51 protein-coding genes (1 of these 51 cut by a window edge) are annotated in these 57,671 nt (G+C 60.3%); 22 read left to right on the top strand and 29 right to left on the bottom strand.

Features of this window, described 5'->3' with window-relative positions:
- A protein-coding gene (locus C8N31_RS10035) for an ABC transporter transmembrane domain-containing protein (RefSeq protein WP_025049356.1) crosses the window boundary here: on the bottom strand, nt 1-351 show its 5' portion. 2,751 nt of this gene lie to the left of the window's left edge; 351 of the gene's 3,102 nt are visible here — the first part of the coding sequence; it begins with the start codon at nt 349-351; its stop codon lies beyond the left edge, outside the window.
- Nucleotides 352-526: 175 nt separating this feature from the next.
- On the opposite strand from C8N31_RS10035, the gene ilvD reads away from it, so the two are divergent.
- The 6 genes from ilvD to C8N31_RS10005 all read left to right on the top strand — a co-directional run bounded on the left by ilvD (nt 527) and on the right by C8N31_RS10005 (nt 5,536).
- On the top strand, nt 527-2,293 hold the full coding sequence (gene ilvD / locus C8N31_RS10030) for a dihydroxy-acid dehydratase (protein WP_025049355.1): 1,767 nt from the start codon (nt 527-529) through the stop codon (nt 2,291-2,293).
- Nucleotides 2,274-2,879, top strand: a complete 606-nt coding sequence (locus tag C8N31_RS10025; RefSeq protein WP_025049354.1) for a hypothetical protein — start codon at nt 2,274-2,276, stop codon at nt 2,877-2,879. Before ilvD ends, C8N31_RS10025 begins: the two co-directional genes overlap by 20 nt.
- 111 nt (nt 2,880-2,990) lie before the next feature.
- Nucleotides 2,991-3,764, top strand: coding sequence for a DUF6478 family protein (locus C8N31_RS10020; RefSeq protein WP_025049353.1), 774 nt, complete (start codon nt 2,991-2,993; stop codon nt 3,762-3,764).
- An 8-nt stretch (nt 3,765-3,772) separates the two neighbouring features.
- Nucleotides 3,773-4,138 (top strand): hypothetical protein, encoded by a 366-nt coding sequence (locus C8N31_RS10015; RefSeq protein WP_025049352.1) that lies wholly within the window; start codon nt 3,773-3,775, stop codon nt 4,136-4,138.
- Between the two features lie 179 nt (nt 4,139-4,317).
- Entirely contained in the window at nt 4,318-4,800 is a 483-nt protein-coding gene (locus C8N31_RS10010; RefSeq protein ID WP_037918826.1) for an RNA polymerase sigma factor, read from the top strand.
- 1 nt (nt 4,801) lies between these two features.
- Nucleotides 4,802-5,536 carry an anti-sigma factor family protein gene (locus tag C8N31_RS10005; RefSeq protein WP_051544647.1) on the top strand — a complete coding sequence of 245 codons (735 nt, stop codon included), beginning with the start codon at nt 4,802-4,804 and terminating at the stop codon, nt 5,534-5,536.
- Between the two features lie 52 nt (nt 5,537-5,588).
- On the opposite strand, the gene C8N31_RS10000 is transcribed toward C8N31_RS10005, so the two are convergent.
- The 3 genes from C8N31_RS10000 to gpmI are packed head-to-tail and all read right to left on the bottom strand — an operon-like array spanning nt 5,589 to nt 9,570.
- On the bottom strand, nt 5,589-6,923 hold the full coding sequence (locus C8N31_RS10000; RefSeq protein WP_025049349.1) for a S41 family peptidase: 1,335 nt from the start codon (nt 6,921-6,923) through the stop codon (nt 5,589-5,591).
- 2 nt (nt 6,924-6,925) lie between these two features.
- Nucleotides 6,926-8,068 (bottom strand): murein hydrolase activator EnvC family protein, encoded by a 1,143-nt coding sequence (locus tag C8N31_RS09995; RefSeq protein WP_420834954.1) that lies wholly within the window; start codon nt 8,066-8,068, stop codon nt 6,926-6,928.
- Complete coding sequence (gene gpmI / locus C8N31_RS09990) at nt 8,053-9,570, bottom strand: 2,3-bisphosphoglycerate-independent phosphoglycerate mutase (protein ID WP_025049347.1); 1,518 nt, start codon at nt 9,568-9,570, stop codon at nt 8,053-8,055. Before gpmI ends, C8N31_RS09995 begins: the two co-directional genes overlap by 16 nt.
- Before the next feature lie 227 nt (nt 9,571-9,797).
- Between gpmI and C8N31_RS09985 the strand changes: the two genes are divergently transcribed.
- The 3 genes from C8N31_RS09985 (at nt 9,798) to C8N31_RS09975 (ending at nt 13,602) form a co-directional block, all read left to right on the top strand.
- Complete coding sequence (locus tag C8N31_RS09985; RefSeq protein WP_025049346.1) at nt 9,798-9,977, top strand: zinc-finger domain-containing protein; 180 nt, start codon at nt 9,798-9,800, stop codon at nt 9,975-9,977.
- A 134-nt stretch (nt 9,978-10,111) separates the two neighbouring features.
- A complete protein-coding gene (polA, locus tag C8N31_RS09980) occupies nt 10,112-12,913 on the top strand; it encodes a DNA polymerase I (protein ID WP_025049345.1) in 2,802 nt (933 codons plus the stop codon).
- A gap of 71 nt (nt 12,914-12,984) precedes the next feature.
- Nucleotides 12,985-13,602: a glutathione S-transferase gene (locus tag C8N31_RS09975; protein WP_025049344.1), complete on the top strand. Its 618-nt coding sequence runs from the start codon at nt 12,985-12,987 to the stop codon at nt 13,600-13,602.
- Here C8N31_RS09975 and C8N31_RS09970 read toward each other — a convergent pair.
- Genes C8N31_RS09970 through C8N31_RS09960 form a run of 3 tightly spaced genes read right to left on the bottom strand, consistent with a single transcriptional unit; the run spans nt 13,599 to nt 15,169 of the window.
- Nucleotides 13,599-13,832 (bottom strand): DUF2798 domain-containing protein, encoded by a 234-nt coding sequence (locus C8N31_RS09970; RefSeq protein WP_025049343.1) that lies wholly within the window; start codon nt 13,830-13,832, stop codon nt 13,599-13,601. The two genes, C8N31_RS09975 and C8N31_RS09970, sit on opposite strands and share 4 nt — an antisense overlap.
- Nucleotides 13,829-14,578, bottom strand: a complete 750-nt coding sequence (locus C8N31_RS09965) for a hydroxypyruvate isomerase family protein (protein WP_025049342.1) — start codon at nt 14,576-14,578, stop codon at nt 13,829-13,831. The genes C8N31_RS09970 and C8N31_RS09965 overlap by 4 nt, the downstream gene beginning before the upstream one ends.
- 6 nt (nt 14,579-14,584) lie before the next feature.
- Nucleotides 14,585-15,169, bottom strand: coding sequence for a DUF1285 domain-containing protein (locus tag C8N31_RS09960; RefSeq protein ID WP_025049341.1), 585 nt, complete (start codon nt 15,167-15,169; stop codon nt 14,585-14,587).
- Between the two features lie 69 nt (nt 15,170-15,238).
- On the opposite strand from C8N31_RS09960, the gene C8N31_RS09955 reads away from it, so the two are divergent.
- From C8N31_RS09955 to C8N31_RS09935, 5 genes are read left to right on the top strand one after another with little or no spacing between them, the layout of a single operon-like run.
- The gene (locus C8N31_RS09955; RefSeq protein WP_025049340.1) at nt 15,239-16,246 is read left to right on the top strand and encodes an AAA family ATPase; all 1,008 of its coding nucleotides are present in this window, start codon (nt 15,239-15,241) and stop codon (nt 16,244-16,246) included.
- Entirely contained in the window at nt 16,243-17,127 is an 885-nt protein-coding gene (locus tag C8N31_RS09950; protein ID WP_025049339.1) for a DUF58 domain-containing protein, read from the top strand. The genes C8N31_RS09955 and C8N31_RS09950 overlap by 4 nt, the downstream gene beginning before the upstream one ends.
- On the top strand, nt 17,124-19,895 hold the full coding sequence (locus C8N31_RS09945; RefSeq protein ID WP_025049338.1) for a DUF4159 domain-containing protein: 2,772 nt from the start codon (nt 17,124-17,126) through the stop codon (nt 19,893-19,895). The genes C8N31_RS09950 and C8N31_RS09945 overlap by 4 nt, the downstream gene beginning before the upstream one ends.
- A complete protein-coding gene (locus C8N31_RS09940) occupies nt 19,892-21,934 on the top strand; it encodes a membrane protein (protein WP_025049337.1) in 2,043 nt (680 codons plus the stop codon). Before C8N31_RS09945 ends, C8N31_RS09940 begins: the two co-directional genes overlap by 4 nt.
- The gene (locus tag C8N31_RS09935; protein WP_211313763.1) at nt 21,931-22,383 is read left to right on the top strand and encodes a GNAT family N-acetyltransferase; all 453 of its coding nucleotides are present in this window, start codon (nt 21,931-21,933) and stop codon (nt 22,381-22,383) included. The genes C8N31_RS09940 and C8N31_RS09935 overlap by 4 nt, the downstream gene beginning before the upstream one ends.
- A gap of 18 nt (nt 22,384-22,401) precedes the next feature.
- On the opposite strand, the gene C8N31_RS09930 is transcribed toward C8N31_RS09935, so the two are convergent.
- The 5 genes from C8N31_RS09930 to C8N31_RS09910 form a co-directional block, all read right to left on the bottom strand.
- Nucleotides 22,402-23,331, bottom strand: a complete 930-nt coding sequence (locus C8N31_RS09930; protein ID WP_025049335.1) for a nickel/cobalt transporter — start codon at nt 23,329-23,331, stop codon at nt 22,402-22,404.
- A complete protein-coding gene (locus C8N31_RS09925; RefSeq protein ID WP_025049334.1) occupies nt 23,316-23,966 on the bottom strand; it encodes a DUF1007 family protein in 651 nt (216 codons plus the stop codon). Before C8N31_RS09925 ends, C8N31_RS09930 begins: the two co-directional genes overlap by 16 nt.
- Before the next feature lie 71 nt (nt 23,967-24,037).
- Nucleotides 24,038-24,955 carry an AEC family transporter gene (locus tag C8N31_RS09920; RefSeq protein WP_025049333.1) on the bottom strand — a complete coding sequence of 306 codons (918 nt, stop codon included), beginning with the start codon at nt 24,953-24,955 and terminating at the stop codon, nt 24,038-24,040.
- 52 nt (nt 24,956-25,007) lie between these two features.
- Nucleotides 25,008-27,032, bottom strand: a complete 2,025-nt coding sequence (gene pbpC / locus C8N31_RS09915; RefSeq protein WP_025049332.1) for a penicillin-binding protein 1C — start codon at nt 27,030-27,032, stop codon at nt 25,008-25,010.
- On the bottom strand, nt 27,029-32,470 hold the full coding sequence (locus C8N31_RS09910; protein WP_025049331.1) for an alpha-2-macroglobulin family protein: 5,442 nt from the start codon (nt 32,468-32,470) through the stop codon (nt 27,029-27,031). The genes pbpC and C8N31_RS09910 overlap by 4 nt, the downstream gene beginning before the upstream one ends.
- A gap of 133 nt (nt 32,471-32,603) precedes the next feature.
- On the opposite strand from C8N31_RS09910, the gene C8N31_RS09905 reads away from it, so the two are divergent.
- On the top strand, nt 32,604-34,775 hold the full coding sequence (locus C8N31_RS09905) for a response regulator (protein ID WP_025049330.1): 2,172 nt from the start codon (nt 32,604-32,606) through the stop codon (nt 34,773-34,775).
- Here the strand turns inward: C8N31_RS09905 and yaaA are convergent.
- The 3 genes from yaaA to C8N31_RS09890 all read right to left on the bottom strand — a co-directional run bounded on the left by yaaA (nt 34,760) and on the right by C8N31_RS09890 (nt 38,017).
- Nucleotides 34,760-35,539 carry a peroxide stress protein YaaA gene (gene yaaA, locus C8N31_RS09900; protein WP_025049329.1) on the bottom strand — a complete coding sequence of 260 codons (780 nt, stop codon included), beginning with the start codon at nt 35,537-35,539 and terminating at the stop codon, nt 34,760-34,762. The genes C8N31_RS09905 and yaaA overlap by 16 nt on opposite strands.
- Before the next feature lie 27 nt (nt 35,540-35,566).
- The gene (recQ, locus tag C8N31_RS09895) at nt 35,567-37,612 is read right to left on the bottom strand and encodes a DNA helicase RecQ (RefSeq protein WP_025049328.1); all 2,046 of its coding nucleotides are present in this window, start codon (nt 37,610-37,612) and stop codon (nt 35,567-35,569) included.
- A 117-nt stretch (nt 37,613-37,729) separates the two neighbouring features.
- Nucleotides 37,730-38,017 (bottom strand): YggT family protein, encoded by a 288-nt coding sequence (locus C8N31_RS09890; RefSeq protein ID WP_025049327.1) that lies wholly within the window; start codon nt 38,015-38,017, stop codon nt 37,730-37,732.
- 125 nt (nt 38,018-38,142) lie between these two features.
- On the opposite strand from C8N31_RS09890, the gene C8N31_RS09885 reads away from it, so the two are divergent.
- The 6 genes from C8N31_RS09885 (at nt 38,143) to arfB (ending at nt 43,476) form a co-directional block, all read left to right on the top strand.
- Entirely contained in the window at nt 38,143-38,709 is a 567-nt protein-coding gene (locus C8N31_RS09885; protein ID WP_025049326.1) for an acyl-CoA thioesterase, read from the top strand.
- An 80-nt stretch (nt 38,710-38,789) separates the two neighbouring features.
- Complete coding sequence (locus tag C8N31_RS09880; protein WP_025049325.1) at nt 38,790-40,163, top strand: MFS transporter; 1,374 nt, start codon at nt 38,790-38,792, stop codon at nt 40,161-40,163.
- Entirely contained in the window at nt 40,160-41,086 is a 927-nt protein-coding gene (gene mepA / locus C8N31_RS09875) for a penicillin-insensitive murein endopeptidase (RefSeq protein WP_025049324.1), read from the top strand. Before C8N31_RS09880 ends, mepA begins: the two co-directional genes overlap by 4 nt.
- Complete coding sequence (locus C8N31_RS09870; protein WP_025049323.1) at nt 41,062-41,952, top strand: esterase-like activity of phytase family protein; 891 nt, start codon at nt 41,062-41,064, stop codon at nt 41,950-41,952. The genes mepA and C8N31_RS09870 overlap by 25 nt, the downstream gene beginning before the upstream one ends.
- 93 nt (nt 41,953-42,045) lie before the next feature.
- On the top strand, nt 42,046-42,666 hold the full coding sequence (locus C8N31_RS09865; RefSeq protein ID WP_025049322.1) for a queuosine precursor transporter: 621 nt from the start codon (nt 42,046-42,048) through the stop codon (nt 42,664-42,666).
- Nucleotides 42,667-43,053: 387 nt separating this feature from the next.
- Complete coding sequence (gene arfB, locus C8N31_RS09860) at nt 43,054-43,476, top strand: alternative ribosome rescue aminoacyl-tRNA hydrolase ArfB (protein WP_025049321.1); 423 nt, start codon at nt 43,054-43,056, stop codon at nt 43,474-43,476.
- Between the two features lie 64 nt (nt 43,477-43,540).
- Here the strand turns inward: arfB and cobF are convergent, their stop codons facing one another.
- The 7 genes from cobF to C8N31_RS09825 are packed head-to-tail and all read right to left on the bottom strand — an operon-like array spanning nt 43,541 to nt 48,997.
- Nucleotides 43,541-44,287, bottom strand: coding sequence for a precorrin-6A synthase (deacetylating) (gene cobF / locus C8N31_RS09855; protein WP_025049320.1), 747 nt, complete (start codon nt 44,285-44,287; stop codon nt 43,541-43,543).
- 8 nt (nt 44,288-44,295) lie between these two features.
- Nucleotides 44,296-44,610 carry a DUF1636 family protein gene (locus C8N31_RS09850; RefSeq protein WP_025049319.1) on the bottom strand — a complete coding sequence of 105 codons (315 nt, stop codon included), beginning with the start codon at nt 44,608-44,610 and terminating at the stop codon, nt 44,296-44,298.
- Entirely contained in the window at nt 44,607-45,332 is a 726-nt protein-coding gene (cobA, locus tag C8N31_RS09845; protein WP_025049318.1) for a uroporphyrinogen-III C-methyltransferase, read from the bottom strand. The genes C8N31_RS09850 and cobA overlap by 4 nt, the downstream gene beginning before the upstream one ends.
- Nucleotides 45,329-46,654, bottom strand: a complete 1,326-nt coding sequence (locus C8N31_RS09840; protein ID WP_025049317.1) for a cobyrinic acid a,c-diamide synthase CobB — start codon at nt 46,652-46,654, stop codon at nt 45,329-45,331. Before C8N31_RS09840 ends, cobA begins: the two co-directional genes overlap by 4 nt.
- A complete protein-coding gene (cobM, locus tag C8N31_RS09835; protein WP_025049316.1) occupies nt 46,651-47,436 on the bottom strand; it encodes a precorrin-4 C(11)-methyltransferase in 786 nt (261 codons plus the stop codon). Before cobM ends, C8N31_RS09840 begins: the two co-directional genes overlap by 4 nt.
- A gap of 14 nt (nt 47,437-47,450) precedes the next feature.
- Entirely contained in the window at nt 47,451-47,819 is a 369-nt protein-coding gene (locus C8N31_RS09830; protein WP_025049315.1) for a cobalamin biosynthesis protein, read from the bottom strand.
- Nucleotides 47,816-48,997, bottom strand: a complete 1,182-nt coding sequence (locus C8N31_RS09825; RefSeq protein WP_025049314.1) for a bifunctional cobalt-precorrin-7 (C(5))-methyltransferase/cobalt-precorrin-6B (C(15))-methyltransferase — start codon at nt 48,995-48,997, stop codon at nt 47,816-47,818. The genes C8N31_RS09830 and C8N31_RS09825 overlap by 4 nt, the downstream gene beginning before the upstream one ends.
- Here C8N31_RS09825 and C8N31_RS09820 point away from each other — a divergent pair.
- Nucleotides 48,996-49,751 carry a cobalt-precorrin-6A reductase gene (locus tag C8N31_RS09820; RefSeq protein WP_037918869.1) on the top strand — a complete coding sequence of 252 codons (756 nt, stop codon included), beginning with the start codon at nt 48,996-48,998 and terminating at the stop codon, nt 49,749-49,751. The genes C8N31_RS09825 and C8N31_RS09820 overlap by 2 nt on opposite strands.
- Here the strand turns inward: C8N31_RS09820 and cobJ are convergent.
- Genes cobJ through C8N31_RS09785 form a run of 7 tightly spaced genes read right to left on the bottom strand, consistent with a single transcriptional unit; the run spans nt 49,727 to nt 57,615 of the window.
- Nucleotides 49,727-50,461: a precorrin-3B C(17)-methyltransferase gene (gene cobJ, locus C8N31_RS09815; protein ID WP_025049312.1), complete on the bottom strand. Its 735-nt coding sequence runs from the start codon at nt 50,459-50,461 to the stop codon at nt 49,727-49,729. The genes C8N31_RS09820 and cobJ overlap by 25 nt on opposite strands.
- Entirely contained in the window at nt 50,458-51,189 is a 732-nt protein-coding gene (cobI, locus tag C8N31_RS09810; protein WP_025049311.1) for a precorrin-2 C(20)-methyltransferase, read from the bottom strand. Before cobI ends, cobJ begins: the two co-directional genes overlap by 4 nt.
- Nucleotides 51,190-51,192: 3 nt before the next feature.
- On the bottom strand, nt 51,193-51,822 hold the full coding sequence (locus C8N31_RS09805) for a precorrin-8X methylmutase (protein WP_025049310.1): 630 nt from the start codon (nt 51,820-51,822) through the stop codon (nt 51,193-51,195).
- The gene (gene cobG, locus C8N31_RS09800; RefSeq protein ID WP_025049309.1) at nt 51,822-52,967 is read right to left on the bottom strand and encodes a precorrin-3B synthase; all 1,146 of its coding nucleotides are present in this window, start codon (nt 52,965-52,967) and stop codon (nt 51,822-51,824) included. The genes C8N31_RS09805 and cobG overlap by 1 nt, the downstream gene beginning before the upstream one ends.
- Complete coding sequence (gene cobN / locus C8N31_RS09795; protein ID WP_025049308.1) at nt 52,964-56,206, bottom strand: cobaltochelatase subunit CobN; 3,243 nt, start codon at nt 56,204-56,206, stop codon at nt 52,964-52,966. Before cobN ends, cobG begins: the two co-directional genes overlap by 4 nt.
- A 3-nt stretch (nt 56,207-56,209) precedes the next feature.
- On the bottom strand, nt 56,210-57,244 hold the full coding sequence (cobW, locus tag C8N31_RS09790; protein WP_025049307.1) for a cobalamin biosynthesis protein CobW: 1,035 nt from the start codon (nt 57,242-57,244) through the stop codon (nt 56,210-56,212).
- Nucleotides 57,241-57,615: a DUF1636 family protein gene (locus C8N31_RS09785; RefSeq protein ID WP_025049306.1), complete on the bottom strand. Its 375-nt coding sequence runs from the start codon at nt 57,613-57,615 to the stop codon at nt 57,241-57,243. The genes cobW and C8N31_RS09785 overlap by 4 nt, the downstream gene beginning before the upstream one ends.
- Between the last annotated feature and the right edge of the window lie 56 nt (nt 57,616-57,671).

Here is a 57,671-nt window from a genome sequence, read left to right as displayed (position 1 = left end):
ATAACTGCGCGGAAACCGCATCATCCGGCTGACCAGTTGAAACCGGAAACGCCGCAAAAGCCGTTCAGCCAGAATGCCTTTCATCGTGTTGAGCCGCATTTTCAGCAGCCCATGCACAAGAACGGAGCCGAGGTAGGCAAAACACAGGCCCAGCAGGAATTGCACCTGCGTCATTTCGACGTCGAACACTGTAATCACGCTGCCGGTGGCGCCGATGGCATCGTTGATGATGCGTTTGGGCAGTTCCAGCGTGGCGTAGAGGAAAGGGAACGTGAAAACCGTAAAGGCCAATAAGAACAATTGCTCGCGGCGGGAATACTTCCAGATAAAGGAAAATAGGCTGGGTTCCATGCACCGCTCTTTCACTGGGCCTTTTGGGGCGTGGACATGCCCATTGTTGTGGTTTTGTAAATTTAAGGCCGCTTGGTGTGTATTACAACATAGCCGCTTGGCCTTGCAGCAGCGCGGTTGCACGACTAGACCAAGGACAAACCAGTATTTCAGGCCTATCTTCGGGAGCTTCGCCATGTCCACCAACCAACGTTTTGACAAATCCAAATTGCCCAGCCGCCATGTGACCGAAGGCCCGGCCCGTGCACCGCACCGGTCCTACTATTACGCGATGGGCATGACAGATGTGGAAATTCACCAGCCTCTGGTTGGCGTGGCCACCTGCTGGAACGAAGCGGCGCCTTGTAACATCGCGCTGAACCGTCAGGCACAGGCCGTGAAAGTTGGTGTGAAACAAGAACAGGGCTCGCCGCGCGAATTCACCACCATCACTGTCACCGACGGTATCGCGATGGGCCATGAGGGCATGCGGTCTTCGTTGGCCTCGCGTGAGGCAATTGCCGATACTGTGGAACTGACCATGCGCGGCCATTGCTACGATGCACTGGTGGGTCTTGCCGGTTGCGACAAATCCCTGCCCGGTATGATGATGGCAATGATCCGCCTGAACGTGCCTTCGGTGTTTATGTATGGCGGTTCAATCCTGCCGGGCAAAGCGCCAGAGGGCGCGGATGTGCCTGCCGCTTTTGCGGATCGTGACCTGACTGTACAAGACATGTTTGAGGCCGTTGGCAACTGGCAGGGCGGCACCATGACCGAGGCGGAGCTGGAGATCCTTGAACGGGTCGCTTGCCCGTCTGCCGGAGCTTGCGGCGGCCAGTTCACGGCCAACACCATGGCTTGTGTGTCTGAGGCGATTGGCCTTGCGTTGCCGAACTCCTCCGGTGCGCCTGCGCCTTACAAATCCCGCGACGAATATGCCGTGGCCTCTGGCGCGGCAGTGATGAACCTGATTGAGAAAAACATCCGCGCCCGCGACATCTGTACTCGTGAGGCGTTTGAAAACGCAGCGCGGATCGTGGCCTGCACGGGCGGTTCTACCAACGCAGGTCTGCACTTGCCCGCCATGGCGCACGAAGCCGGAATCGAGTTTTTCCTTGATGATGTTTGCGAGATTTTCCGCGACACGCCGCATTTTGTCGATATGAAGCCGGGCGGCGCATACGTTGCCAAAGACCTGTTCGAAGCGGGCGGCGTCCCGGTGGTGATGAAAGAACTGCGCAAAGCGGGCTTGATCCATGCCGACTGCATGACCGCCACAGGCTATTCGATGGGTGAAGAGCTGGACAAGATTGAGCGTGAGGCAGACGGCAAAGTAATCCACGCCGTTGAAAACCCAATCAGCACCACAGGCGGCGTTGTTGGCCTGAAGGGCAACTTGGCCCCCGAAGGCGCGATTGTGAAAATCGCTGGCATGTCCGATGAAGACATCGTGTTCTCTGGCCCTGCGCTGGTGTTCGAATGCGAACAGGACGCTTTCGAGGCAGTGCAGAACCGCACCTATTCCGAAGGCGACGTGTTTGTGATCCGCAACGAAGGGCCACGCGGCGGCCCCGGCATGCGCGAGATGTTGGCAACCACTGCGGCCCTATCCGGCCAAGGGATGGGCAAAAAGGTCGCCCTGATCACTGACGGTCGTTTTTCCGGCGCGACTCGCGGCTTCTGTGTGGGGCACGTTGGCCCGGAGGCAGCACTGGGCGGTCCAATCGGCCTGCTGAAAAACGGCGACATGATCACGCTCAACGCGGTTGAAGGGTCGATCACCGTTGATCTGACCGACGAAGAGTTGGCCAGCCGCCGGGCAGAATGGTCCGGCCCGCGTCCGACAAACTATGCTTCCGGTGCACTTTGGAAATACGCCCAACTTGTTGGCCCAACCTACCTTGGCGCGGTCACACATCCTGGCGCAGCGGCTGAAACACATGATTACATGGACCTGTAAAGGCCCAGCCGCAGCCATTGTTGCCCTGTCCTTTCTCGCCGGTTGCGAGGAGGGGCAGGGCGCTGCTTTTCTGGACGGTCTGAACCTGCCAGCTGCCACGACAGGGCCAACAACTGCACCTGTGACCGAGGCACAGATGATGGGCAAAGGCTTCACCCTTGTGGCCCCCAAGGGGTATTGCATTGACCCAAAGAACTTGACCGCACGATTTGCGATCATGGCCCGATGTGATGTTCTGGGGCAATCCAACACATCGCGCGGTGCGCCTTTGGGCATCATCACCGCCAGCATCTCACCAGCCAAGCCCGGCATCACCGTTCCCACCCCAGATCAAAGCGCCCGCGCCATGGGGCTAAGCGATGTTCACAATAGAACCCAGCACAGCAAAAGCGTGGTATTCCGCGCCACCGGCACGGCCCCAACGCAGGATGTGGCGGATCAGCAATGGCGGGGTACCGCCCTGATTGGCGGATATTTGATCGGCCTGGCAGTCTATGGTCCCAAGAACGGGGCGGCGGTATCCGGCGAGGGCGGGGCGCTTTTGTCCGCCTTGATCACGGGAACTCGGGCGCGAAACGCGAAATAATTGTTTCCAAAATGGAAACGGGCACCGAAACAACATCAGATTGTCGCCAATTCATTTGAATGAAACCATTCGGCTGGATACACTGCGCAAAAATGCAGGGCGCTTACAGGTATGTCCAAACTCGGCTTCAACTTTCTGGAAGGAAAGGTTTTCTCGCGCAACATTTTGCGATGGGCGCGCGCAGCGCGGCGTGCGCGGCAGACGGACCTGTCCCAACTGCGGCGGCAACGCAACAAGGCGCGGCTGCTCAAGACGCATCTTGACCGGCTGATCCACATCGCGGACGACCGGCTGGCGCTGCCGATGATCGGCTCAACCAACTTTTTCAAGCCACACAACGCCGATTGGGCGTGGCGGCCCGAATTGTGGCGCGGCCCGCTGCCGACACCGGGGTATTCGGCGATTGCCAACAAATCCATGTTGGGCCGCGAGGTGACGCTGTTCCATGATTGTGAGTTTTCTGAACTGACCCTCCGCCAGTTGCGAAATCTGCGCGAAGAAGACCTCGCGCCTTACGGCCTGCGTCTTGATGTTTTTCAGTTCGACGGATCGTTCCTGTCGCTGGTGATCGACCTGCCGGATGACGGTGTAATCGGCCTCAAACGAACCCATTTGTTGCGCATGGACGCGATTGTGGAAATGGAAAAACCGCTGGAAATCTTTACCCGGCTCAACATCCGCCATGGTCCCAATACCGAACAGATTGTGCGCGAACTGCCCCTGAACGAAGAGAACATCCGCATTGAGTTTGATCTGGCCTATTCCAACATCAACGAAAAACGGGTGGAGCGGGCTTGGGTCGATCTCATCTTTGAGGGGCCGCAAATGAACCAGGTGGTGCTGCGCGATTTGACTTTCTCGCGCCGTCCCCGCGCTCAGCTTTGAGGACCAATATGTTGAAATTGACCAAAACCAAGATGCGGCAAGGGGTCTGGCAAGGGATCATTACCGGTGCGGGCGACACCCAGCCGCAGATTGTTGTGACCCATCAGGATGTCGAGGTGCAGGACGTCGTCCTGTCCCATGACGCCAAGGCCGATCACTGGATGTTGTCCATTCCCGTCCCCAAGGAAATGATCGCGGACGGTGTTCACACATTGCTGATCCGGGACGCCACCCATGATCGGAAACTGGGTCACATGACCCTTGTCGCAGGCGAGGTTCTGTCCGACGATATCCTTGCTGAAATGGATCTGCTGCGCGCGGAACTGGACATGCTCAAAAGCGCCTTCCGCCGCCATTGCGTCGAGACAGCCTAGGGCGGCATTCCAACGCCGCTTTAGGGCCAAGATCCAAATAAGTTTGAAAAAATGCCATTCCTGATTGTACTATTCGCAGCATGGCCCGCGCTTTGACGTCAAAGCCGCGCCGCTGAATTTGTAACTGCCAATGAGGCGCCGCCATCCGCTGGTCCGTCAAGAAAAACAGTCAAAGCGTTGTGCGTGAAGGGCTTCCTGCCCTTTACCCGCGCTTGTGGCGGTTTGCCCTGATGCTCAGCGGGAGCCGGGCGGCGGCAGATGATCTGGCGCAGAAGGCCTGCACGCGAGCGCTGGAAAACGCGGGCAAGTTTGAGGCAGGCACGCATCTGGACAGGTGGATGTTCACCCTCACCCGCCGCATCTGGCTGAATGAGCTGCGCAGTGAGGCCGTGCGCCGGGGCAATGGGCTGGTGCCCGTGGAAGAGGTCGAACTCGCCGCCAATTCTGCCAGCAGCGAAGCGAATATTTTTACAGGTGAAGTGTTTAACGCCATAAGGAACCTGCCAGAAAGCCAGCGCGAGACGGTCCTGCTCGTCTATGTAGAAGGCTATGCGTATAAAGATGCGGCACAGATGTTGGAGATCCCGATTGGCACAGTGATGAGCCGTCTGGCCGCCGCCCGCAAATCCATCGCGCAGAAGTTTCCGGATGAAAGAGCCTGAGATGAGCGAGAACAGAACATCATTTTCAGACGAGGAACTGACCGCCTTTTTGGATGGCGAGTTGGACAAACAGGAGGCCGCGCAGATCAAGGCAGCGGCCAAATCTGATGGAGCGGTTGCGGCCCGACTGGATGCGCTTGCCGTGCCGATGAAACTTCTCAAACTGTCGATGAACCCGGCCGTTCTGGATGCGCCCGCGTTGCCTGCGCATCTGGCGGGCGCTGCCCCTTCGCCATCGCGCGGCATTTGGGTGGCATCGGCAATAGCGGCGTCGTTTGTGATTGGTGTTGCTGTGACCAACTTTATGCGCCCTGCCCCCAACACGGGCTGGATCGCCACCATTGCCTCTTATCAGGCGCTTTATGTCACTGAGACATTAGATGGCGCCACACAGCCGTCCGCAGAAACGGCGCAGGTTCTGGCCCGTGCGCAAGATACCTTTGGTGTGGATTTGTCTGAGGCGCTGTCGGTTGCAGGGTTGGATTTCAAACGCGCACAGATGTTGGGGTTGAATGGATCACCCTTGTTGCAGGTGGCATATCTGGCGGAGGATGGCACCCCAATGGCGCTCTGCCTGAAATCGGTGAGCGGACCGGATCGCGGACCAAAAACAACTGTTATGTTCGACATGGCCGGGGTCAGCTGGGTGGAAAACGGGATCGGCTTTCTGTTGATCGGCGGCGGTGATACGGCCAAGACAGAAGCGTTGTCGTCGGGGCTGGCTGCCGTGCTTTGACAACAAAAAAGCCCGCCAAGAAGGCGGGCTTTGAGGGTTTCTTTGGATCAGCTTAGTTTTTTGGTCCCAGTGCCGACAGACCTTTGAGAATGTCGATGGCATAGGCCAGCTGGTAGTCCTCTTCGCGCAGTTCGGCGGCTTTTTCCGCTTTGGCGCGATCTTCTTCGATCTGTTTGATCTGGTCTTCGGTCAGGCTGTCGTTGTTCAGACTGCCGCGCAGGTCCGCTTCTGACCGGCGCTTGCGGGCTGGTGTATCTGCCTCATCCTCTTCGGGTTTAGCCGAAGGTTGCGCCACGACGATGTCAGGTGACACGCCCAGCGCTTGAATGGACCGGCCCGAGGGGGTGTAATACCGCGCCGTGGTCAGACGCATCGCGCCATTGCCGCGCAGTGGCATGACTGTCTGAACCGAGCCTTTGCCGAAACTTTTGGTGCCAATCACAATCGCGCGGCGATGGTCCTGCAAGGCACCCGCGACGATCTCGGAGGCCGAAGCCGAACCACCGTTGATCAATACCACAATCGGCTTGCCCATCGACAAATCACCCGGCGTCGCATTGACCCGGTCGCCGTCTTCCAACGTGCGACCACGGGTGCTGACGATTTCGCCCTCTTCGAGGAAGGCGTCACTGACGGCAATCGCCTGGTTCAGCAGACCGCCCGGATTGTTGCGCAGATCCAGCACAATGCCGTTGATCGCGTCGATACCGCCCGCGGCCTCAATCTGGGCCTCAAGCCCCTCTTTCATCTTGGGGTAGGTCTGTTCGTTGAAGGTGGTCAGGCGCAGCACCGCGGTGTTGCCCTCAGTGCGGGCGCGTACGGCGGTCAGTTGGATCGTGTCGCGGATGATTGAAACGTCAAAGGGTTCCTGTTCCCCTTCGCGCACTACGGTGATCACGATCTCGGACCCGACCGGCCCGCGCATCATCTCGACCGCATCATCCAACACCAGACCCAACAGGCTTTCACCGTTTACATGGGTGATAAAATCGCCCGCTTCGATGCCCGCCTCAAAGGCAGGTGTGCCATCCATGGGCGAGACCACTTTGACAAAGCCGTCCTCTTGTGTGACCTCGATGCCCAGCCCGCCAAATTCGCCGCGAGTCTGTTCACGCATCTTGGCCGCGTCTTTGGGGGACAGATAGCTGGAATGCGGATCTAGCGAGGTCAGCATTCCGTTGATCGCCGCTTCAATCAGCTCACTGCTGTCCACGTCCTCGACATATTGGGCGCGAATGCGTTCGAAAATGTCACCAAACAGATCCAGCTGCTCATAGACGTTTTCGGTCTTGGCGCTTTCCTGCGCCAGCAGAGGCGCGGCGATCTGGGTGGTTGCAATCACACCCGCCACTGTGCCGCCAAGGGCTGCCATCACAAACTTCTTCATTCTTATCCATCCTTGTCGGTTCGGAACCAATCGCTGGGGTCCTGTGGAATGTTGTCTTGTCTTACTTCTATATAGAGCGTTTCTGAACGGTCAGTGCCAGTGCCTTCACGAAGGGGTGAGGATGCCGTGCCTTGCGCCGTCTGACCACCCCCCATCAGCCCGATTGGCGTTGCCGCTGCGATCACCTCGCCGGTTTTGGCATAAACCACGTCCAAACCTGCCAAAACGAACAACACATCGGCTTGCGGTTCAAGAATCACAACATTGCCCAGATCAAGCAGCGGACCGGTATAGCGCACGGTGGCGGCTGTGGGCGTTGTCACAATCGCCTGTGGGCGCGTGGCCAGAATGATACCTGGGCGTTTGACCCCTGCGGCGTCCACATCACCGGCGCCGTGCAGGACAAGTCCTTGCACCGGCAGGGGCAGATCACCCGCAACGCCGTCCAGTTTTGCCGGGGCGGGAGCGACCTCGTCGGTGACGATCTCTGACAGGCCGCTGGCAAATCCGTCCAGCGTTTCTGTTGAGGCAATCAAAATCGCCGTGCGCACCGGATCTTCGGTAAAGCGCAGCGGCAGGTCTGTGCGGTTCGCCATCGCCTCGTTCAACGCGGTGCGGGCGGCTTGGACTTCGGTCAGTCCGTCCTGCAACCGTTTTGCGGCATCGGTTTGCAGCGCCTGCAGGGTTTGCACATCCTCCAGATCGCGGCGCAATCCGTCCGCACGGCGGTTCAACGCCGGCGTAAGTTCGGCCAGCAACATGCCCGCCCGCGCCGTTCCCGTTGGCCCGCTGGGGTGCAGCAGGGTCACGGGCGAAGGATTGCCGCTGATGCTTTGCAATGCTCCTAGAAGCTGGGCCACCTCGCCATCACGGGCGCTCAGCTTTGCCGACAGCTCTGCCTCTTTGATCGCCACACGGCGCAGCCCTTCGCGCATCGCGCCAAGGCCGGTTTCAAATGCCTGTATCGTTTCGGTCAGCGCCTTGACCCGGTCGCGAGCGCCATCAGCATCGTCAAGCAGGCCTGATGCCTCTTCCAAGGCGGCAGAGGCCGCCCGCGCCTGATCTGCCGCATCGGTTTGCGCCAGACCGGCCATGGGCCAGAGCATCAGTGAAAGGAGTGCCGCGCGGATCATGAGATCAGGCATGCCCCTGTCATTTCCTCGGGCTGTTTCAGCCCCATCAGGTGCAACAATGTTGGCGCCAGATCGGCCAATCGCCCCTCTGCAAGCTGCGCCCCGTCTGGCCCGCCGATCAGGGCCACAGGAACCGGGTTGAGCGTATGGGCCGTGTGCGCACCGCCGGTTTCAGGATCAATCATCATCTCGCAATTGCCGTGATCCGCCGTCAACACCATCGCGCCGCCCGCCTTTTCCAGCGCTGCGCAGACCCGCTCCAACCCGGCATCCACCGCTTCGCAAGCCGCGATTGCCGCGTCCAGATCGCCGGTATGGCCCACCATATCGGGATTGGCATAGTTCACGACGATCAGGTCATAGCCATCTTCAATCGCACCCACAAAACGGTCGGTGACCTCTGCCGAAGACATCTGAGGCATCAGATCATAGGTCGCCACATCCGGCGATTTTGGCATGAACCGATCCTCACCTGTTGATGGCGTTTCTTCGCCGCCGTTCAGAAAGAACGTGACATGGGGGTATTTTTCGGTCTCGGCCAAGCGAAACTGGCGCAGGCCATGGCTGGCGACCCAAGCGCCCAAAGTGTTGACGATTTCGGGCTTGGGATAGACCGTTGTCATATAGGTTGTGTGTTGGTCCGAATAGGCCGCCATGCCCATCAAACCCGCCCAATCGGGGCGTTGGCCCGCATCAAACCCATCAAATGCCGGATCTCCCAGTGCTGCCATAATCTCGCGCGCGCGGTCGGCGCGGAAGTTGAGGCAGAAGAACCCGTCGCCGTCTTGCGCACCCTGATATCCGCCGATCACTGTGGCTTGCACAAATTCGTCATTCTCATCCCGCGCATAAGCGGCATCGACTGCGCTTTGCGCATCATCAGCCGCCAATCCCTGTCCACGGGCAATGGCCTCAAACGCTTTTTCAACGCGGCCCCAGCGATTGTCGCGGTCCATGGCAAAATAGCGGCCCGTGACCGTCACGACATTGACCGCGCTCGGCAACGCCGCCTCAAGCGTTTGAAAAAACCCCTTGGCAGAACGCGGCGCGACATCGCGGCCATCGGTCAAGGCGTGGATCACAACAGGCACACCTGCATCATCCAGCGCTTTGGCCGCCGCGATCATATGCGTCAGATGGCCATGCACCCCGCCATCGGACACCAAGCCCATCAAATGTGCTGTGCCGCCGCTGGCCTTCATCGCGGCGCTAAAATCCACAAGCCGTTGGTTCTGTTCAAAGGTGCCTTCCTCGATGGCCAGATCGATCTGGCCCAGATCCATCGCCACCACCCGGCCCGCACCGATGTTGGTGTGGCCCACTTCGGAATTGCCCATCTGCCCACGCGGCAGGCCCACATCCGGCCCATGGGTGATCAGCGTTGCGTTGGGGCAATCGCGCATGATCCGGTCGACCGTGGGCGTTTTGGCCAAAAACGGCGCATTGCCGTCTTTCACATCGCTGAGCCCCCATCCATCGAGGATGCACAATACCACGGGTTTTGGGGTGTTCATGCTGGGACTGCTCCAATTGCGCCTTGTTTTGTGGCCTTTTACCCCCTGCACGCGTCGGGGTGAACCATTTTCATGCACACAATGCCAGATGCGCGGATTTCCTGCGCCGCCGCATCCATCCCGAGGCTTTTTGCCGCTGCCGGTTTGCGTGATAGCAGGTCTTGTTCTGACGCCCGGCATTGGGCATAAGTGATCAGCATTCAGCCCTGAGCCAAGGACCGCAAAACATGAGCCAGCAAGCGCCCGAAACCCGGATCGTGAACACCTACCGCGTTGCCTGTGATGGCGGCGAAGGGGGGCTTGGCCATCCGCGTGTCTGGCTGCAAATCCCGCGCGAGACCGGATATGTCGAATGCGGCTATTGCGATTGCAAATACGTGCATAGCGATTTTGAAGGCAAAGTCTGAGCCAACTGGCAGACGCACGCTTGCGGCGCGGGCGCTGCGGCGTATTCTAAACATGACCAGACAGCGGTGGCGCTTGCCCTAGGGCAGCGCCCGGTGCGTCACGTCACACATAAACCTGCGAGAGGAAGCCATTCATGTCCGGCACATTTGGCAAAGGCCACCACCTGCATCTGATTGACGGCTCTGCCTTTATCTTTCGCGCCTATCACGCCCTGCCGCCATTGACGCGCAAATCTGACGGCTTGCCGATCGGGGCGGTTGCGGGATTTTGCAACATGCTGCACCGCTATGTGGAGGGGAACACCGGCCCCGATGCGCCGACCCATGCCGCCGTGATCTTTGACAAAGGCAGCCATACCTTTCGCAACGACATGTATGATCTCTACAAGGCCAACCGCGAGGCGATGCCAGAGGATCTGCGCCCGCAGATGCCGCTGACCCGGACTGCGACCGAAGCCTTCAACATTGCCTTCAAAGAAAAAGAAGGTTTTGAGGCGGACGACATCATTGCCACCCTCGCCGTGCAGGCCCGTGCGGCGGGTGGGCGTTGCACCATCATCAGCTCTGACAAGGATTTGATGCAGCTTGTCGGCGGCGGCGTTGAAATGCTGGACGCCATGAAGAACAAAACCATCGACCGCGATGGCGTGTTCGAGAAATTTGGCGTGTATCCCGAAAGCGTTGTTGATGTGCAGGCTTTGGCGGGCGATTCGGTCGATAATGTGCCTGGCGCCCCGGGGATCGGGATCAAAACTGCCGCCCTGCTGATCAACGAGTATGGCGATCTTGAAACCCTGCTTGCCCGCGCCGAAGAGATCAAACAGCCCAAGCGCCGCCAGACCTTGACTGATCATGCCGAACAGATCCGCCTGTCCCGGCGGTTGGTGTTGCTGGACGAAAACACGCCTCTGGACTTCACCTTGGATGATCTCGAAGTGCGCGACCCTGACGCGGATACATTGCTTGGGTTCCTTGCCGAGATGGAGTTCCGCACCTTGTCCAAGCGGGTGGCCGAGGTTCTGGGCCGCGAAGCGCCGGTGATTGCCGAAACCTCACCTACTTTACCCGATGCGCCGCAAGCCGATGACGTGCCGTTTGATGCCGAGAAATATGAGCACGTTGCCGATACGGATGCGCTGCAAAAGTGGATCGATGCGATCTATGAGGTTGGCTATGTCGCAGTGGATACCGAAACCACCGGCCTGAATGAGATGACCGCCGATCTGGTCGGGATCTCGCTGTCAACGGAGCCGGGCAAGGCCTGTTACATCCCGCTGATTCACAAGGCGCATGGCGGTGATGATCTGTTTGGATCTGATGAACTGGCCGAGGGCCAGATGCCGGTTGAACAGGCATTGCAGATGTTGACCCCGATGTTGGAGGATCAGAGCATCCTCAAGATCGGGCAGAACATGAAATATGACGCCAAGATCTTTGCCCAGATCGGCATCACCGTTGCGCCCTTTGATGACACGATGCTGATGTCTTACGCACAGCACGCGGGCCTGCACAATCATGGGATGGACACCCTGTCAGAGCGGTATCTGAGCCATACGCCGATCCCGATCAAACCGCTGCTTGGCTCCGGCAAATCCGCCATCACCTTTGACAAGGTTCCATTGGAAGAGGCGGTCAAATATGCCGCCGAGGATGCTGATATCACCCTGCGTCTTTGGCAATTGCTGAAACCGCAACTCCACCGCGCTGAAGTAACGAAGGTCTATGAAACACTCGAACGCCCCTTGGTGCCGGTTCTGGCCGCGATGGAGCGGTCCGGGATCAAGGTGGATCGTGACACGCTGAGCCGGATGTCCAATGCCTTTGCCCAGAAAATGGCAGGGCTGGAAGACGAGATTTACGAGATTGTCGGCCGCAAGTTCAACGTTGGCTCCCCCGCGCAGCTTGGCGAGATCCTGTTTGATGAAATGGGCATCGAGGGTGGCAAGAAGGGCAAGAACGGCAAATATTCGACTGGCGTTGATGTTCTCGAAGATCTCGCCACCGAGCATGATTTGCCCGCGCGTGTTCTGGATTGGCGGCAGCTAAGCAAGTTGAAGTCCACCTATACCGATGCGCTGCAAACCCACATCAATCCGGATACGGGCCGCGTGCACACCTCCTACTCCATCGCGGGGGCATCCACCGGGCGTTTGGCCTCGACCGATCCGAACCTGCAAAACATCCCGATCCGCACCGAGGAAGGCCGCCGCATCCGCGAGGCCTTTGTCGCCGAAGAAGGCAAAACGTTGGTCGCACTGGATTATTCCCAGATCGAGCTGCGTATTCTGGCCCATATCGCGGATATTCCCGCCCTAAAGGAAGCCTTTGCCCGAGGCGATGACATTCACGCGATGACCGCGTCCGAGATGTTTGATGTGCCGATGGACGAAATGACGCCAGACGTGCGCCGCCGTGCCAAGGCGATCAACTTTGGTGTGATCTATGGCATTTCCGGCTTTGGTCTTGCCCGCAATCTGCGCATTCCACGTTCCGAGGCGCAGGGGTTCATCGACCGCTATTTCGAACGCTTCCCCGGCATTCGCACCTATATGGATGACACCAAGGCCTTTGCCAAAGAACACGGCTACGTCCAAACCCTGTTTGGTCGCAAGATCCACACGCCCAACATCGGTGCCAAGGGTCCGCATGCCGGTTTTGCCGCCCGCGCCGCGATCAACGCGCCGATCCAAGGCACCGCCGCCGATGTGATCCGCCGTGCGATGATCCGGATGCCAGATGCCATCGCTAATCTGCCTGCAACGATGCTGTTACAGGTGCATGATGAACTGCTGTTTGAGGTGGAGAAAGGGGCCGAGGACACCCTGATCGCCGCCGCCCGCGAGGTGATGGAGAACGCCAATGATCCGGTTGTGAAACTGGATGTGAAGCTGACCGTGGATGCGGGAACAGGCGCGAACTGGGCCGAGGCGCATTAGGGAAGCGCTGCCCGCTTGAATCCGGGCCTGCCGCCATGGCCTCACCCGCCAAATTCCGCTAACCCATAGGCATGACTCCGATCCTTTATTCCTTTCGCCGTTGCCCCTATGCCATGCGGGCGCGTCTGGCCTTGTCCGCCAGCGGTATCGCCACGGAATTGCGCGAGATTGTTTTGCGGGACAAGGCGCCTGCCTTTCTTGATGCGTCACCCAGCGGGACAGTGCCTTGCCTTGTCACCGAAGCGGGCGTGATTGATGAAAGCCTCGACATCATGATCTGGGCGCTTACCCGCCATGATCCCGAAGGATGGCTCAATATGCCCGAGGCGGGTCACGATTGGATCGCACGGGCGGACGGGCCGTTCAAACATGCGCTGGACCGCACCAAATACGCGACCCGCTATCCTGATGAAGATCCCTCAGCACATCGCGATCAGGCAGCCAGGTTTTTAGCGGAACTGGATGCCGCGATTGATCCGTGGATCTTCGACAGACCTACGCTGGCTGACTACGCGATATTGCCCTTTGTTCGGCAGTTCGCCTTCATCGACAAGGCATGGTTTGACGCGCAACCCTGGCCGAACCTTCACGCGTGGCTGGAACGTTTTCTGACGTCAGACCGTTTTGCCGCGATCATGGATAAATATCCCAAATGGAGCGATGGCGACGCGCCCACCTATTTCCCTTAACCTTGCGGCTTCTTCACCAATGCCGCGACCAAACGCCGGGTTATCGGCGCCACGATCAACACTGCGGGAAAGGCCACCAGCCAGCTTGTCCCCCACGCGCCCATCCATGATGGCATAAACACATCCGAAAAACCTATTGCCCGATAGGTCGCGATGCCGGACACCATCAGGGACATCAATCCCGACAGAATAAAACCAAACAGAACCGGGGCAAAACGGGCGGGGATCATAGGGCAGTCATCCAATCCAAAGTTTCTTCGGTGCGCGTGCCTGAATGGTATTCACCGCTGATCCAACCGGCGTAGCCAGCCGCCCGCAACGCCTGAAAAAGCGATGCAAAATCGACCAAGCCCGTGCCCGGCCCACTGCGTTCTGGCGCATCGCCAATCTGCACATGGGCAATCAGATCACGGTAAGTCTCAAACACCTGAACCGCGTCACCATGGATCATCTGAGCATGAAAGCTGTCGTATTGCAGTGCGACATTGGGACGCTCGACTGCGGCTAGGATGTCGGCCGCAAGTCCGTAGTCATTCAGAAAGTAACCCGGCATCGACACCGGGTTCAGCGGCTCAAGCGTCAGGGTGATCCCGGCAGGCGCCGCATCAGCAGCCCAGCTCAGATTATTTATCAAGGCGGATCTTGCTGCCGCCCCTTCACCCTCGCCGGTCATGACGTGAATATATGACGCGCCCAGCAGGTCGGCGCAGTCAAAGGCGGTTTGAATATCGCCGCGAAATGCCGCCGCGCCACCCACCTCCGCCGCAAATCCACGTGGCTCTGACAGTGGCGAAGGCGCATTGAGCAAGATCAGCTCTAACCCGTGTTCTGCCAATGCCGCTTTAGTGATGGCAGTGTCCGGCCCATAGGGAAACAGAACCTCCACCGCCTTGAACCCCGCAGCAGCGGCAGCGGCAAATCGGTCTTGATAGGGCAATTCCGGCCACAAAAGGCTGAGGTTCGCGGCAGGTTTCATGGGCGCTTAAGACCCGTCCGGCAATTCATCTGACGGAATAATTCCAAAGTACTCCCCGCCCGACCATAGGCCAAACCAACCGTCATGATGTGCGCCGATATCGACCAACCGGTAAAAGCTTTTGCGATCAATCAGCGCCTCCAGATTGCGGCGAATCAAAACATAGGGTGACGGCTCTCCCGTTTCGGGGTCGCGCACCACGCGGATCGGATGATCCGGCCCTGCCAATGCCTCGTCCTGCAAATTGGTGACAAACCGAAGCAACTGATCGGTTCCGGAACCTTCGGCCTCAAAATCCACAGCAACAAACGGCGCGTCTTCAACAGTGATCCCGACCTTTTCCACTGGAGTAACGAGAAAATAATCGTCGCCCTCCCGCCAGAGAATCGTTGAAAACAATTTGACCAATTCGGGCCGGCCAATCGGGGTGCCTTGGTAAAACCACGTCCCGTCGCGCCGGATGTGCATGTCTAGATCCCCGCAGAATGGGGGGTTCCATTTCTCAAGCGGCGGCAATCCGCGTGTTTTGGCGGCTTTTGCAGAGGCAAGGATGCCTTCTGCGGAGGGGGTAACGGTTTTTTGTCCGCTCATTGCTTTTGCCATTTCCTGTCAGAGAGATACACTTACACTAACCGATATAAACCAGAGAGAGAATTTGTCATGGCCGAAGCGGAAGATATGGTGGCGCAAATTGAAGCATTGAGCGCCAAGCTGGCCGAGGCCAAGGCGTCCATCACCAACCGTTTCATCGGGCAGGACCGGGTGGTGGATCTAACGCTCACCGCATTGCTGTGCGGGGGGCACGGGTTGCTGATCGGTTTGCCCGGATTGGGCAAGACGCGGCTTGTTGAAACGCTAAGCACTGTGATGGGCCTGCATGGCAATCGGGTGCAGTTCACTCCTGACTTGATGCCCGCAGATATTCTTGGCTCCGAAGTATTGGACACCGCCGAAGATGGCACGCGGGCGTTTCGGTTTATCGAAGGGCCGGTGTTTTGCCAGCTTTTGATGGCCGATGAGATCAACCGCGCCTCGCCGCGCACCCAGTCGGCGCTGTTGCAGGCGATGCAGGAAAAGACTGTGACAGTGGCCGGGCAAAACCGTTCCTTGGGCATGCCGTTTCACGTATTGGCAACACAGAACCCGATCGAACAAGAGGGCACCTACCCCCTGCCCGAGGCGCAGCTTGACCGGTTCCTTGTCCAGATTGATGTGGCCTACCCTGATCGTGACACCGAACGAGATATTCTGATTGCCACCACGGGCGAGACCGAGGCGCAATCAACGGAAGTTTTCACTGCGGATGAACTGATCGAGGCGCAGCGGCTGCTCCGCCGGATGCCGGTTGGCGATTCTGTGGTTGAGATGATCCTTGATCTGGTCCGTGCTTTCCGCCCCGAAGAAAGCAGCGCAAGCGCCCAAGTGCGTGAAACTGTGGCATGGGGCCCCGGCCCACGCGCCGCTCAGGCCCTGATGTTGGCGGTGCGGGCGCGGGCATTGTTGGAGGGCCGCTTGGCCCCGTCGGCAGAAGACGTGACCGCTATGGCCCGTCCCGTGCTGAGCCACCGGATGGCGCTGAATTTTGCCGCGCGGGCGCGGGGTGACAGTTTGCAGGCGCTGATCGACGACACTGCCGCAGCCCTTGGCGGGGCAAAGGCCGCCGCGTGACACCGCAAACCAACCTCCGCGCCAAGGCCGAAGAACAGGCCGCCCGGCTTCCGGCGCTTTTAGCGCGGGCAGAGCATTTGGCAGGCGCGGTTCTACTGGGTGCGCATGGGCGCAGACGTGCGGGCCTTGGTGACGATTTCTGGCAGTATAGGCCGGCGCAATACGGCGACAGCCGCAGAATGATTGACCATCGCAGATCGGCGATGGGGGATCAGGAGTATGTGCGCGAACGCGAATGGCAGATTGCCCAATCGGTGATGCTGTGGGTCGATCAGGGTGCCTCTATGCGCTTTGCCTCGACCAAGGATTTGCCGGACAAAGCTGACCGGGCGCGGCTTTTGGGTTTGGCGCTCTCTGTTCTGCTGATCCGAGGCGGTGAACGTGTGGGCTTGACCGGCACCGCCCTGCCGCCGCGCCGGGGCAACCCGCAGGTGCTGCGCCTTGCCGAGATGCTGACCCAAGACGACCCAACTGATTACAGCCCGCCCGAACACCGCGCGATGATACCCCATGCGCGGGCCGTGTTCATTTCTGATTTCATGGGCGATCTTGAAGCGGTTAAACTAGCGCTGACCAAGGCCGCTGATCGCGGCGTGCGCGGGATTTTGTATCATGTGCTCGATCCCTCTGAAGAGGCCTTTCCCTTCACAGGTCGCACTATCTTCGAAAGCATGGGCGGCACATTGAGCCATGAGACCCTCAAAGCGAATGACCTCAAATCCCGCTACCTGGAGCGGCTCGCCGCTCGCAAGCAGGAGCTGTCAGAGCTTTGCGCCCTGACCGGCTGGCAGTACGGACTTCACCATACGGATGCTTCGGCGCAATCGGCCTTGCTCTGGCTTTATGGTGCGCTTGATGCGCGGCAGGGGGCGGCGGCATGACCATTCTGGGCGGCATCGGGTTTACCACGCCGTGGATTTTAACGGCGTTGCTGGCATTGCCAATCCTGTGGCTTTTGCTGCGGGCGGTGCCGCCTGCACCGATCCGGCGCCGTTTTCCGGGTGTGGCGCTGCTGCTTGGGTTAAAGGACGCAGAAACTGTATCGGATCGCACACCATGGTGGCTTTTGCTGCTGCGGATGCTTGCTGTCGCAGCGATTATTCTGGGGTTGGCCGGTCCGGTGCTGAACCCCGAAGAGGATCAGGCCGCAGGGACCGGTCCTTTGCTGATTGTACTTGACGGATCATGGGCAGGCGCGGCGCGTTGGCAGCAACAGAGCCAAGCCATCGAAGCGCAGCTGGTTCGGGCGGGACGGGCGGGCCGCACGGTCGGCATCTTGACCCTAACCCGCCCGGATCAACCCGCCTTTCAATCGGCAGATGTTTGGCGCAACCGGCTTGCCGGATTTACCCCCGCTGCATGGCAGCCTGCGCCTATTGCCCTGGACAAGACCCGCGCAATCATTGGGGAACTGCCCGCCTTTGACACGATCTGGTTCAGCGATGCACTCGACTATCCGGGGCGGGCGGCGCTGTTGTCGGATTTGCAAACGAAGGGCACTGTCGAAGTGTTCCAGACCGCCGCCAATGTCTTGGCCATCGCCCCCGCCACCTATCAAGACAGCGTGGTCAAATTAAACGTTCAACGCGCTTTGGCCGGGCCTGCCAGATCCGTGATTTTGCAGGCCGAGGGCCGTGATCCCGCAGGCAATGCCCGTATTCTTGCCACCGCCGAAGCGACGTTTGAAAGCGGCGCGGCACTGGCGGAGGCAGAGCTTTCCCTGCCCGCAGAACTGCGGGCCCGTATCACCGGTTTCGCCATCGCCGGGCAACGCTCCGCCGGGGCGATCACATTGGTCGATGACGCGCTGCGCCGCCGCGAGGTTGCCTTGATCGGGGGGCGGAATGATCAGGAGGGGCTGCAATTGCTGTCGCCGCTGCACTACATCGAACAGGCGCTGCAACCGACCGCCGATCTGATTGACGGTTCGCTAACCGATGTCTTGCCTGCCAACCCTGATGTGATTGTGCTGGCGGATATTGCGACGGTCTCGGATGCCGAAACACAACCCTTGCTGGATTGGATCGACAAGGGCGGGATGTTGGTGCGTTTTGCCGGACCGAGGATTGCCGCCAGTGACATTAGCCGCATTGATGAAGATCCGCTGATGCCCGTGCGTCTGCGCGCTGGCGGGCGCAGCGTTGGCGGCGCGATGAGCTGGGGTGAACCCAAGGCGCTGGCCGCCTTCCGCGAGACCTCGCCGTTCTTTGGCCTGCGTGTTCCGGATGATGTTGTTGTGACCGCTCAGGTCGTGGCTCAGCCCGATCCGACACTGGCCAACCGGGTAATTGCCGCGCTGAGTGATGGGACGCCCCTGGTGACGCGCAAAGCCGTGGGGCAAGGCCAAATCGTATTGTTTCACGTCACCGCCACGGCGGAGTGGTCCACCTTGCCCTTGTCCGGTCTCTTTGTCGAAATGATGGAACGGCTGGCGGTTTCATCTGCCTCGGCCGCCCCCAAGGCCAAGGATCTGGCGGGGACCACATGGACACCGCTGCGCGTGATGGATGGGTATGGCGCGTTGTTTGATGCGGGCAACCTGCCCGGAGTGGACGGGGCAGACTTGGTCGCCGCGCCCGCTGGCCCGGCTATGCGGCCCGGTATTTACGGCAGTGGCGACAGTCGTTTGGCCCGCAATGTGTTCAATCAAGACAGTGATCTAACCCCTGCCAGCTGGCCCGTGGGCGTGCCTGTGCGCGGCTTGGCGGTTGCGCCGGAACAGCCGATCGCGGGGTTGTTATTAAGCCTTTCAATCTTGCTCCTCTTGGCCGATGTGGTGGCGACCCTCTCTCTTTCTGGCCGGTTGCTGCGCCGCAATGCTCCCGCGCTGGCGCTTGCCGTCCTGCTTCCGGCATTGGGTTGGACCACGCCAGCAGAGGCGCAAGACAACACTGACGATTTTGCTCTTGCCGCAACCGTGGACGTATCACTTGCCCATGTGATCACCGGAGACAGGCAATTGGACGACATTGCCTTTGCAGGATTGCAAGGGTTGTCGGACATCCTGTTTTTCCGCACCTCGGTTGAGCCTGCACCGCCCACATCCGTTGATCTGGAAGTGGACGAGCTGGCGTTTTTCCCGATTTTGTATTGGCCGATCACCCCTGATCAACCGCGCCCTTCAAGCGAGGCTTATGGCAAGTTGAATGCCTATCTGCGGTCAGGCGGTTTGATCCTGTTTGACACCCGCGATGCGGACATCTCGCGTTATGGGGCCGCCAGCCCGAATGGCCGCAAATTGCGTGAACTGGCCGCGCCGCTGGATATTCCACCGCTGGAGCCGTTGCCCGTGGATCACGTTTTGACCCGCACCTTTTACCTGTTGCAAGACTTCCCCGGTCGCCATTCCAGCCGCGATCTGTGGGTCGAGGCCGCTCCACCCGATGCCGAACGCATCGAAGGCATGCCGTTTCGTAACCTCAATGACGGGGTGACGCCGGTGGTGATCGGCGGCAATGACTGGGCTGCGGCATGGGCCGTGCGCGGTGACGGTGCGCCATTGCTCCCGGTCGGACGCGGCTATGCCGGGGAGCGCCAGCGCGAGCTTGCCAACCGCTTTGGCGTTAATCTCGTGATGCATGTGCTGACTGGAAATTACAAATCGGATCAGGTGCATGTGCCTGCTTTGCTGGATCGGTTGGGCCAATGACCGCTACACTCGTTTTTGACCCACTGATCCCGCTGCCGCTTTTGTTGGTTGTTGTCATCGTGGCCTTGATCGGGATCATTCTGGCCATCCTGCGTGGGTTGAACGGCTGGCCGCTGCGGGCTTTGGCCGCGCTGGTGGTCTTGGGCGCATTGACAGGCCCGTCTTATCAACAAGAAGACCGCGCGCCGCTCAATGATATCGTCCTGATGGTTTCGGACGAAAGCGCAAGTCAGAAGCTGGGCACCCGCGCAAACCAGACACAAACCGCGGCAGATGCCCTTGCTGCGGCGGTGGTCGCCCGCCCGAACACGGAATTGCGCCGCATCACGGTGGGGGATGGCGAGGGCGATGCCGGAACCGAACTGATGACGGCGCTGGCCGATGCATTGGCCGAAGAACCCTCTGCCCGCGTGGCGGGGATACTCGCACTCAGCGACGGGCGGGTGCATGACGCCGATTTGCCCGTGGACCTGCCTGCGCCGATGCATCTGATCCTGTCCGGTCAATCCTCTGATTGGGACCGCCGGTTGGCCGTGCGCAACGCCCCTGCCTTTGCGATCATTGGTGAGCCTGTGACCCTGACCTTGCGCATCGATGATCTGGGCGCGGCACCTGCAGGGCAAGAACTGGCGGTGCTTGATATCTCGATTGACGGCGAACCGGCGCAAAGCTTCCGGGTGCCGATTGGTCAGGATCTGGACCTGCCCGTGACCCTGCCCCATGGCGGGCGCAACGTCATTCGCTTTTCGCTGCCCAAGGCGGAGGGTGAGCTTACCGACCGCAACAATGCCGCGTTGATCCAGATGAACGGTGTGCGCGACCGTCTGCGGGTTCTGTTGGTCAGCGGCGAGCCGCATCCCGGCGGGCGTACATGGCGCAATCTGCTCAAGTCCGACAGTTCGGTAGATCTGGTGCATTTCACCATTCTGCGTCCCCCTGAAAAACAGGATGGCGTGCCGGTGAATGAACTTTCTCTGATCGCCTTTCCTACCCGCGAATTGTTCATGGACAAGATCGACGATTTCGATCTGATCATCTTTGACCGCTACAAACGGCGCGGCATCTTGCCTGCGCTTTATCTCGACAATGTGGCCAACTACATCCGGCAGGGCGGTGCCGTCTTGGTAGCGGCTGGTCCTGACTTTGCCAGCGCAGACAGCATCTTTCGCTCACCTCTGGGCGCTGTGCTGCCTGCGACGCCAACCGCGCGTGTGATTGAGGATCCTTATCTGCCGCAGGTCACGGATCTGGGCAAACGCCACCCTGTGACGGTCGACCTGCCCGGCAATGGTGATTGGGGCCGCTGGCTGCGCCAGATTGATGTCGCTGATCCGCAGGGGCATGTGGTGATGGAGGGTATCGACGGGCGTCCCCTGCTGGTGCTGAACCGGGTCAATGAAGGGCGGGTTGCGCTGCTGGCCTCCGATCACGCGTGGCTATGGAGCCGTGGCTACGAGGGCGGCGGACCGCAACTTGAGCTGCTGCGCCGGTTGGCCCATTGGATGATGAAAGAGCCGGAACTTGAAGAAGAGGCCCTGACCGCCACAGCAGAGGGGCAAAACATGCGCATTCTACGCCGCACTCTGGGCGAAACTGTACCGCCCGTCACGGTCACCGATCCTGAGGGCAACAGCAGCGAGGTCACAATGACCGAGACTGCCCCCGGCACCTTTGAAGGCAATTTTCAGGGGCCAGAAATTGGCCTTTACCGGTTGGCGAATGGGGATCAGGACGCTGTCATCGGACTTGGCCCCGCGGCCCCACGCGAGTTTGTCGAGACCATTGCAAGTGAAGAGGCGCTACAGCCGGCTGTCTCGGCGCTGCGCGGCGGTGTTGCCCGGATCGAGGATGGCGTGCCACGCCTCCGCAACGTGCGGGCGGGCCGTCCGGCGGCCGGTCGCGGCTGGGTTGGCCTGACGCCCCGGGGCGCCTACGAGACCTTGGATGTGCGCCAGACCCCCATTCTGCCACCATGGTTGGTTCTGATTTTGGCAACTGTGTTGATCACCGCTGGCTGGCTGCGGGAGGGGCGGCGGTGACGTTGTCTTGCCGTCCTTTGACCGTCTCCGACTATGCCGATGCACGGCAACTCTACGCGGCGCTTTCCACGGGCGACAGTTTGATCAGTTTCGAAGACGGTCTTGGCGCATTTGCCCAACTGCTCAGCCATCCGGGCACCACAGTTATGGGTGCCGCACAGGCAGGCCGCATCGTGAGCATGGCGACCCTGCATTTGATGCCAAACATGACCTATCATGGTCGCCCCTTTGGGCTGATTGAAAATGTCGTGACCTTGCCGGACGCGCGGGGCAAGGGCTGTGCTCGGGCGGTGATGGCCGCGCTTGCCGAAACAGCGCAGGCCGCTAGCGCCTACAAGATCATGCTGCTGACCGGGCGGGACAATGACGCCAAAGGATTCTACGAACGCCTTGGATACAACGCTGATGAAAAGCACGGAATGATCCTGCGGCTGGACCAGCCGTCCTGATCACAATGACCTGCCGCGTCAGAGCGCCCGGAGTAGCAATGTAAGGGCAATCGCAAAAACCACCGCTCCGGCAAGGGTTTCGACCACCGATGCAGCCTGCGCCAGACGGGTCGATCCGGCGAGACCCGCCAGCAGCCCGCCCCGCAACCCGGCGGCGGCCAGCCCCACGGCAATTGTGATCAAAGCGGTTCCGAAGGCCATGACAAATGCGCCCGCAACGCCCAGCGGCCCGATGCCCATTTGCCACGTGATGATCAAGACAAACAGCGCGCCCGTGCAGGGGCGCACGGCGATCCCGGCAATCAAAGCCAGCGCGGCTCGCAGATCATTCGCTTTCCCGACTTGTTCCAAGGTCGGCCCATGAGCGTGTCCGCAATGACCGCAGACCTCTGCACCGTGATCGTGGTTAGGGTTGTGATTGTGGGCATGGTCGTGACCGTGGGTGTGGGTTTCGCGCCGCCCCATCATCCTGCGCAAGCCACGCCACAAAAGCCAAAGCCCGATCAGGGCAATGGCGCCATAGCTGACCGGTGCCATAATCTGTTCCGTGATCCCGATCATGCTGTCGCGGCCAAGGTTCAGGATCAGAACGCCAGCATAGACCAGAACCACCGCCGTCACAGCCTGCCCCAATGAAGCCAAAAGCGCGATCACTGATAGCCGCAGCATCGGCACAGCGCGGCCAAATCCATATCCGCCGATCAAGACCTTGCCATGCCCCGGCCCTGCCGCATGGGCCAGACCATAGGCGAAACAGGCGCCGAGCAAAGTAATAACTGCACCGCTTTCGCCCGCACGCGCGGCCCGCAGCGCTAGAGCGATGGTGTTCTGAAAGCCGCGTTGCTGCACGGCGGCCCATTGGCCGATGGCATCAACACCGCCCATGGCCCAAAGCGCCAGCAACAGCGCAAGCACAGCAGCGGCGATCAAACTCAGGAGGAGGCGCATGTCACAACCACTTTGTCGGCGAACTTTGCGCCAATATTCGGGAGCCCTGCGTCCTCGGGTTGGGTTTGGCGGTCGAGGGCAAACAGTTCCTGACGCAAGGCATCAAGATCGGCGGTGATGTCAGGCATCGCAATGCGGCTGCGGCATTGATCCGCGCCCAAAATTTCTACGGGCAGCGTCACTTCGTATGCCGTGTAATAGCTGGCATCATAGGGCGTGACTTCATATGTGCCGCTGCCAGCAGTGTCTTGGGTCACATCGCGCCAATGGGTCGTCACGATTTGGCCCTCGACAAAGGTTGCGGTCACGTCCTGTGGTCCTGACAGGGCCAGTTCCCGCCCCTCTTGTGTGATCACCAGATCACCGTTGAACCCCTCCACCCATTGCATGTCAAAGCCGGTGAGTTCAGCCTTTTCATCCGGGTTCAGCAAACCATCTCCGTCCTGATCCAGATCCATGTCTTGAGTGATCAACAGCGAATAAAATGCATCATAGATCCAGATCACTTTGACCCGCTGCAACCGCCCTTCCGGGCCAAAAGCAAGGGTCAACCCGGTGTCGATGAACACATGCGGATGCGCGCCAAGGGGCTGTGCCATCACAAGGGTTAGCAGCAGAGGTAAAATGCGTTTCATACCGAGGTTCTATCCAGCACCGCAGAGCGGGGCAATGTCCGCGATCCGTCTTGGCGCAGCATGGGCAAAACTCAGCCCAGAAGATAGCCCGCCCAAAGCGGCAACACCGCCAAAGACAGGACAGTTTGCCACGTCAGCACATCCGCATAAAGGTCGGCATCCCCGCCCATCTGCTTGGCCACGATGTATCCATTCGATGCGGCAGGTGCGGCAAAGACCAGAACACCAGCCAAGGTCTGTTCTGGGCTCAAGCCCAGCGTCGCCGCGATGGCTGCGAACACGGCGGGGGCCAGCAAGGGCCGCAACAAAACGGCTGTGCCCAACCGCCAATCCCAGCGCCCTAAGCGCCGCAAACTGACGCCTGCTCCGACGGCGAGCAACCCGACGGCCAAGGCGCCTCTGCCCACCATATCGAGGGCTTCGATCACCGGAATTGGCAAGGTGATACCGCTGAAATAGATCACCAACCCGGCCGCGCAGGCCTGGACCAGCGGGTTTTTTGCGACGGTCTTGATCACCTGTCCTGCGCTGGCTGATTGCGGGCCAAACGCCGTCAGGACGATGATGCAGGTCACATTGATCGTCGGGATCAACAACGCAATCGCGATGGCGATCACACCAAGCCCGGAAGCGCCCAAAAATTGCTCTGCTGCGGCGAGGGCAACAAAAGCGTTCCAGCGGGTGCCCGCCTGAAAGATCGTGGTGAAACCGGGGTTGGCAAGCCGCGCCCGCGGCAACAGGCGCAGCATCAACGCCAGAATAGCGATCACCGCCCATGTGAGCAGAAACCCCTGCATGACACCGCCATAAAGCGCGAAAGACAAATCTGTGCGAGACAAGGTCAGGATCAAAACCGCAGGGATCAACACCCGAAAACTCAGTGTTTCTATGCCCTTCCAATCCGCCTTGGGCAGCACCTCGCTTTTGGCCAATAGATATCCCAGAGCGATGATCAGGATCAGCGGCAGAACAGACAGGGCGAGGGACATGCGGGGGCTCTTGAATTGGACTATCGTGCCACTGGTGACAGCTGCGCCGAGGTCAGTCCAGCCTGATCTGCACCTGCGCGGCCCGGCCCTTGGCATCAATCACCGAAATGCGCGAAAACCCCGGTGATGTCAGCGGCAGCACCACATCGCGGCGCTGCAATCCGGTGACCATCGGTGCGCCGTCCACCAACACCGTCAGGGGCAGCACCCCGGCCCTCAGCTTCAGGGACACACCATCAAGGCCGCGCCGCAGCACCGCGCCGTCCGGCGGAAAGGTCACCACCGGGCGGTTTGCACCCCCGGCGAACACCGCATCGCGCGGGCGGAATCGTTGCAGCGGCGCAGGCAAGGCTGCGGTGCTGACGATCAGGGTTTCGGGGGGCGGCGCGGGCAAAGGATCGGGGGCGAACTTCAGACGACCGAAGGACTCAAACAGGATTGGCGCGGCCAGATCACCGCCAAAAGCCCCCGGCACCGGTGTGCCATCCGGACGCCCCAGCCAGACGCCAATCACATGTGATCCGTCAAAACCAATCGCCCAAGCATCCCTGTGCCCATAGGACGTTCCGGTTTTATAGGCGATCTGCCCGGCACGGGCGGCAGTGCCACTGGGCGGCGCGATGCTGGCAAGGATATGCGAGACCTGCCATGCGGCGGCGCGGCTCATCATCGGGTTGCGCGGTTGCTGCGCGCCGCCTTGCATCACATAAAGTGGTGCGGCCTGCCCGCCCTGTGGCAAAGCTCCGTAAAGTTGTACCAGATCGGCCAGCGTGAGACCCACACCGCCCAGCGCCACGGCCAATCCCGGTTTGCCAGACAAGCGCGGCACCGCGCCGCCGGCCCTTAGGCCCGCCATCAACCGCGCCGCGCCCAGCTCTTGGGTCAGCAGGACAGGCGGGATGTTCAGAGACAATTGCAGCGCTTCGCGCACTGTCAACTCACCGCGGAACTGGCCGTCGAAATTCTGCGGCGCGTAACGGCCAAAGGCCACGGGCGCATCGTTGATCAACGTATCGGGGTGCGCCAACCCCTGATCAAAGGCCAGCCCATAGACAAAGGGTTTGAGCGTCGATCCCGGCGATCTGACTGCGCGGGTCATATCGACAAACCCCGCGGTGCCGCCAATCGCGGCGTATTGCGGCGATCCGACAGAGGCCAGTATCGCCCCCGTCCGATGATCTGCCACCAGCATCGCAGCAGACACGCCGCGCGGCTGGCCGCGCACGGCATGGGCGGCTAATGCTTCCAGTTGCGCCTGCAGCTGCGCATCCAGCGTCAGATCAAAACGGTGCCGCAAGGGATCTTCCGCCGCGATCCGATCTGTCAGATGCGGCGCCCGGCGAACGAAAGGCACCATGCGATCTGGCAGTTCTGGCAGGTGGTCTTGCGCGGCGGCTTTGGTGCGGTACAGGACACGGGCGCGGGCCGCATCGGCGCGTGCCGGATGGCGGTCGGGGCGCCGCACCTCGGGGGCTTGCGGCAAGGCCACCAACAGCGCAGCTTCTGCCGTGGTCAATCGCGCGGGTTCTTTGCCAAACCATGCCAGCGATCCCGCGCGCACCCCTTCAACAGCGCCGCCATAAGGCGCATGTAACAGATAAAGCGACAGGATTTGATCCTTGTCCAACTGCCGTTCCAGCGCCAATGCCAGCCGGATTTGCCGCAGTTTGCCATGCCAACGCCCGGTGCCGGAATTTTCCAACAACCGCGCCACCTGCATTGTCAGGGTCGATCCGCCAGAAACGATTTCGCCTTGCCATATCGCTTGGCCTGCCGCCCGCAATATCGCCAAGGGGTCTACACCGCTGTGCCGATAGAAACGCTTGTCCTCATAGGCAAGCAACATGGCGATGAACCCAGGATCAACCTGATCAAGTGTCACTGCCAGCCGTACCCGGCCATCTTCGACCGGAAACACCCGCATCAACGCACCGTGCTGATCCCGGACTTCGGTAGAGGTTTCCACCAACACCGGTGGCACGACCGTTTCATCAACCCAGCGGTCAAAACCGTCACGCAGCCCCGCGCCAAGGCCCAAAAGCCCGACTAGGGCAAAAAGGCCAAAGCGGCGGATCATGGCAGGACGGTCAATGTGCCGCTGGCAGTCGTGGCGCGGTATTCGGGGCGGTACATGTCTTCGACCAAGGCCGCCGGATGGTGGTACTGCCCCGGCGTTATGGCCCGGACGATATAGGCCAGTTGAAACGGCTCTGCCTTGCGGTGGTTCACCGCCGCAATGAACCGGTCACTGCGGAACTCGGCGTTTTCGGCGGGCTTGGTGTTGAGCCAGCTTAACGCGCCGATCTCACCACTGCGCAGCAGGTTGGGGTTGTCGATCTCAAGCCCGGCGGGCAGTGGATCATCGACGATCAGCCGCGCGCCGATGTCTTCAAAGGGTGTCACTTCGATCACGACGACCATGCGGTCCCCGGTCTGCATGGCCCCGTCGATCAAGTTGCCCTCCATGGTGAAATAGCGGCGGGTCACACTGTAGCCATAACCGCCCGCTTCTGGCGCAACCTCTGGCACGCCAAAGGCAGTCAGGGTCACATCCATTGGCACATCGCTAAGGTTCCGGATCAGGGATGTCGCGGGCGCACGGTCGGTCAACCGTTTGACCAACGGACCGTTGACCGCCGCGCCATCTACCTCCAACCTCGGTACGGCCTGCGGGCCGGTCAGGGCATGGGCCGCCAAGACAACTTGAGCGGCTTCTTGTGTCGAAAGCCTGCCTGTCTCCCGCCGGGTCCAGCTGATCAATGTGGCCGGATCAATCGCGGCACTTCCCGCCTCGGCGCTGAGTTTCAGGACCGCTGCAGTGTCGCGCAGGTTGGTGCCATAGTCATCGCGCCACCCTTGGCGTTGGTCACGATCCCGCAACAACAGCAATCCCGCCTTGCGGAACATCATGTCGGCTCGCACCGGATCACCATAGGCCGCCAACGCCGCGCCCAACTGCGCCGCAGCCAGCGGGGTGCCAAAATCGTCCGCTTTGGTGTCCGCATAATAGCGCAGGTCACCCATTTGCGCCGCACCTTCGCGGGCCAGCACCAACAGAGCGTATGCCACATCTTCGCCGCCCGCATCAAAATCGGGGGCGTAGTTGATCCGGTTGCGCAGGTTGTCCATTGCCAGCGAGAACGCCAGATCCGGCACCGCATGCCCTTCGCGCCGCGCCCGCGACAGGAAATCGGTGACATAGGCATCCAGCCAGAAATCACCGGACTGCGCCCGCCACAGTCCAAAAGCACCGTTGCTGGCCTGCCGGTTCAACACACGTTCAATGGCTTTGCCAATCTTGCCTTCGATCCGCGCGGGCTCTCCCAGGCCTGCCGATTGCGCAACCGAACTGAGGTAAAGCAGCGGCATCGCGCTTGAAGTGACCTGTTCGGTGCAGCCGTATGGATAGCGGTCAAGCTGGCGCAAGAGGCCGGGCACATCAAACCGCGCCAAGGGGCCAGCCGTCAGCGTGGCCGACGCGGTGCCGGGGCGCAGGCCCGCAAAGACATTGCCATCAAAGGTGAAGGTTTCACCTTGGCCCAACGAAAATTGTCGCGTGACGGCCACCTCTGGATCGTTGATGCGCACCGGCAAAGTCAGCACTTTGCGCAGCTCTTTGCCATCTGGCGTGGTGAGGGACACAGTGATCAAGTGATCGCCAATCTCGCGCCCTGTGACCGGCACGTTGATCCGCAAATTGCCTTTTTCGGGCAAGGTTACATCTTCTGGCAAATCACCCAATGCCACACCCGCATCGGCAAAGGCTTGCAATGACATCTGGCCGGAGGCCCCTTCGGCATGGACCAATTCCAGCAACATCCGACTTTGATCACCGGGGGCAAGGAACCGTGGCAAAGAGGCCGTGACCACAACCGGATCGCGGGCAATCACATCAGCAGAGGCATTCCCAACCCCGCTGGCGGACCATGCCACCGCCATCAGCTTGATTGTGCCGTTAAAGGCAGGGCGAATGATCTCGACCTCGGCGCGGCCATCGGGGCCCACTGCGACCGGACCGGTGAAAAACGCCATCAGCTCTTCGGTCGGGGGCGGCGATTGCACCTGTGCGCTTGCGGCGGCATCCCCGCCGGACCTGACCGTGCCAAGCGCCCCGTTCATCCCATCAATCAAACGGCCATAGATATCGCGCATCTCGACGCCCAAACGGCGCTGGCCAAAATAATGATCGTTTGGGTCCGGGGCTTTGAACCCAGTGAGGTTCAATATGCCCACGTCTACCGCCGCCAGCGTCACATAGGCGGTTTCGCCCGGTTGCACGCCCTCGACATGAACGGCGGCGCGCAGGGTGCCTGCCTGCCCATCCACAACATCCGGCGCGTTCAAACTGACGGACAATGCCCGCTTGCCGGGGCGCACGGCGGCGTGGGCAAGGCCCAGACCGCGGGCAGGGTTCAGGCTGGCGGCTTCATCCATTCCCCGCAGCAAAGACACAGTGACGTAAGCGCCACTGCCCCACTCATCGGTGACAGTAAGCGGGATCATGTTTTCGCCAGCATCCACGGTCACTGCGTTGCGTTCAATCACACGGTTGGACAGAACCGAGACAAGCGCAACACCGGCAGATTTCGCGGCAACGCGCAGGCGCACCGGATCGCCAACAGCATAGCTTTCGGCATCAAGCGACATCTCAAGCCGGTCTGGCGTATCGGTCGATCCATCACCGCCATACCAGCCGGAATAGAACGCAACCGAGGCGGCGGCGTAGTCATTGCCGATCCGTTCCACGACCAGCTCATATTCGCCCCATTCAGTTGGCGCGGATACCGACACAGGTTCCGCGCCCAGCGCGATCTCACCGGTGGCGGCGCGGGTGCGGCGGGTTGTCGGCTCCCACTCCCAATTGCCGTAAAGCTGATACCATTGGTAACGGGTTTCAACCTTGTTCAGGGTCCAACGCACCTGCATCGGCATGGTCTGCCCCTGCGGGTCCAGGGCGATCAGGTCAAACGCCGCATCGCTGCCTTCGGCCAGCACATCCTCAAACAACGGCTTGATGCCGATCATCGGCATGTCGCTGCCCACCGCTTTGGTCAGGCGGCGTTCCGCCGGGCGGCCTGATCCTTCGGCGACCCTTAGGATCATCTCGACCTCCATCGGCAGGCCCGGATCTTGTTCCAGCTTAGGCAAGGTCAGCGGCAAAACCGCCTTGCCTTCCGCATCGGTGACTGCGTTGCCAATGAACCGCGTCTGGGTCCGGAAGACAGCATCATGGCGGCCAAAACGATAACCCGGATAGCCGTCAATCTCGCGTTTGGCCCGCAGGCGCACGTCCCCTTCAACGGACAGATTGGCACCCGGCGCACCAAAGAGATAATCCACTTGAACTGTGAGCGGCGGCGCTGACGTCAGGCGTAGTGGGGCGTTCGGCAGGGACAGGTCAAAGTCAATCCGCTCTGGCAGAAAATCCTCGACCAGAACGGTCTGGCTGGCCAATGCTGGCGCTGTTGTGTCGGTCAGTACGTCAATCCGCCAAGCGCCGCGCGGCACATCCGCCCCTAAGGGCAATGCAATGACATGACCGCCCGCCTTCGCATCGCTGCTGAGGCTGCGGCTGTATTCCACGCCGTCGGGGCGTTTGAGGATTGCGGTTACTGGAAGGCCATCAATCGCCTGCGCCTGAGCATCGCGGGTCAGGACGGTGGCATAGATCGTCTCGCCAACGCGGTAGGCACCGCGATCTGTGGTCATGAACACATCAATGGGCGGCGCGGGCGGATGCCCCTCCACGCCCCGGTCGGACAGATCAAAGGCGGGGTCGGTCAACGGCAGGAATGCAACATCCAGCGCCCCGTCTTCTGCCATCAACAGCGCGGGGGCGGACCCGCCATCGCCGCGGCTGAGTCCGGCAGGAAATTGCGCAAATCCATCTGCATCTGTGGTGGCTTTGCCAAGCACCGCATTGGCACGGGAAATCAGGCTCAACTCAATGCCGGCAAGAGGCTGCGCATCGGCCAAACGGCGCACAGTTACATGCATGCCATCGACACCTGACATTGTGGAAATGCCAAGATCGGACAGTACAAACCATTGGGTCGCGGCGGGATTGTCATAGGGATCCTGCCCCGGCACAGAGGCACTCAGCGTGTAGATCCCGGCGGGCTGTTGGCCCAGCACATCACCCAGCGGCAGACGGGTCGTCATGTCCACGTTTAGAGTGTTCTGGACCGTGCCACTGCCCTGCCAGATATCCTGCGCCAAGGTTTGCGAAAACTGATCATCTTCGTATTTGCTGAGCGGTCGCCCGAAATAGCTTTCGCGGATCGCCCGCACCAGATTGCGGTCACTGACACGGCGCAGCTTGAGGTCCAATGTATCGAGGTTGACCGTTTCAACCGGAATGCCCGCCTGTTCGGATCGCGGCAACACATAGGCACGCCCGCCAAACCTGACATGCGGGGCGCGATCACGAACATAAAGCCGCAACCGCAGATCGCGGTGCAAAGCTTCGCCGCTGGCGGCGGGCAGGCCTTCGCGCAGGGTCACGTCGTATCGCGCACCATGTTCCACGCCGTCAATGCAAAGTTGGTTCCCGTCCGCTTGCACCGCCAAACCGCGCCCTTCGATCCGTACAAATGGCTCGTAATCGACACCGATCTGCACCAGCTTTTCCGAGAACTCCGCGCAAATGCGCGGCGCGGCGGCGTTGTTGTCAACGCGGTGTTCAACCACGCGAAACCCGTATTTTCCGATGGCATCATCAAGGGCCAATTCAAGATCGTCCCGCGGCGCGATCGTGAGTGCAAGCCGCAACGCCGGGATCATATCACGGCCGCGGCGGCTGACTTCCAAGGCGCGGGACATGACCTCAAGCGCGTTCACTTGAATGGCGGGGGTTTGCGCGCGCAAATAGGCATTTACCGCACCCTTCAGCGCGTCGCGGCGAAACTGGCGTTTCTTGCCGCTGTCTTGGGCAGCGTCTGCCTGTTTCAACGACAGCTCCGCAAACTGTACCCAAATGTCACCCCGGTCCGTCAAAGCCGCCGCCTGGCTTGCCCACAACAGCGCCGAACGGATATTGCCGCCTTGCTTTGCCAGCGTCATCGCGCCGATCAGGCCATCTGCGGTTTCATCCGAAAAGCTAAACCGCCGGGCGTTTTCCAGAACCTGTAGGCGAGCGTTGCCAAAATCGTTTTGCCGCAGGAAATCAAGCGCATCTGTACGCGCCTGTTGCGTGGCCAAAATTGCCGGGTCAGTCACCACTTTGCGGGCAGACACGGCCCCCACATAAGGGTGCCGGTCAGACAGGGCAGATTTTGGAAAACAAGCGTTGGAGCGGGTGTTGAATGTAAAGGCGACACAGGCGTCTTGAGCGCTGCACGCCCGTTCGCAAGCCGCCTGCGTGGTATCAAACTGATTGGTTAGATCCGCACCGTAAAAATCCACGTCCCGTGTGAAAAGGTAGCGATGATCAGGCAATGCATCCTGCCCCCAAGCGGGAGCGGCGAAAGCCGCAATGCAAACAATCAAACTCTTCAACAGGCGCAAACGCGGCATCACAATCTCCCTTTGAAATACCGCAAGGGTGCCACGGGCCATGAAATCAGACAAGTCTGGCACGCACCTTAAGCGGATGTTCACCCTGATTGCGCAGTCTGCGCGCGAACACGGAAACACGGCGGAGCGGCGGATGAGCCTTGCCAGCAAACTGACCGAAGAGCGGCGCAGCAGGCTCGCGGCTGAGCGGATGCTTGAGCTGAAGAAGGCCGAGCTGTTTGCCGCCAATCGCAAACTGGGCCGCCACGCCCAACAGCTCAGCGAAGAAATCGTCGAAACCCGCGCCGAGGTCGAAAGCATCCGAGGCGAAAACCAACGTGTCAAATCGGACCTGAGTGCCGCCAATCAACGCATTGCGATCACCGAACGGCGGCTGTGGTATTCCATTGAGACGATCAAGGACGGCTTTGCCTTCTTTAATGGCGACAATGAAATGATCATGGCCAATCGCGCCTATCTGAACGTGTTTGACGGGCTAGAGGTGGTCAAACCGGGGGTCAACTACATCACCATTTTGCAGGTTCTCACTGATGAGGGCATTGTGAACACGGGCGATATGCCCGCCCGCGACTGGCGCAAGATGATGACGGAACGCTTGCACTCCGCCGACCCCGATCCGGTGATCATCAAACTGTGGAACGGGGCGTCGATCAAATTGCATGATCAGCGCGGACCGGGGGGCGATATGGTCTCGCTTGGTCTCGATATTACGGCCACGGTTGCCTATGAGAAAAAGCTGAAAGAGGCCCGCGCCATCGCCGAAAGCGCGAACCGCGCCAAATCAGCGTTTCTGGCCAATATGAGCCACGAAATCCGAACGCCTATGAACGGTGTGGTTGGCATGGCAGAGGTGCTGGCCGACACCGAACTGGACGGCGAACAACAGCTTTATGTCGAGACGATCAAAAACTCTGGCGAGGCGCTGTTGGTGATTATCAATGACGTGCTGGACTATTCCAAGATCGAAGCGAAAAAGCTGGATCTGCATCCGGAAACCTTTGATTTGGAACGTGCGATCCAAGAGGTTCTGATGCTGTTGCAACCCTCTGTGCGGGACAAAGGTCTGCGGACGGCGCTGGATTACGATCTGTTTTTGCCAAGCCAATTGATCGGTGATCCGGGGCGTATTCGGCAGGTGCTGACCAATCTCATTGGCAATGCGGTCAAATTCACCGCAGAGGGGCACATTCTGGTTCGGGTGACCGGCGTTGTCGATGAGGACGCCAAGACCGCGCAGGTACATATAAGCATCGAGGACACCGGCATTGGCATTCCCGCCGACATGGTCGATCACATTTTTGGAGAGTTCAATCAGGTCGAAAACGAACGCAACCGTCAGTTTGACGGAACTGGGCTTGGCTTGGCGATTTCCCAGCGGCTGGTCGAGATGATGGGCGGGCAGATCTGGGTCACCTCCGAAGAAGGGCACGGTGCATGCTTTGGCGTGAAGCTGCCAATGATCCCGCAGGCCGCCTCGATGGCTGCCGGGTTTGCCCGCCCCGAAGGTCTGCGCCACGTGATGATTGTGGATGACACCGAAATCCATCGCAGCATTCTAGAACGGCAATTGACGCAGCTGGGCTTGCAGGTCACCGCCTGTATCAGCGGCAGGGACGCTTTGGCCGGTTTTGGCCCAGAGATTGATCTACTGATCACCGACCATAACATGCCGCAAATGGACGGGTTTGAATTGTCCGAGGCGTTGCGCGAACAGGGGCATAGCGTGCCGATCCTGCTTTGCAGTGATCACCCCGTTAATGCGCAGGGCGATCCGGCGGCAATTCTGGTGCAGGGGGTTTTGCCAAAACCTCTGCCCCGCGAGGCGTTGCTTGCCCATTTGGCCAAACTGCACCCTAAACCTGAGGGCGCGTTGCCGAACGGTTCTGATGTACCGCGTGTGATGCGCATTCTAGCGGCTGAGGATAACAAGACCAACCAGTTGGTCTTTCGCAAGATGATCAAGGATCTGAACATCGACCTGACCTTTGCGGGCAACGGCGAGGATGCCGTCGCCTTGTTTCGGACCTCCGTGCCGGATTTGATTTTTATGGATATTTCCATGCCCAAGATGGACGGAAAAGAGGCCACCGCCGCGATCCGGCGATTGGAATCTCAAAGCGGCAAACGCGTGCCGATCATCTCTATGACCGCCCATGCGATGGCCGGGGATGACAAGCTTTTGATTGAGGCTGGCATGGATCACTACCTGACCAAGCCCCTGCGAAAACCCGAAATTGTTGCACAGATCGAAGCGGCCTGGACGGCAGATTTTGCCCCGCTTCACCTATCTCAGGATGAGGGATAGGGCCGCACGAACACCGGTTTGTCGGGCGTCGATGCGGCCTCTTGCCAGGCATAGCCGCCGATATCAAAATCCCGGATTGCATCAGCATCGGTCAACCGGTTCTGCACAATAAACCGCGCCATCGCACCGCGAGCCTTTTTGGCAAAAAAGCTGACGATCTTGGGGCCTTTGCCGTCACCTTTGTCTTCCATGAATTGCGGTGTGATCACCCGCAGTTTCAGGGCCTTTGGGGCCACTGCGCCAAAATATTCCTGACTGGCACAATTGACCAGCACATCCGTTCCTACCTGTTCCGCCTGCGCATTCAGCGCCTTTGACAGCCCGTCACGCCAATAGTCATAAAGGTTCGCACCCCGCCGGGTTTTGAGCCGACTGCCCATTTCCAGACGGTAAGGTTGGATCGCATCCAAGGGCCGCAGCACACCATAAAGGCCCGACAGAATGCGCAGGTGCTCCTGCGCCCATGCCATTTCATCGGCGTCCAGACTGGCCGCCTCCAACCCTTGATATGTATCACCAGCAAATGCCAGCGACGCGGGACGGGTTGTCTGATCGGAGGGGTCTGTCTCAAAAGCGTTAAATCGGTCGCGGTTAAGACGGGCCAGATCATCGCTAAGGTCCATAAGGCCTTTCAGCTTGCCCAAGGTCAGGTTGCGGGCGGTTTTGGCCAGCCGCACGGCATCATCCTGAAAATCCGGTTGCGTGGTTGTCACATCCCGCTCAGCCCAATCCAGCCTTTTGGCCGGAGAAATCACCACCAACATAACTCTCTCCCCTTCGGTTTGACTGATCTAGCTCGCGTCCCGCAGGACGTCCAGAAACGCCGGGCCAAAACGATCGGCGCGGCGTTCGCCCAGCAGCCGCTCAAGCGCGGTCTCATCCGCGTTGCGCAGCTGTGCCACCTTGGCCAGCAACGAGGCAGAACAGCTTAGCGGTTTATCGGTGCCCGCCATGCCGCGCGCCAGATCGGCCTGCACCTGCAACAGTTGATCATAGACATTGCCCGCCTCGCGTCCGGCCAGTTTGCGGCGGGTCGGGTGCATTTGCTCGGCCTCGCCGTTGATCACTTCGAGAAAGGCCGCGCCGTAGGTCTCCAACTTTTTTGCGCCCACACCGCCAACCCGTGCCATGCCATCCAGATCACGGGGGCGGGTTTCGGCCATTTCGATCAATGTGCGGTCGGTAAAGATGATATAGGCGGGCACCTTCGCCGCCTCGGCCAGCGCCCGGCGCTTGGCCTTGAGCGCGGAGAGCAGCGGCGCGTCTTCTTCGCTGACCATCGCCTTGACCGCGGGCCTGCGGGTCGCGCCCGCCGCTTTGATGGTGTCACGGCGCAGGTTTATCTTGGCCTCGTCGCGCAGAATTGGCAGCGCGGCATCAGTCATGCGCAAAGCGCCGTGGCGTTCGGGATCAGGGCGGATCAGATCATGCCCCATCATCTGCCGAAACACCGCCTGCCATTGGCGCCGGTCATATTCACCGCCCACACCAAAGGTCGGCAGACTGGCATGGCCCCGCGCCTTGACCTTGTCGGTTTCCACTCCCAGCAGAATGTCGATCAGATGGCCCGCACCAAACCATTCCTCGGTGCGCAGGATCGCCGACAATGCCTTGCGCACAGCGGTAGTGCCATCAAACACCTCGGCGGGGCTGTCGCACAGATCACAGCGCCCACAGGTCACATCGGTTTCGTCAAAATAGCTGAGCAGAGTTTTCCGGCGGCATTCCAAGGCCTCCGCCAGCCCCAGCAATGCATTCAACCGGCCATGATCCGCCGCGCGGCGCTCTGGCGGGGCGAGGCCTTCGTCAATTTGTGACCGGCGCAACCGGATGTCGTCAGGGCCAAACAGGGTCAATGTTTCGGCAGGCGCACCATCGCGCCCGGCACGGCCAATTTCCTGATAATAGGCCTCAATGCTTTTGGGCAGGTCCGCATGGGCCACCCAGCGGATGTCAGGTTTGTCGACACCCATGCCAAAGGCCACGGTGGCACAGACGATCAACCCGTCTTCTTGTTGAAACTGACGTTCCGCGATGCGGCGGTCTTCGGCTTCCATTCCGCCATGATAGTGGATCGCCTTTTGGCCTGCGTCCCGCAGCGCCTTGGCGATGCCTTCGGTCTTGGCGCGGGTGCCGCAATAGACGATGCCGGATTGCCCCTTTCGCGCAGCGGCGAACGTCAGGATCTGATCGCGTGGTTTGTTTTTGGCGGCAAAGGCCAGATGGATGTTGGGCCGGTCGAACCCATGCAGGAAGCTTTTGGGCGGGGTGCCATCGAACAGCTTTTGCACAATCTCGGCGCGGGTTTCGATGTCGGCCGTCGCGGTGAATGCGGCCAGAGGCACATCCAATGCACGGCGCAATTCGCCAATGCGTAGGTAGTCAGGCCGGAAATCATGGCCCCATTGGCTGACGCAATGGGCCTCATCAACCGCAATCAGGCTGACGCCCACACGTTTGAGCATTCCTGTGACCGATCCGGCCGCCAAACGTTCCGGTGCCATATAAAGCAGCTTGAGCGTACCAGCCTCCAAGCCTTCCCACACGGCATCGGTTTCTTCGGGGGTGTTGCCAGAGGTCAGCGCCCCTGCACCCACCCCGGCCTCTTGCAAGGATCGGACCTGATCGCGCATCAAGGCGATGAGGGGCGAGATAACCACCGTCACCCCATCGCGCATCATCGCAGGCAATTGAAAGCAAAGGGATTTGCCGCCACCTGTTGGCATAATGGCAAGCACATTTTCGCCATCCGTCACCGCCTCGACAATCTCTTGTTGGCCGGGGCGGAAGGCGTCAAAGCCAAATACATCACGAAGCAGCGTGGCAGCGCCTGTCATGGGAGTCCTTAAAACTGTCTGCTCTTTTTATGCAGACTCCCACACTAACAATGGGTGAACAAGTCCCCGCGCACGAATGGTCGATCAATTCGTGCGAGAGGGTAGGCAGGGATCAGATCAGTAGAACAGCGCCGCGTTGTTCATCAGCACGATCCGCGCGATGGCGACACCGATCAGGACAACCAAAGGCGCCAGATCAAGACCGCCCATCTGCGGAATGATCGCCCTGACACGGCTATAAACCGGATCAAGCAGGCGGTTTAGCCCGTACCAGATCTGCGCCACCAGTTGCTGGCGCAGGTTCAGCACCTGAAAATTGATCAGCCAGGACATGATCACATGGGCAATCACGATGAAATACAGGATGTCGAGCAACAGCATCAGAATTTGGAACAGCGATGTCATCTAGGGCCCTTTCAAAGACGTGCCTTTCAGTTAAGCGCCGCGGCCAAAAACCGCAAGGGTGCCGCTAGGTTCATGGTTGACGCGCACGTCAAGTAGTGGCGGTTATCGCGGCAAAGGAGAGACCGATGTTTCCATTTGTTCGCATGATCAAAGACACCTGGCTGGCCAGCCGTCAGCCGCCTTTCAAATCATTGACCGAAACCCATGTCAGCCATCACATCTGCTGGCCGCATGATCTGGATTTCTGGCTTGAGCTGAACAATGGCCGGGCGATGTCGCTGTATGATCTGGGGCGCATGGGCATGGCGCAACGGGGCGGATTGATCCGCATTCTGCGCCGCGAACGCTGGGGTATGACCATGGCCGGGGTCAGCACCCGTTTCCGCCGTCGCATTCACGGATTTGAACGATTCGAAATGCGCAGCCGCACCCTGTGTTGGGATGACAAGTTTATCTACCTTGAGCAAAGCATGTGGAAGAAAAACGGCGAATGTGCCAGCCATGTGTTGTTCCGCTCTGCGGTGACTGACAAGAACGGGCTGGTGACACCGGACCGTGTCTTGGCCGCTTTGGGACAGACCGTAATCTCCCCGCCGATGCCCGATTGGGTTGCCGCATGGTGCGCATCAGACGCCCAACGTCCCTGGCCACCCATGCAAACGGCGATTGCACCACCGTCAAGCGGTTCCTGACCCAATTGCCACAAAACCTTTGCTTGCGCGGCCTTCCATTGCCTGTACTACTTTTGGTTTAGAACAAACGGGGTGGGACAATGGCAAACATAAGCGCGCGCAAGCGGATCTGGGGTTGGTATTTCTTTGACTGGGCCAGCCAGCCCTACAACACGCTGATGTTGACCTTCATTTTCGGCCCCTATTTTGCGCAGACGGCCACCGCCGCCCTGGTCGAAGGTGGCATGACTCTCGACGCGGCCAAGGCGCAGTCACAGGCCTATTGGGGTTATGGGTTGACCATGACCGGTATCCTGATCGCCGTGCTTGCCCCGATTTTGGGCGCCGTGGCCGACAGCTCGGGGCGTAAACTGCCGTGGATCTGGCTGTTTTCAATCCTCTATGTCGTCGGGGCTGCGGGCACATGGTGGACCGCACCGCAGGATTTCTCGGTGATCTGGGCGTTGTTCTTTTTTGGAATTGGCCTGATCGGGATGGAGTTTGCGACAATTTTTACCAACTCCTACCTGCCCGAGCTGCACGATGACAGCGCCGAACTGGGCCGCATTTCCGGGTCCGGCTGGGCCTTTGGCTATGTCGGCGGTGTTGTCGCCTTGGTTGCGATGTTGATGCTGTTTCAGGCGGGCGACAGCGGCAAAACGATGCTGGGCATTTCGCCGCTCTTCGGGCTCGACCCGGAAACCAAAGCAGACACGCGCATCGTTGGACCGCTGACTGCGATTTGGTTTGCCGTCTTTATGATCCCGTTTTTCCTATATATCCGTGACACCCTGACCCCGCAGTCAGACCGCTACAAGCTTGGCAAAGGACTGCGTGATCTGGGGCACACCCTCGCCAACTTGCCCCGCCACCCCTCGCTGCTGGCCTATCTCGGTTCATCCATGTTTTACCGTGATGCGCTGAACGGCATGTACACATTTGGCGGCATTTACGCGTTGGGTGTGCTGAACTGGTCGATCATTGAAATTGGTGTCTTTGGCATTCTGGCTGCGATTTCCGGCGCGGTGTTCTGCTGGATTGGTGGCCGTGTGGACCGGGCCGTGGGGCCGATGCCTGTCATTGTCACCTGCTGCATTATCCTGATTTTGACCGCTTGCCTGATCATTTCACTGACCCCGACATCGGCGATGGGGATTACCCTCGCCGAAGGGTCGGCACTGCCGGACATCCTGTTTTACGTGGCCGGTGCATTGATCGGCGCGGCGGGCGGGGCGTTGCAAGCCTCCTCTCGCAACATGTTGACGCGCCAAGGCAACCCCGAACGGATGACAGAGGCCTTTGGCCTTTATGCCCTGTCCGGCAAAGCCACGTCATTCCTCGCGCCTGCTCTGATCGCCATCGCCAGTGACGTGACCGGCAGCCAGCGTTTGGGCATTACCCCAGTTGTGGGGCTGTTCATCATAGGGTTGATTTTGTTAGCATGGGTCAAACCACAAGGAGATTTCTCAAAATGATCCTGTCTCGTTTCCTGCCCTGTGCGGCCCTTGCCCTGCTGCTCGCCTCTTGCGGCGGGTCGCGAGACATCAGCGGCGAACGTGAAGTGCTGCCAACGGTCGGTTCTTCCGGCGGCGCCCAAAGCAATGTGCAGGCGAAAAAGCTGTTCGGCGCCAAAAGCTTTGCCTCCAACCAGAGCCCTGCTGCCCACGGCAGCTATGCCAAGGGGTGTCTTGCCGGGGCCGAACAACTGCCCGAAACCGGCCCGACCTGGCAGGCCATGCGTTTGTCACGCAACCGCAATTGGGCGCATCCTGAAACGGTAGATATGGTCAAGAAACTGTCCGCCTTTGCCGCCACTCAACCGGGATGGAAGGGTCTCTATGTCGGTGATCTCAGCCAGCCGCGTGGCGGTCCGATGCTCACCGGGCACCGCAGTCATCAGGTTGGTCTGGATGCCGATATCTGGATGCTGCCGCCGCAATCTCTGTCTCTGACGGCCAAGCAACGCGAAAACATCTCGTCGATTTCCACCCGCCGGGCCAGAGGCGCATATGTGAATGAAAACTGGACCCGCGCCCATCACAATATCCTAAAGGCCGCCGCAAAAGACCCGCGCACGGCCCGCATCTTTGTCTTCCCGGGCGCCAAGGTGCAAATGTGCGCCGATGAGAAAGGCGACCGCAGCTATCTGCGCAAGATTCGCCCATGGTACGGCCATCACTACCACTTCCACGTCCGGCTAAATTGCCCCAAAGGACTGCGCGGTTGCGTCAATCAAAAGGCACCGCCAGCCGGTGATGGTTGTGCAGATGCACGGCAATGGCAACGCAACATCCTCAACCCGCCACCGCCGGACCCGAACCCGCCGAAACGCAAACCGCGCCGCGAATTGCTCTTGGCTGATCTGCCTGCCCAATGCGTAACGGTTCTGGGCAACTGATCCTGCGCCTCTGCTTGATTGCGCTATGCCTGACCTGTGCCGCGACCACAGCGCATACAGAGCCAAAATTGCACCTGTTGTCCAAGCTCAACTGGGCCGAAGACGCACCATGGTTTGGCGGATTTTCAGGTGCCGAAGTGTCTGAAGACGGGCAGACGATCACCTTGATCAGCGACCGTGGAACGCTTGTCACCGCACAGGTCGCCCGCAGGCCAGACGGCGCGATTGACCGGTTTTCTCTGCAAAGCCATCACATCTTGTGGAATGGCACAGACACCCCCGGCGATCACGATGCCGAAGGGCTCGCGCGCACCGGCGATGGCACTTTTTACCTGTCCGCAGAACATGATCACCATGTGGCGCATCTGGATGTAAACACCGGCCAAATCGCCACCCTGCCCCGTGCCAAAGACTTCGCCGCGTTCCAGCCCAATTCCGGGATCGAAGCCCTCGCCGCCGGACCGGACGGGGCGCTTTACGCCATCCCCGAACGCTCAGGCAAAGTGGACCGGCCCTTTCCGGTTTTTCGCTTCAAGGAAGGTGTATGGAGCATAACCCACCACATCCCGCGTCATGGTCCTTTCTTGCCCGTCGGCGCGGATATTGGCCCGGACGGTCTGTTTTACCTGCTTGAACGCGCGGCCACTCCGCTTGGCTTTCGCAGCCGCATCCGCCGCTTTGATCTGTCACAAACACCCCTGCGGCCCAAAACCCTGCTCAGCACCGGACCGGCCCGTTTTGACAATCTCGAAGCGATCAGTGTCTGGCGCGATCCGGCAGGCGCAATCCGCCTTTTACTGGTGTCAGACGACAACTTTCTGTCGATCCAACACACCCAGATCATCGAATATGCCCTGACGGAATAACTTGCAGGGCCGCCCACAACACCGTAAAGCCCGCCCTGTCTGCGAATCCCCGCAGGCCAAGTCGCCGCACCCTTGCAAAAAACGGTTTTACACATGACACGCACATATCTTCCGGGCATCCTTGCCATGGCCATCATCGTCGTGGCCTCCAATATCCTTGTTCAGTTTCTCTATGGTGACTGGCTCACCTGGGGGGCGTTCACCTATCCGCTGGCCTTCCTCGTCACCGATGTAATGAACCGCGTCTATGGCGCATCTGCGGCCCGGCGCGTCGTGCTTGTCGGCTTTGTGGTTGGGCTGATCTGCTCCCTGATCGGCACACAGATCATGGGCGAATTTGGCCCGCTGGTCACACTGCGCATCGCCGTGGCATCGGGCATCGCCTTTCTCGTGGCCCAACTTCTGGACGTGGCAATCTTTGCCGCCCTGCGCGGCGGCACATGGTGGCGTGCACCACTGGCCAGCACCCTGGTCGGCAGCACGGTTGATACGGTCCTGTTCTTCTCCATCGCCTTCTCCGGCGGCCTCTCCTTCATCCATCCCGCCACGGATGTTAGCTGGGCGGCCGAAACTCTGCCCCTGCTGGGCAGCGGCCCCATTGCCCCGCTTTGGGTCTCACTGGCCGTGGCCGATTGGGCCGTAAAACTTAGCCTCGCCCTGATTGCCCTGATCCCGTTCCGAATGATCACAGCAAGGCTGACACGCGCCACCTGACCCTCTTCATTTGGCCAAAAAAACTCGGGGAGTTTGAGGGGCCACGCCCCTCATTCCCAAAAAGAATCAAATGCGGCGCAGCCGCGCATTTCGACATCACCGCCGAAAAAAACACTTTGCGTTTTGAATAACCTGTGCAACGATTCAGGTGAGTTCAACAAATGTAAAGGAGGTGATCCAGTGTCAAGAAAGGTATTGGAGAGAGGTGTCGGAACAGCTTGGGAGGTAACCCGCTAAGGCAGCCCTTGGCGGTTGAAACAACCCTGGTGGACAGGCGTCTAACCGACCCACCTCCGTAAACCATTCGATTGGGCCGCTCCGCAACAGGGGCGGCCCATTTCGTTTGCGCCCCTTCACCTTGGCGTTGCCGGATGCGACTATAGGCACATGTTACGCATCACAGACGATATCGCATTGCAAGATTGGGAAGTTACCGAAAACTTTGTCCGCGCCTCAGGGCCGGGCGGGCAGAATGTGAACAAGGTTGCGACGGCTGTTGAATTGCGGTTCGAAGCCGAGACATCGCCCTCCCTAACCGGTCCGGTGAAAACCCGGTTGCGACGGCTCGCCGGGCGGCGCTGGACCAATGAGGGTGCTTTGATCCTGCAATGTGACGAAACCCGCAGTCAGGCCCGCAACCGCGACATTGCCCGCGAACGGCTGGCCGAGCTGATCCGCAAAGCTCTGGTTGCCCCAAAACGGCGCATCGCAACGCGGCCAACATTGGGGTCCAAGAAGCGCCGGTTGAAAGCCAAGAAGGTGCGCGGCGAAGTCAAATCACTGCGCGGCAAGGTCGATCCCAACAGCTGATCAAATTGTCAGGCCGAGAGGGCGCACTTGAGTTTTTCTTGCCAAATGAAGCAGGGTACGGCGCTTACACAGCCGCCTTGCGCAGGATGTAGATGTCCATGATCCAGCCGTGTTCGGCGCGGGCAGCGGCCCGCATTTTGACGATTTGGTCTGACACTTCGGCCAGTGGTCCGGCGCAGAGGATCTGCTCTTTCATGCCAACATAGCCGCCCCACCAGATGTGAACACCTTCGGGCGGCAAAGACTGGAACGCGCAGGTGCCGTCCAGCATGATCGCCAATGTGTCTATGCCTTGGGGCCAGCCTTCGTCGCGCAGGCGGCGGCCGGTTGTGATCACGAAGGGCGCGCCGATCTCGTTGACGGGGATAGCGTGAGCGGCGGTCAAGGCTTGCAGAGAGGTGATGCCCGCGATCACTTCGATTTGCGGTACCGGAGACAAGCGCGAAGCGATGCGAAGGGTGCTGTCGTAAAGTGACGGATCGCCCCAAACCAAAAGCGCGACCTTTTCCGCCTTGGGATGCGCCGCGATCGCCTGTTGCCAACACTGCGCAATGGCATCGTGCCATTCATCCACCCGTTGCCGGTAATCCGCTGTCGCCTCATCCCGCACAGGCAGGTCAAAACCGGTGATTTGGGTCTGCGGGTTGGTCAGCACCTCATCGCAGATTGCGCGGCGCAGTTCTGCGAGGTCGGCCTTACCTTCGCCTTTGTGCGGGATCAGGATCAGATCTTGGGCATTGATGGCCCGGATGGCTTGCAAGGTCAGGTGTTCGGGATTGCCGGTGCCGATACCGATGAGGGTGAGTTTCATGCTTTGGATTATCCCGGAATGCGCGCGATGGCGCGGGTGCGCAGATCGCCAAGCACGCGGGCATCGTCAAATGTGCCGTCCTCGGAGGCGTCATAGAGCCGCGCGAAGGTGCGCAATTCTTCGAAGTTGGCCTCGGTTATTATGCCAAAGAGGTATGCCACCTTTCCGGGGCTGCGAAAGGCGACGGTTTGGGCGCGGGTGCAGCCAGACATACACTCCACGCCGCGCACCTCAAGGTCTGGTAGTGCCTGCCGTGCCACATCGACAAAACCGCCATCGGGGCTACAGGTCCGGCAAACAAGAAGCTGCACCGGCACGCTCATCCGTTCAGCTCCGCCAGCGGGCCGTAGAAGATCAACGCAGGTGTGCTGCTGCTGGTGCTGTCGAGATGTTCGGCCAGTGTTGCGATGGTAAAGCGGTGCAGCTTTTCGTCGGGGGTTGAGACAGCCTCGGCCAACATCGCCGGGGTGTCGCCGGGCAGGCCGTGTTCGATCAGACGTGCGGCGAGGCCCGGAAAGGTGCGTTTGCCCATGTAGATCACGGTCGTAGCCAGCGGATCGGCCAGTGCCGCCATGTTCACATCTGGAGGCAAGGCACCCGTGACATCGGCGCCCGTGATAAACTGTACCCGCCTTGCACTCAGCCGCCGGGTGAGCGGAATGCCTGCTGTTGCAGCGGCGGCAGAGGCAGAGGTCACGCCGGGGATGATCTCGAACGGGATACGCGCCGCCTGTAGTGCGGTAATCTCTTCTTCGAGCCGACCGAACATGCCGCTGTCGCCGGATTTGAGCCGCACAACCCGCAGGCCCGCTTCGGCGTGATCTACCAATACGCGGCTCACGTGGTCTTGTTTGGGGGAGGCCCGTCCGGCGCGTTTGCCGACGCCGATCAGATCTGCATCCGGTTGCGCATGTTCCAAGATCGGTCCGGCGCTGAGGTCGTCAAACAGGATCACCTCGGCCTTTTGCAGCCGATCCACCGCTTTGACCGTCAGCAGATCAGGATCACCGGGGCCCGAAGACACAAAGGAGACAAAGCCGGTCATGTGGCCTCCGCGATCATGTGAAAGAATGTACCGGTGGCCACACCGCCGCCCTCGAACTGCCGGACCGAGCCGGTTTCCGGAACCGCCAGATCGTTGCTGTCGGTGATCGCGGCGAGAGGGGCATCGGGTTCGTTCAGGATGGTCGCATAATGAAACTCATGCCCGCGCAGCTGGCTTCGGGCGCTATGGCCGGGGATGGCGGCGTTCAGATCGGCCTTGCGATAACCGAGGTGGAATTTGCGTTTCTCAAAGGAGGTCTCAAGGCCCAAAAGCCCGGTCATCTGGTGCCGGTTGCCTTCTTTATCCACCAGCCCCGCGCCCATGGCCATGTAGCCACCGCATTCGCCATGCACGGGTTTTGTTTGGGCAAAGGCTTGGATACCTGTTCGGAACGTCTCGGCCGCCGCCAGTTTGCCCGCATGCAATTCGGGATAGCCGCCGGGCAACCAGCAAACATCGGCACTGCCGTCCGGTGCCTCATTGCCGAGCGGCGAGAATGGCAGCACTTCGGCGCCGGCGGCACGCCATCCCGCCAGCAGATGTGGATAGACAAAGGCAAAAGCATCGTCGCGGGCCAGCGCGATCCGTTGACCGGGAGGGGTGATCTTTTTGGGTGTCGGCGCTGTATCCAACGTGCCCGCCGCCGCAACACGCAGGGCGTCCAGATCGACGTGTTCCGCGACAAAAGCCGCTGCTTCTGCCAAAAGCTCGGGCAGGTTTTCCTGTTCGCCCGCTTGCACCAGACCAAGGTGACGTTCTGGCATTTCGATCTCTTTGCGGCGCGGCAGTGACCCCAAAACGCACACGCCCACCTGATCCATGCCGACCCGCACCAAGGTTTCGTGACGCGGGGATGCAACGCGGTTCAGCACTACACCTGCAAGGGTCACATCCGGGCGCATCTGTTTGAAGCCCAACGCCGTGGCGGCCACGGATTGCGCAGCGCCCGAGACGTCAAGCACCAGCACAACGGGCCATCCCATCAGGGCTGCGGTATCCGCGCTGGCTCCGTTGCCGCAGGCACCGGGCACTGCGACGCCGTCGAACAGACCCATCGACCCTTCGGCAAGGATCAGATCCGCGCCATCCGCATTGCCGACCAAACCGTCGATCATCGCGCGGTCCATGGACCAGCTGTCGAGGTTAAAGGACGCGCGGCCAGAGGCGGCTGTGTGGAACGCCGGATCAATATAATCGGGGCCGCTTTTGAAGGGTTGCACGTTCACGCCCTGCCCGCGCAATGCGGCCAGCAGGCCCAACATCAAGGTGGTTTTGCCAGTGCCGGAGGACGGCGCGGAGATCAGCAGGCCGGGGGGGATCATTCTGCGGTCTCCGGAAAGCGGGGGTCGGTGCCGACAGGGCGAAAGCGGCGGTCATAATCGCCCGCGTAAAGGCGGCTTTCGCCAAAGTCTTCTGCGCCGATGGCATGGCCGACGAGGATGAGCGCGGTGCGCTCCATCTCTGCGCCGATGGCGGTTTTTAGGGTGGCGAGGGTGGCTTTGACAATGCGCTGATCCGGCCAACTGGCCCGCCAGACCACGGCGACGGGGCAGTCCGCGCCATAATGGGGTGTCAAGTTTGCTACGACTTTGTCCAGCACATGCACAGACAGGTGGATTGCCAAGGTCGCGCCGGTTTTGGCAAAGTTTTCCAAGGCTTCGGTTTCCGGCATCGCGGTGGCGCGGCCAGAGGTGCGGGTCAGGACAACCGATTGGACCACACCCGGCAAGGTCAGTTCGGCGTTTAACGCAGCAGCGGCGGCGGCAAATGACGGGACACCCGGCGTTACGTCATAAGGAATGTCCAAGGCTCGTAGACGGCGCAGCTGTTCTCCCATCGCGGACCAGACAGAAAGGTCGCCCGAGTGCAGCCGTGCAACGTCATGCCCCTCTGCGTGGGCAGCACTGATTTCCGCCATGATCTCGTCCAGCGACATGCGTGCGGTGTTCACGATCTTTGCGCCCTCGGGGCAGTGGCCCAGCAGCGCCTCCGGCACCAGTGATCCGGCATAAAGGCAGACCGGGCAAGCCGCGATCAGGTCGCGCCCGCGAAGGGTGATAAGATCCGGCGCGCCGGGGCCTGCGCCAATGAAATGAACGGTCATGGGAAGTGATTCCTTTAGCTTTCGGCGATAGCGGCGGTGGCCATACCATCGCCCGAGATAACACGCTGTACAACCAACTGCGCTTTTGGACCAGCGGCGGCAAGCGCGGCGGCTTCAGCCAGTGATCCGGTGCCAAAACGATCTTGGATGCGCTGAGATTGTGTGGGGGTGATCATCTGCTCCAGATCGGACTGGGTGACCCCTAAGCCGGGCAGATGCAGCAGTTGCGCCAGTTCGCGAAATGCAGGTTCGCGGGATTTGGCCGCCTCGCTGACCAATGCGTCAAGCGTGCCGCCGCCCGCCGCATCCAAGGCGCGTTGCAGGGCGTCTTGCAGGCTGGCCAAACCGGCCGCGCCGCGAAATCCGATACCGGCGACCCTCATAGAACCACACTCCATTGCAGGACGGGACGGGCGGCGTGCCAGCCGCGCATTCGGCCCAGAGGTTCGGGGCGTGACAGATCAACGCGCAGCAGATCACCGCTCTTGGCCGCATGCAGCCGCATCAAAAGCGCTTCCGCTTCCAGCGTGACGCCATTGGCAACCAGACGTGTGCCTTTGGGTAGGATCTCAAACAAGCGATTGAAAAGCGCCGCGGAACCACCGCCGCCCACAAACACCGCATCGGGCGCAGGCTGGTCCGCGATCTGGTCAATGGAAGCCCCTTCAATCACCTGCATCCGGTGATCGATGCCAAAATCGTTGATGTTCTGGCGGATATTCAGGACGCGGGCTGGCTTGATCTCAAACGCGGTGGCGCGGCCCCCCGCGAGGCACCATTCAACCGAAATCGATCCTGATCCCGCACCGATGTCCCAAAGGGTTTCACCGGGTCGGGGCGCTAAGGCAGAAAGGGTCAAGGCCCGCACGGGCCGTTTGGTGATCTGGCCATCATGGGCAAAGCTGTCATCCCGCAGGCCAGAGGCACGGGACAAACCAACGTTTTTGGGCAGCGCCACGGCAACCGCAACGGGGGCCGCCACATCCTTGAGGTCAAACCCCTGCGCTGTGGTTTGGCGAACCCGCTGATCCGGGCCGCCCATCCGTTCGCAGACCCAGAGCGTGGCCTCTCCTGCGCCCTGATCAGCCAGCCATGCGGCCAGCATTGCAGGGGCATCAGCATCGCGCAGCAAGCAGATCATGCGCCCGTTTGGCGACAGCACCACCCGCAACCGGGCAAGCGGTGCAGCGTGCAAGCCGTGGCAGGTGATCTCTTCCATGCGCCAGCCCAGATGGCCCGCGATCAGGGCAAAGGTGGAGGGCGCAGGCAGCACCCGCCATTCTCCCGGTTTCAGATGGGCAGAAAGGCTCCCTCCGGCCCCGAACCAGAACGGATCACCCGAGGCAAGCACAACCACCTTTTGCCCGCGCAGGGCCAGCACTGGATCGACGGAAAACGGCACGGGCCAAGGTTGCCCGCGTTCGCCAGCACCCACTCGCTCCAGATGGCGCGGCCCGCCAATGATGACATCCGCAGCATCAATCGCGGCACGGCTTGCAGAGGGCAGCGCCGCCGCGCTATCGTCTGTCATTCCGATAATATCAAGCCAGGGATCACCCATCATGCGCGTCCTTTTGTTGGGTGGCACCAGTGAAGCCAGCCAGATGGCCAAGGCTCTGTCCCAAGCCGCTGTAAACAGCGTATTTTCCTATGCCGGGCGCACCAATGCCCCTGTGCCACAACCCTTGCCGACACGGGTCGGCGGCTTTGGCGGTGTGGCAGGATTGGCGGCCTATTTGCGCCGTGAGGCTATCACACATGTCATTGACGCCACACATCCTTTTGCGGCGGGGATGAGCCGCAATGCATATGCGGCCTGCACTCAAACCGCCACGCCACTGATCCGCTTGGAACGGCCGGCATGGCAAGCGCAATCCGGGGACGACTGGACCTTTGTCCCGACGTTGGAAGATACAGTTGCTGCCCTGCCCGACGAACCGGCGCGGGTGTTTCTGGCGATCGGGAAGCAGCATATCGGTCTTTTTGCGACCAAGCCGCAGCATCATTACCTGCTGCGTTTGGTGGACGTCCCTGTAGGGGATTTGCCGCTGCCCTATACCGCTGTCGTGATCGCCCGTGGCCCGTTTGACGTGGCACAAGACCTTGCGCTGCTCCAAGATCACGAGATCACCCATATCGTTGCCAAGAACGCGGGCGGGCGCGGTGCGGAGGCCAAGTTGACCGCCGCACGGCAATTGGGCCTGCCTGTCATCCTCGCGGATCGCCCCGCTTTGCCGGGGCAAAACATCGCCGCCGACATCGGCGCGGTGATGGCGTGGCTTGGCCATGATCAGGTGGCGCTGCGCGGAGTGTAGACATAGCGGCCAATGCGTTTGGTCGCGGAATTTCCGACCAGAACAACCGTACGCATATCCGCCATGTCCGGTGTCGCCTCGCCCAAGGGCACGGTTCTGATCACCTCGTCCTTGGTGCTGACTGCGCGGGCAAAGATGATCAGGCGGTCTGGCCCGCATTCGTCTAGCAAAATCTCAAGGGTGCGCTCAAACTGATGCGGGCGGGATTTGGAGCGGGGGTTGTAAAACGCCATCGCAAAATCGCCCCGCGCGGCCATGCGCAGACGGTGTTCAACCATATCCCAAGGTTTGAGATTATCGCTAAGGTTGATGGCGCAAAAATCATGCCCCAAAGGCGCCCCGGCATGGGCGGCGGCGGCCAGCATTGCGGTGATGCCGGGCAATACACGAATGTCCGTGTCTTGATATTCGGGGTGTTTTTCCAGCGCTTCGAAAACGGCAGAGGCCATTGCAAACACACCCGGATCACCCGAAGAAACCACAACCACCCGCGCCCCATCCGCCGCCAGTTGCAGCGCATGCAAAGCGCGATCTAATTCAACGCGATTATCGGTCGGATGCAGGTTCAGCCCCTCACGCGGCGCAACACGGGCAACGTAGGGGATATAGCCGATCACATCGGTGGCTTGGCCCAGAACATCGGTTACCTCAGGTGTGACCAAAGCCTCATCCCCCGGTCCCAAACCGGCGATGGCGATCCAGCCGCTCATGTGTCTGCCTCCGGACGGCGGCCTTGGCCATGGACCAGAACAATCGCGAAATAGGGGCAATCCTCCACATCCACATCGGCCAGTTTGGCGACGCGTTGACCGGGCATGGTGCCTTTCTCGACCAGCCATGCATCATCCAGACGGCCCACCTGTTCCAGCGCGGCGCGGACGCGGGGCATGTTGCGGCCGGTTTTCATCACAACCAACGCATCGGCGCGGTCCATATGCGCCACCAGTTCGTCATCCGGCAGGGTCGCCATCAGGACGGTCATAACGTCATCGCCCCATGTGAAAGGCGTATCCAGCGCGTTCCAGCAGCCGACCATGCCGGGGATTGCGGGCAGAACCTCAACCTCGGCGCGGCCTTGCAGACGGGTGTGCAGATGCATGAAGGATCCATAGAAAAACGGATCACCCTCGCACAGCACGACAACATCGTGATCCTGTGCCAGTTCGGCCAGCCGGTCCGCCCATTCGGCATAGAAATCGACCATCAGCTGACGGTATTCATCACTGTCAAATCGCAGCTCGGTGGTGACCGGATATTCCATTGGATATTCGATCACGTCCTCGCGCAGCATGTCTTTGACAATAGTCCGGGCTTGTCCGGCGCGGCCTTTCTTGCGGAAAAAAGCCAGATGTTTTGCGCCGCGAATGGTGCGGTCTGATTTGACGCTCATCAAGTCCGGGTCGCCGGGGCCGAGGCCCGCGCAGATCACTTTGCCCATGATTTACTCCACCCGGCTGGCGAGGGCATTGACCGCCGCCACTGTTATGGCCGATCCGCCCAGCCGCCCTTTTACGATCATCGACGGCACCGGCAAATCCTGCATCAAGGCCTCTTTGCTTTCTGCCGCGCCGATAAAGCCGACAGGACAGCCGATGATTGCTGCAGGGCGCGGGCATTCCGGATCTTCGAGCATGTTGAGAAGGTGAAACAACGCCGTTGGCGCATTGCCAATCGCCACAACCGCACCGGCCAGATTTGGACGCCACAGTTCCAGCGCGGCGGCAGAGCGGGTGTTGGCCATTTCCTTGGCCATGCCCGGCACACGTGCGTCACGCAGGGTGCAGATCACCTCATTCTCGCGCGGCAGGCGTTTGCGGGTAATCCCCTCGCTGACCATATAGGCGTCACACAGGATTGGTGCGCCGTCTTCCAGCGCTGCGCGGGCGGCGATGGCCATGTCGGGGGAAAACTGCACATGCTGTTCCAGCCCGACCATGCCCGCGGCATGGATCATGCGCACGGTCACGATTTCTTCTTCAGGGGTGAAGCGGGCCAGATCCGCTTCGGCACGGATGGTGGCAAAGGACTGGCGGTAAATTTCCGCGCCGTCGGTGATGTAGGTATGGGGCATCAGATCGCCTTAAGGATGGAGTGCGGGGAATGACCGGTTTGCGCCGGATCATCCGAGGCGCGGCCATTGTGAATGAGGCTGAGACCTTGGGCGGTGCCCGTGATGGTCAAAGCGGCGGGTTTGGGGTGGGCGCAGCCCTTGGCACAGCCGGAGACATGCAGGGTTTGATCTGGCTGAAGCTGCCGCGCCAAAGCGCGGGCCAAAGGGCGCGTTTCAATCAGCGCTTGCGGGCATCCGGGTGCACCGGTGCAGGCCGCGATCCGCAACAACGGGTCATCCTGAGATGCGATCAGGTCCGGCATTGGCGGCATCTGTTCGGCGCCTTCGATCAGGACCATACGCCACGGCGTCATGCGCAACGCGCCGTGTTTGGCGAGGCCAGCGAGGGTTTGCGCGGTGAGCTGTCCAAAGGCAAGGCCAGTCAGAACTCCCTGTTCGGACAGGCCCGGTGCGGGTTGATAGGTCTGTGTCTGTATGGGCCGGTTGAATCCAACCGGAAGCGGCTGGCCCGTTGCCAGCAGCTTGGCCATGCGATTGTGTTCACCGCGATGGGCAACAAACCAATGGGCCAGCTGTATCGCTTCGCTTATCGCGGTTTGAACATCTACCTGTTTGCCATACGCCGCGCCATCCGGCCGCAGGATCAAAACACCTTGTGCATCGCGTTCCAGCCGAATGTCGGCAGAGGCGCTTTGCAAGACAGGCAAATCGCCGGTATCCACCGCAAAGCCGAATTTGACCGGCGGGTCCGGCGCGTTGGCTTTGGCCAGTGCATCGCCCAGCGCGGCGCTTAGGTATTCGGTTTCATCGCCAGCGGTCCAGAACGGTGTGATTAGGATGTTGCGGCGGCCTTCAACTTCGGCATTTACATCCAGAAGGCTCAACCCGCGCAGGCCCTCGATCAAAGCGCCAAAGCTGTCTTCACGCACACCGCGCAGTTGCAGATTGCCCCGGCTCGACAGGTCCACCATCCCGTTGCCATGCGCCGCCGCCAAGGACGCCAGACCGTCCACTTGTGCGCGGCGCAATCGCCCGCCAAAGGGGCGCACCCGCACCACCAAACCATCGCCCGACAGCATCGGGCGCAGGGCACCGGGGCACCAACCTTTGATCAGTGGGTCATCGGGGCGGGCGGCGTTTGTCATTCTACACCGTCCATTTCAGCATTGATCGAATTGCGACGGGTCACCCAAAGCCCGGCATCGCGCAGGGCAGCAAAGCGATTGCGCATCTCTTCAAGTGCGAGGGGGTTCTCGTCCTGCATAAAGGCCACAAGATCATCACGTCCCAACGTAGCGTCGTAGTAAAGATCAAACAGATGCCCCGGCACGTCGCGGGTCAGATGTGCGAAAGCCGCCAGATTGTCGAGGGTCGCCGCAACCTCAGCTGCGCCTCTGAACCCGTGCCGCATCATACCGCTGGCCCAAGCCGGATTGGCAGCGCGGGCGCGGACAACGCGGGCAATCTCTTCGGGCATGGTGCGGGCTTTGGGTGCGTCCAGTCGAGTGCTGTCCACATGATACATCGCGGGCTTGGCCGCGCCCAGATGCGCCATCGCGGCGGCAAAACCGCCCTCGTGACCGGCATAGTCAGAGGCCAGCAGAACATCGCTTTCCAGCAGATCCTGCACATGGGCAAAACCATCCGCCTTGTGCAAACGCCGTTCCAGCGCGGCACGATCCTGATGGGCCTCACCCTTGGCGTTGATCGCCCATTCGGAGCCTTTGAGCCACGCCTGCCCAGCGGCAGTGCGCCCGTCGTCGGAATAGTCGTGCAGAGCCGTTTCCATGTTCATACCGTAAAGCCCCGGTTTGGGGCCAAAAACACGCGGACTGCGTTCCAGATAGGGGTTCATATCCGCCGCCTCTTCACGGTCTGCCAAGGCGGCGGCACCGGATTCAAACAATTGCGACAGACCTGGAAAGATATCGCGGAACAGGCCGGACACCCGCAATGTCACGTCAATGCGTGGGCGGTTCAACAGGGCCAATGGGAGGATTTCAAAGCCGCTGACCCGTTCGCTGCCTGCATCCCATTTGGGTGACAGTCCGGCAAGGTGCAGCGCCATGGCAACCTCTTCACCAGCGGTGCGCATAGTGGCAGAGCCCCAAAGATCAATCACCAATCCTTTGGGATAATCCCCTTCGTCCTGCAAATGCCGGCGGATCAGCTCTTCGGCCAGTTTGACCCCCTGGGCATGAGCGGCGCGGCTGGGCACGCTGCGCGGGTCCACGGCGTAAAGGTTACGCCCGGTTGGCAAAACATCGGACCGCCCACGATAGGGAGAGCCGGACGGGCCGGAGGTGACCCGTTTGCCATCAAGCGCGGTCAGAAGCCCGTCAAATTCGCCCTGCCCCGCACCATAAATATGCAGGCCGTCGCCATATTGGCTTTCTTTGATGTCACAGACAAAGCGGTCAATGCGGGTGATCGCTTCGGCGGCGCTGGCATCGTCATCCAGCCCCAGATCCTTTTCCACACCCGCCGCCTGCGCCTCGGACCGGATCGTATCAATCAGACGGTCGCGCCGGGCTGGATCAAGACCATCGGCGGTGGAATATTCATCCAGCAGTCGTTCCAATTGCAGCAGTCCATCAGGTGTTTCGCTGTCTTTCATCGGGGGCGGAAGGTGGCCCAATGTCACCGCGCCAATGCGCCGCTTGGCCTGCGCGGCTTCACCGGGATCGTTGACGATAAACGGATAGATCACCGGCAAATCGCCGGTCAGCGCCTCGGGCCAGCACTCATCAGACAGGGCCACGGCCTTGCCCGGCAGCCATTCGAGGGTGCCATGTGCGCCGATATGCACCAGCGCCTGCTGGCCTTGCGCCCGCAGCCAGAGGTAAAAAGCAACATAGGAATGGCGCGGCACCCGTTCGAGATCGTGATAATCTGCGTCGCGGGCATCAATGCTGCCGCGTTCTGGTTGCAGCGCCACCAATGCATTGCCGCAGGCCCGCGCGGGGAAATGGAATGCGCCCTCCCGGAACAATGGATCATCCTGAGGATCACCCCACGCGGTGGCCAAATCATCACGCAAGTTTTGAGGCAATTTGGCAAGCGCCGCGGTGTAATCCGCCGCATCCCACGCAAGCGTTTCCTGTGTCAGGATCTCACCAAAGCGCTCTGCCTGCGTCACACTGTAGCCAGCACCCCCCAGCGCGGCCAGCGTCGCCTCGGTTGAGGCAAGCGCATCAAGACCGACAGCATGGGCGATCTGATCGGCGCGTCCGGGGTAAGTGGACAAAACCAGCGCAAGTTTCCGGTCTTGCACTGGGGTGCGGGCCAACCGGTGCCAGCCTTCAAGGCGATCAACAACGGCCTCGATCCGGTCCATCTCTACCCTATGGGCAAAGCGCGAATATTGCAGGTGTGGGTCTTTCTTGTCCGGCGCTTTGAAGCTGACAACACCGGTAAAGATGCGACCGTCCACTTCGGGAAGCACCACATGCATGGCCAGATCGGCAGGGGACAACCCGCGTTCGGATGTGTCCCAATCCTTGCGCCGCGCAGTGGACAGCGCGACCTGAAACACCGGGCATCCGGTGCCATCAAGGGGCGACGTGCCATCGCCGCCACGCCCGGAAAATGCCGTGGCATTGATAATGGCTGTGGGCCTCAGATGGGCCAAGGCATCGTGTAAAAAGGCGCGGCCCGTTTCATCCTTCAACGACGGTGCAAAAAGCCCCACAGCGGCAAAGCCCCGATCGCGGAGGGTTTGGATCAACTGGTCAATGGGCGCGGTATCAGCAGCTGTAAGATAACTGCGGTAAAAGGTGACAGCGACCACATTCGTCGCCGGTTCGGGCAAGGGTATGACCCCTAAATCGGGATCATAGGCACCGCAGGGCGGCACGGTTTTGGTGCCTTTGACTGGTCCGGCATAGAACCCCGCCGCGAGTGCCAGTTGCGCCAATGCGGCCTGTGCTGCCACGGTCCCGCCGGTGTCGCACAGGTGCTGCAACCGTCGCAGGGTCGACACAGGCAAGGTCGAATGGGCATCAAGCGCCGGATCTTCGCGGCCATCGGCCGGCAGGATCGCCAAGGCGATGTCATTGCGGCGGGCAAAATCCTGCACCTGCATGATGCCATAGGGCCAATAGTTTTCTCCGCCAATCAGACGGATCAAGATGCCTTTGGCCCCTGTTAGGGTCTGTTCTACGTAGTTATCGACCGAAGCGGGATGGCGCAAAGCCACCAGATTGCATAGGCGCAGCGTGGGCAATTTGCCCTCAACGCCGCCGCCGCGGTGCCAGCCTGCCGCGAAAGCGCCGAGGTCACTGTCGGAAAACGAAAGCACCACCAGATCCGCAGGGGTTTGCCCCGGATCAAACGGAGTTTCGGTATCCTCCAGCCCATGGCTTTCGCGGAAGACCACATGCATGGATCAGGCCCCCAAAACGCCGCGAATGGCTGCGGTGTCGATGTGATCGTGTTCTGCAATCACCACCAAATGGCCCTGCCGCGCGTCACTGCCCCAAGGGCGGTCAAACTGTTGACGCACCCGTGCGCCCACAGCCTGCACCAACAAGCGCATCGGCTTGCCGGTGACAGCGACATAACCTTTGACGCGCAGAATATGCTGTTCGTTGGCCAGCTTTTCGATAGCGGCAACCAAGGCATCCACATCGTCCACTTCGGGCATTGGCACAACGATGGTTTCGAAATCGTCATGTTCGTGATCATCGTGGCCATCGTGGTGCGATGGACGTGCGGCAAGATCGTCTTCGGCTTTGGCGTTGAGGCCCAGAACAACGTTTGGATCAATCACACCTTCGCTCATCGGCAGGATCGGGATCTGGCGCGGGCTTTCGGCTTCGATCACGCTGCGGGCTTTGGACAGGCCATCGTCACCGGCGAGGTCGGCCTTGGACATCAGGATAATGTCGGCACAGGAAATCTGATCTTCGAACACCTCGGACAGCGGCGTTTCGTGATCCAGGGATTCGTCCGCCTTGCGCTGTTCGTCCACCGCATGTTCGTCAGCGGCAAAACGGCCAGCCGCCACCGCTTCGGCATCGGCCAGCGCGATCACGCCATCAACGGTGATCTTGGACCGGATCGCAGGCCAGTCAAACGCCTTGAGCAACGGCTTGGGCAGCGCCAAACCGGAGGTTTCGATCAGGATGTGGTCAGGGCGCGTCGGCAGGTCCATCAGCGCCTCGATGGTCGGGATAAAATCGTCAGCCACGGTGCAGCAGATACAGCCATTTGCCAGCTCTACGATGTTTTCTTCCGGGCAATCAGGGATCGCACAGGATTTGAGGATATCACCATCCACGCCAACGGTGCCAAACTCGTTGACCAACACCGCAAGGCGGCGACCGCCTGCATTGGTCATCAAGTGGCGGATCAGCGTGGTTTTGCCGGACCCGAGAAAGCCGGTGATCACAGTGACGGGAATTTTGGACAGGTCGTTCATGTTTTGGGCTCCTCGGGGAAGGTCAGAGATGGGATACGCGCAAGGCTTTGCTTGCGGAAAATAACGGGGCGCTCGCGCCATGGGACAAGGCCATCATCGGTCGCGGCATAGGCGGCAGCACCGGCAAGGATGTCGTCCACATCCGCCTTGGTCAGACGGCCATAGACGTAGCTCCATTTGCCGGGCTCAGACAGGGCAATCGCCGCGCCTTGGGAACAGGCCGACAGGCATTCAACGCCGATGATTTGCACACCATCCGGCGCGCCAGTTTCGGTGAGGGCCGCATAGAGCTGCGCACCGGGGCGCGGGGCGTCTTCTTCGAGCACTTCACCGGCGCGGCAGGTGGTGCAAACATGCAATGTTGTGGTCATGGGTTTGACCTTTCAGATTTCGGCGGGCTGGCGCAGGGCCTAGCCCACCGATGTGA

This window comes from Sulfitobacter mediterraneus, from assembly GCF_003054325.1.
Taxonomy (GTDB): Bacteria; Pseudomonadota; Alphaproteobacteria; order Rhodobacterales; family Rhodobacteraceae; genus Sulfitobacter; species Sulfitobacter mediterraneus.
The sequence above is the reverse complement of the archived record's forward strand: the minus strand, read 5'-3'. Positions and strand labels throughout refer to the sequence as shown.

Coding starts and splice junctions, on each gene's coding strand:
- C8N31_RS09965 (WP_025049342.1), bottom strand. CDS start 14,578: ATGAAACCTGCCGCGAACCTCAGCCTTTTGTGGCCGGAATTGCCCTAT.
- C8N31_RS09785 (WP_025049306.1), bottom strand. CDS start 57,615: ATGACCACAACATTGCATGTTTGCACCACCTGCCGCGCCGGTGAAGTG.
- C8N31_RS09960 (WP_025049341.1), bottom strand. CDS start 15,169: ATGAGCGGACAAAAAACCGTTACCCCCTCCGCAGAAGGCATCCTTGCC.
- C8N31_RS09885 (WP_025049326.1), top strand. CDS start 38,143: ATGTTTCCATTTGTTCGCATGATCAAAGACACCTGGCTGGCCAGCCGT.
- C8N31_RS10015 (WP_025049352.1), top strand. CDS start 3,773: ATGTTGAAATTGACCAAAACCAAGATGCGGCAAGGGGTCTGGCAAGGG.
- cobF (WP_025049320.1), bottom strand. CDS start 44,287: ATGAAACTCACCCTCATCGGTATCGGCACCGGCAATCCCGAACACCTG.
- C8N31_RS10005 (WP_051544647.1), top strand. CDS start 4,802: ATGAGCGAGAACAGAACATCATTTTCAGACGAGGAACTGACCGCCTTT.
- cobN (WP_025049308.1), bottom strand. CDS start 56,206: ATGCATGTGGTCTTCCGCGAAAGCCATGGGCTGGAGGATACCGAAACT.
- C8N31_RS09985 (WP_025049346.1), top strand. CDS start 9,798: ATGAGCCAGCAAGCGCCCGAAACCCGGATCGTGAACACCTACCGCGTT.
- cobA (WP_025049318.1), bottom strand. CDS start 45,332: ATGACCGGCTTTGTCTCCTTTGTGTCTTCGGGCCCCGGTGATCCTGAT.
- C8N31_RS09910 (WP_025049331.1), bottom strand. CDS start 32,470: ATGCCGCGTTTGCGCCTGTTGAAGAGTTTGATTGTTTGCATTGCGGCT.
- C8N31_RS09925 (WP_025049334.1), bottom strand. CDS start 23,966: ATGAAACGCATTTTACCTCTGCTGCTAACCCTTGTGATGGCACAGCCC.
- pbpC (WP_025049332.1), bottom strand. CDS start 27,032: ATGATCCGCCGCTTTGGCCTTTTTGCCCTAGTCGGGCTTTTGGGCCTT.
- C8N31_RS09805 (WP_025049310.1), bottom strand. CDS start 51,822: ATGCCCCATACCTACATCACCGACGGCGCGGAAATTTACCGCCAGTCC.
- C8N31_RS09865 (WP_025049322.1), top strand. CDS start 42,046: ATGACACGCACATATCTTCCGGGCATCCTTGCCATGGCCATCATCGTC.
- C8N31_RS09850 (WP_025049319.1), bottom strand. CDS start 44,610: ATGAGCGTGCCGGTGCAGCTTCTTGTTTGCCGGACCTGTAGCCCCGAT.
- C8N31_RS09995 (WP_420834954.1), bottom strand. CDS start 8,068: ATGCCTGATCTCATGATCCGCGCGGCACTCCTTTCACTGATGCTCTGG.
- C8N31_RS09920 (WP_025049333.1), bottom strand. CDS start 24,955: ATGTCCCTCGCCCTGTCTGTTCTGCCGCTGATCCTGATCATCGCTCTG.
- C8N31_RS09930 (WP_025049335.1), bottom strand. CDS start 23,331: ATGCGCCTCCTCCTGAGTTTGATCGCCGCTGCTGTGCTTGCGCTGTTG.
- arfB (WP_025049321.1), top strand. CDS start 43,054: ATGTTACGCATCACAGACGATATCGCATTGCAAGATTGGGAAGTTACC.
- gpmI (WP_025049347.1), bottom strand. CDS start 9,570: ATGAACACCCCAAAACCCGTGGTATTGTGCATCCTCGATGGATGGGGG.
- cobI (WP_025049311.1), bottom strand. CDS start 51,189: ATGGGCAAAGTGATCTGCGCGGGCCTCGGCCCCGGCGACCCGGACTTG.
- cobW (WP_025049307.1), bottom strand. CDS start 57,244: ATGAACGACCTGTCCAAAATTCCCGTCACTGTGATCACCGGCTTTCTC.
- cobJ (WP_025049312.1), bottom strand. CDS start 50,461: ATGAGCGGCTGGATCGCCATCGCCGGTTTGGGACCGGGGGATGAGGCT.
- recQ (WP_025049328.1), bottom strand. CDS start 37,612: ATGACAGGCGCTGCCACGCTGCTTCGTGATGTATTTGGCTTTGACGCC.
- cobG (WP_025049309.1), bottom strand. CDS start 52,967: ATGACAAACGCCGCCCGCCCCGATGACCCACTGATCAAAGGTTGGTGC.
- C8N31_RS09940 (WP_025049337.1), top strand. CDS start 19,892: ATGACCGCTACACTCGTTTTTGACCCACTGATCCCGCTGCCGCTTTTG.
- C8N31_RS09880 (WP_025049325.1), top strand. CDS start 38,790: ATGGCAAACATAAGCGCGCGCAAGCGGATCTGGGGTTGGTATTTCTTT.
- polA (WP_025049345.1), top strand. CDS start 10,112: ATGTCCGGCACATTTGGCAAAGGCCACCACCTGCATCTGATTGACGGC.
- C8N31_RS09970 (WP_025049343.1), bottom strand. CDS start 13,832: ATGATCCCCGCCCGTTTTGCCCCGGTTCTGTTTGGTTTTATTCTGTCG.
- C8N31_RS09825 (WP_025049314.1), bottom strand. CDS start 48,997: ATGGGTGATCCCTGGCTTGATATTATCGGAATGACAGACGATAGCGCG.
- C8N31_RS09890 (WP_025049327.1), bottom strand. CDS start 38,017: ATGACATCGCTGTTCCAAATTCTGATGCTGTTGCTCGACATCCTGTAT.
- C8N31_RS09955 (WP_025049340.1), top strand. CDS start 15,239: ATGGCCGAAGCGGAAGATATGGTGGCGCAAATTGAAGCATTGAGCGCC.
- C8N31_RS09830 (WP_025049315.1), bottom strand. CDS start 47,819: ATGAGGGTCGCCGGTATCGGATTTCGCGGCGCGGCCGGTTTGGCCAGC.
- C8N31_RS10025 (WP_025049354.1), top strand. CDS start 2,274: ATGATTACATGGACCTGTAAAGGCCCAGCCGCAGCCATTGTTGCCCTG.
- C8N31_RS09840 (WP_025049317.1), bottom strand. CDS start 46,654: ATGATCCCCCCCGGCCTGCTGATCTCCGCGCCGTCCTCCGGCACTGGC.
- C8N31_RS09905 (WP_025049330.1), top strand. CDS start 32,604: ATGAGCCTTGCCAGCAAACTGACCGAAGAGCGGCGCAGCAGGCTCGCG.
- C8N31_RS09870 (WP_025049323.1), top strand. CDS start 41,062: ATGCGTAACGGTTCTGGGCAACTGATCCTGCGCCTCTGCTTGATTGCG.
- C8N31_RS09945 (WP_025049338.1), top strand. CDS start 17,124: ATGACCATTCTGGGCGGCATCGGGTTTACCACGCCGTGGATTTTAACG.
- C8N31_RS09975 (WP_025049344.1), top strand. CDS start 12,985: ATGACTCCGATCCTTTATTCCTTTCGCCGTTGCCCCTATGCCATGCGG.
- mepA (WP_025049324.1), top strand. CDS start 40,160: ATGATCCTGTCTCGTTTCCTGCCCTGTGCGGCCCTTGCCCTGCTGCTC.
- cobM (WP_025049316.1), bottom strand. CDS start 47,436: ATGACCGTTCATTTCATTGGCGCAGGCCCCGGCGCGCCGGATCTTATC.
- C8N31_RS10020 (WP_025049353.1), top strand. CDS start 2,991: ATGTCCAAACTCGGCTTCAACTTTCTGGAAGGAAAGGTTTTCTCGCGC.
- C8N31_RS10000 (WP_025049349.1), bottom strand. CDS start 6,923: ATGAAGAAGTTTGTGATGGCAGCCCTTGGCGGCACAGTGGCGGGTGTG.
- yaaA (WP_025049329.1), bottom strand. CDS start 35,539: ATGTTGGTGGTGATTTCTCCGGCCAAAAGGCTGGATTGGGCTGAGCGG.
- ilvD (WP_025049355.1), top strand. CDS start 527: ATGTCCACCAACCAACGTTTTGACAAATCCAAATTGCCCAGCCGCCAT.